At 53.0% G+C, this 52,609-nt stretch carries 36 protein-coding genes, 1 tRNA gene and 2 rRNA genes (1 of these 39 running past the window's edge); 14 read left to right on the top strand and 25 right to left on the bottom strand.

The window, feature by feature from the left end:
• On the top strand, positions 1-2,013 hold the 3' portion of the coding sequence (locus DC28_RS04230) for a [protein-PII] uridylyltransferase family protein (protein WP_052078442.1). 1,866 nt of this gene lie to the left of the window's left edge; only the last 2,013 of its 3,879 coding nucleotides appear in the window; its start codon lies beyond the left edge, outside the window; it ends in the stop codon at positions 2,011-2,013.
• 30 nt (positions 2,014-2,043) lie between these two features.
• Here the strand turns inward: DC28_RS04230 and eda are convergent, their stop codons facing one another.
• Positions 2,044-2,685 carry a bifunctional 4-hydroxy-2-oxoglutarate aldolase/2-dehydro-3-deoxy-phosphogluconate aldolase gene (gene eda / locus DC28_RS04235; protein ID WP_037546268.1) on the bottom strand — a complete coding sequence of 214 codons (642 nt, stop codon included), beginning with the start codon at positions 2,683-2,685 and terminating at the stop codon, positions 2,044-2,046.
• A 389-nt stretch (positions 2,686-3,074) separates the two neighbouring features.
• Between eda and DC28_RS04240 the strand changes: the two genes are divergently transcribed.
• Genes DC28_RS04240 through DC28_RS04250 form a run of 3 tightly spaced genes read left to right on the top strand, consistent with a single transcriptional unit; the run spans position 3,075 to position 6,417 of the window.
• The gene (locus tag DC28_RS04240; protein ID WP_037546269.1) at positions 3,075-3,557 is read left to right on the top strand and encodes an RNA polymerase sigma factor; all 483 of its coding nucleotides are present in this window, start codon (positions 3,075-3,077) and stop codon (positions 3,555-3,557) included.
• 2 nt (positions 3,558-3,559) lie between these two features.
• Positions 3,560-4,360 (top strand): hypothetical protein, encoded by an 801-nt coding sequence (locus DC28_RS15245; protein WP_052078443.1) that lies wholly within the window; start codon positions 3,560-3,562, stop codon positions 4,358-4,360.
• Positions 4,361-4,362: 2 nt separating this feature from the next.
• Positions 4,363-6,417, top strand: a complete 2,055-nt coding sequence (locus tag DC28_RS04250; RefSeq protein ID WP_052078444.1) for a caspase family protein — start codon at positions 4,363-4,365, stop codon at positions 6,415-6,417.
• Between the two features lie 149 nt (positions 6,418-6,566).
• Here the strand turns inward: DC28_RS04250 and DC28_RS04255 are convergent, their stop codons facing one another.
• The 3 genes from DC28_RS04255 to glnA all read right to left on the bottom strand — a co-directional run bounded on the left by DC28_RS04255 (position 6,567) and on the right by glnA (position 10,209).
• Positions 6,567-7,946 (bottom strand): alpha-amylase family glycosyl hydrolase, encoded by a 1,380-nt coding sequence (locus tag DC28_RS04255; protein ID WP_037546271.1) that lies wholly within the window; start codon positions 7,944-7,946, stop codon positions 6,567-6,569.
• A 48-nt stretch (positions 7,947-7,994) separates the two neighbouring features.
• Complete coding sequence (locus DC28_RS15250) at positions 7,995-8,603, bottom strand: TetR/AcrR family transcriptional regulator (RefSeq protein WP_052078445.1); 609 nt, start codon at positions 8,601-8,603, stop codon at positions 7,995-7,997.
• A gap of 202 nt (positions 8,604-8,805) precedes the next feature.
• Positions 8,806-10,209 (bottom strand): type I glutamate--ammonia ligase, encoded by a 1,404-nt coding sequence (gene glnA, locus DC28_RS04270; protein WP_037546274.1) that lies wholly within the window; start codon positions 10,207-10,209, stop codon positions 8,806-8,808.
• 674 nt (positions 10,210-10,883) lie between these two features.
• Here glnA and DC28_RS04275 point away from each other — a divergent pair.
• Positions 10,884-10,957: transfer RNA gene (locus DC28_RS04275), tRNA-Arg, on the top strand.
• A 166-nt stretch (positions 10,958-11,123) separates the two neighbouring features.
• Positions 11,124-11,993 carry a sensor histidine kinase gene (locus tag DC28_RS04280; RefSeq protein ID WP_162180185.1) on the top strand — a complete coding sequence of 290 codons (870 nt, stop codon included), beginning with the start codon at positions 11,124-11,126 and terminating at the stop codon, positions 11,991-11,993.
• Here DC28_RS04280 and DC28_RS04285 read toward each other — a convergent pair.
• From DC28_RS04285 to DC28_RS04350, 15 genes are all read right to left on the bottom strand, one after another.
• A complete protein-coding gene (locus DC28_RS04285) occupies positions 11,953-12,498 on the bottom strand; it encodes a chromate transporter (RefSeq protein WP_037546278.1) in 546 nt (181 codons plus the stop codon). The genes DC28_RS04280 and DC28_RS04285 overlap by 41 nt on opposite strands.
• Positions 12,495-13,154, bottom strand: a complete 660-nt coding sequence (locus tag DC28_RS04290; protein ID WP_052078446.1) for a chromate transporter — start codon at positions 13,152-13,154, stop codon at positions 12,495-12,497. Before DC28_RS04290 ends, DC28_RS04285 begins: the two co-directional genes overlap by 4 nt.
• A 6-nt stretch (positions 13,155-13,160) precedes the next feature.
• Positions 13,161-14,315, bottom strand: coding sequence for a hypothetical protein (locus tag DC28_RS04295; protein WP_037546281.1), 1,155 nt, complete (start codon positions 14,313-14,315; stop codon positions 13,161-13,163).
• A gap of 12 nt (positions 14,316-14,327) precedes the next feature.
• Positions 14,328-16,475, bottom strand: coding sequence for a sensor histidine kinase (locus DC28_RS04300; RefSeq protein WP_037546283.1), 2,148 nt, complete (start codon positions 16,473-16,475; stop codon positions 14,328-14,330).
• On the bottom strand, positions 16,453-18,057 hold the full coding sequence (locus DC28_RS04305; RefSeq protein ID WP_037546284.1) for a bifunctional metallophosphatase/5'-nucleotidase: 1,605 nt from the start codon (positions 18,055-18,057) through the stop codon (positions 16,453-16,455). Before DC28_RS04305 ends, DC28_RS04300 begins: the two co-directional genes overlap by 23 nt.
• Positions 18,058-18,064: 7 nt before the next feature.
• Positions 18,065-20,446, bottom strand: a complete 2,382-nt coding sequence (locus DC28_RS04310) for a glycoside hydrolase family 31 protein (RefSeq protein ID WP_037546286.1) — start codon at positions 20,444-20,446, stop codon at positions 18,065-18,067.
• Between the two features lie 235 nt (positions 20,447-20,681).
• Positions 20,682-21,920 carry a ribosome small subunit-dependent GTPase A gene (gene rsgA, locus DC28_RS04315; RefSeq protein ID WP_052078447.1) on the bottom strand — a complete coding sequence of 413 codons (1,239 nt, stop codon included), beginning with the start codon at positions 21,918-21,920 and terminating at the stop codon, positions 20,682-20,684.
• Positions 21,917-22,315, bottom strand: coding sequence for an RNHCP domain-containing protein (locus DC28_RS16150; RefSeq protein WP_342585329.1), 399 nt, complete (start codon positions 22,313-22,315; stop codon positions 21,917-21,919). The genes rsgA and DC28_RS16150 overlap by 4 nt, the downstream gene beginning before the upstream one ends.
• A gap of 488 nt (positions 22,316-22,803) precedes the next feature.
• Positions 22,804-23,613, bottom strand: a complete 810-nt coding sequence (locus tag DC28_RS04320) for a transcriptional regulator (protein WP_037546287.1) — start codon at positions 23,611-23,613, stop codon at positions 22,804-22,806.
• Positions 23,614-23,624: 11 nt separating this feature from the next.
• Positions 23,625-24,323, bottom strand: coding sequence for a potassium channel family protein (locus DC28_RS04325; protein WP_037546289.1), 699 nt, complete (start codon positions 24,321-24,323; stop codon positions 23,625-23,627).
• A 6-nt stretch (positions 24,324-24,329) separates the two neighbouring features.
• On the bottom strand, positions 24,330-26,114 hold the full coding sequence (locus DC28_RS04330) for a TrkH family potassium uptake protein (RefSeq protein WP_052078448.1): 1,785 nt from the start codon (positions 26,112-26,114) through the stop codon (positions 24,330-24,332).
• A 66-nt stretch (positions 26,115-26,180) separates the two neighbouring features.
• A complete protein-coding gene (locus tag DC28_RS04335) occupies positions 26,181-28,094 on the bottom strand; it encodes a glycoside hydrolase family 13 protein (protein WP_052078449.1) in 1,914 nt (637 codons plus the stop codon).
• A gap of 57 nt (positions 28,095-28,151) precedes the next feature.
• A complete protein-coding gene (locus tag DC28_RS04340; protein WP_052078450.1) occupies positions 28,152-28,949 on the bottom strand; it encodes a sugar ABC transporter permease in 798 nt (265 codons plus the stop codon).
• Positions 28,950-29,071: 122 nt separating this feature from the next.
• Positions 29,072-29,980 (bottom strand): carbohydrate ABC transporter permease, encoded by a 909-nt coding sequence (locus tag DC28_RS04345; protein ID WP_202962953.1) that lies wholly within the window; start codon positions 29,978-29,980, stop codon positions 29,072-29,074.
• A gap of 241 nt (positions 29,981-30,221) precedes the next feature.
• Positions 30,222-31,433, bottom strand: coding sequence for an extracellular solute-binding protein (locus DC28_RS04350; protein ID WP_162180186.1), 1,212 nt, complete (start codon positions 31,431-31,433; stop codon positions 30,222-30,224).
• 521 nt (positions 31,434-31,954) lie between these two features.
• Here DC28_RS04350 and DC28_RS04355 point away from each other — a divergent pair.
• The 4 genes from DC28_RS04355 to DC28_RS04370 all read left to right on the top strand — a co-directional run bounded on the left by DC28_RS04355 (position 31,955) and on the right by DC28_RS04370 (position 35,549).
• Positions 31,955-32,980 carry a LacI family DNA-binding transcriptional regulator gene (locus DC28_RS04355; protein WP_037546295.1) on the top strand — a complete coding sequence of 342 codons (1,026 nt, stop codon included), beginning with the start codon at positions 31,955-31,957 and terminating at the stop codon, positions 32,978-32,980.
• A 310-nt stretch (positions 32,981-33,290) separates the two neighbouring features.
• On the top strand, positions 33,291-33,482 hold the full coding sequence (locus tag DC28_RS04360; protein WP_037546297.1) for a hypothetical protein: 192 nt from the start codon (positions 33,291-33,293) through the stop codon (positions 33,480-33,482).
• 9 nt (positions 33,483-33,491) lie between these two features.
• A complete protein-coding gene (locus tag DC28_RS04365; protein ID WP_037546299.1) occupies positions 33,492-34,109 on the top strand; it encodes a hypothetical protein in 618 nt (205 codons plus the stop codon).
• 255 nt (positions 34,110-34,364) lie between these two features.
• Positions 34,365-35,549 carry an ABC transporter substrate-binding protein gene (locus tag DC28_RS04370; RefSeq protein WP_162180187.1) on the top strand — a complete coding sequence of 395 codons (1,185 nt, stop codon included), beginning with the start codon at positions 34,365-34,367 and terminating at the stop codon, positions 35,547-35,549.
• A 246-nt stretch (positions 35,550-35,795) separates the two neighbouring features.
• On the opposite strand, the gene DC28_RS15255 is transcribed toward DC28_RS04370, so the two are convergent.
• Positions 35,796-39,500 carry a DEAD/DEAH box helicase gene (locus tag DC28_RS15255; RefSeq protein WP_052078451.1) on the bottom strand — a complete coding sequence of 1,235 codons (3,705 nt, stop codon included), beginning with the start codon at positions 39,498-39,500 and terminating at the stop codon, positions 35,796-35,798.
• Complete coding sequence (locus DC28_RS04380; protein ID WP_037546302.1) at positions 39,494-40,546, bottom strand: RluA family pseudouridine synthase; 1,053 nt, start codon at positions 40,544-40,546, stop codon at positions 39,494-39,496. The genes DC28_RS15255 and DC28_RS04380 overlap by 7 nt, the downstream gene beginning before the upstream one ends.
• Before the next feature lie 301 nt (positions 40,547-40,847).
• Here DC28_RS04380 and DC28_RS04385 point away from each other — a divergent pair, with 301 nt between their 5' ends.
• The 4 genes from DC28_RS04385 (at position 40,848) to lnt (ending at position 47,566) form a co-directional block, all read left to right on the top strand.
• The gene (locus tag DC28_RS04385; protein WP_037546303.1) at positions 40,848-41,207 is read left to right on the top strand and encodes a response regulator; all 360 of its coding nucleotides are present in this window, start codon (positions 40,848-40,850) and stop codon (positions 41,205-41,207) included.
• Entirely contained in the window at positions 41,200-41,646 is a 447-nt protein-coding gene (locus DC28_RS04390) for a chemotaxis protein CheX (protein WP_037546305.1), read from the top strand. Before DC28_RS04385 ends, DC28_RS04390 begins: the two co-directional genes overlap by 8 nt.
• 3 nt (positions 41,647-41,649) lie before the next feature.
• Positions 41,650-44,457: an ammonium transporter gene (gene amt, locus DC28_RS04395; protein ID WP_037546307.1), complete on the top strand. Its 2,808-nt coding sequence runs from the start codon at positions 41,650-41,652 to the stop codon at positions 44,455-44,457.
• A 205-nt stretch (positions 44,458-44,662) separates the two neighbouring features.
• Complete coding sequence (lnt, locus tag DC28_RS04400; RefSeq protein ID WP_037546309.1) at positions 44,663-47,566, top strand: apolipoprotein N-acyltransferase; 2,904 nt, start codon at positions 44,663-44,665, stop codon at positions 47,564-47,566.
• Between the two features lie 25 nt (positions 47,567-47,591).
• On the opposite strand, the gene DC28_RS04405 is transcribed toward lnt, so the two are convergent.
• The 4 genes from DC28_RS04405 to DC28_RS04420 form a co-directional block, all read right to left on the bottom strand.
• Entirely contained in the window at positions 47,592-48,422 is an 831-nt protein-coding gene (locus DC28_RS04405) for a sugar ABC transporter permease (RefSeq protein ID WP_052078452.1), read from the bottom strand.
• Entirely contained in the window at positions 48,419-49,351 is a 933-nt protein-coding gene (locus DC28_RS04410) for a carbohydrate ABC transporter permease (protein ID WP_238565762.1), read from the bottom strand. The genes DC28_RS04405 and DC28_RS04410 overlap by 4 nt, the downstream gene beginning before the upstream one ends.
• A gap of 217 nt (positions 49,352-49,568) precedes the next feature.
• Positions 49,569-49,684 (bottom strand): 5S ribosomal RNA (gene rrf, locus DC28_RS04415).
• A gap of 174 nt (positions 49,685-49,858) precedes the next feature.
• A 23S ribosomal RNA gene (locus DC28_RS04420) occupies positions 49,859-52,609 on the bottom strand; the annotation flags it as partial.

Below are 52,609 nucleotides of genomic sequence, written 5' to 3' on the forward strand. Positions count from 1 at the left end.
CAGGAAGATTCCATTGATATTGCAGAGCTTCGGTCCCTGCGTAAACGTCAGATCAGGACCAAGGATGTCGCCGACCAAATCAATACAAAATTCTCACCCGGGACCCTGGTGGATCTGGAATACAATGTGCAGATTCTCCAGGTCATCCACGGAAGGCAACACGAGGGGCTCCGGGTTCCCGGTATCCATGAAGCCCTGCGACAGCTCTCCCAGCTGGGAACCATCGAACCTGAGGAAGCCCAGGCCATGACCCTTGCCTATCAATTCTTCCGCAAATTGATTAACGGGCTACGGATGCTCCGGGGTAATGCACGGGATCTGTTCTTGCCGGAAGAGAACAACATGGAATACCGCTATCTTGCCAGACGGATAGGCTACCAGCGCAAGGAGGAGCAGACCGAATCGGAACAGCTGCGCATCGACTTCGAAACCCACTCAGCCCGGGTGCGAAGTTTTGTGGAACGTCATCTAGGACGGGAGGCGATCCCCGGGGAAACCTCCGGCTCAGTGGTGGATCTGGTACTATCCGATAGCCTTTCCGAGGATTTGATTGCCCGGGTTTTACAGGAGGGTGGAATTCAGAACATCCAACGCGGTCTTGTAAACCTGCAAAGCCTGGCCGGATCCGGATCCCAGCGGGATACCTTTGCCCAGGTGATTGTCCTGGCATGGGACCAGATTAAAACCTCCACCGATCCCGACATGGCCCTGAACAACTGGGAGCAGTTTGTCCGGCGGCTTGAACACCCCGAGGTTCACTACAACCAGCTTCTCAGCCAGCCAAAACGCCTTGAACTGCTCATGCGGCTCTTCGCTTCCAGCCAGTTTCTCTCGGATACACTCATCCAAAACCCGGGATTTTTCCGGTGGATTACCGATCCTAGGGTGGTTGTGAAAGCCCGGGATCAAATCCGCATGGAAGAAGACCTGCGCATGGAGGCCGCAGAGGCGGAGAACCGAACTGACTGGCTGAACCGCCTGCGCCGGTTCCGGAAACGGGAAATCTTGCGCATCGGACTTCGTGACATCGGCCTGGGGGTAAAAATCGAGGAAATTATGGGAGAAATCAGCTTCCTGGCCCGGGCCTGCTGCGAAGTCAGCCTGGAGCAGGTATGGAAACGCCTGTCCCTGCCACAGGGGCCTGAGCCCTCCCGCTTCGTTGTCTGTGCCTACGGAAAACTCGGGGGCTGGGAGTTGAACTACAGCTCCGATATCGATTTAGTGGGAATCTACGAGCCCCAGGCGGACCGGAGGACCGAGGAAGAGGAGCAAGGCTACACCAAGGTATTCAGGACCCTCGTCCAAGACCTGACTGATTTTACCCAGGAAGGCCAGGCATACCGGGTTGATCTCCGTCTGCGGCCCCATGGAGCCAGTGGACCTATCGTTTCCACCCTGCCCAGTTTCATTGACTACTACCGCCATCAGGGTGACCTCTGGGAGCACCAAGCCCTGATAAAAATGAAACCCATCGCCGGCAATCTGAGCATCGGCGAAATCGCCCTGGACAAGATCCGCCCCGACTATATGAGCCGCTGGTCGGTTCAGGAAATCAAAGCCTCCATTGCCACCATGCGAGAAAAGGGTGTGACCGAGCATACCAAACACCGGCCCGGTCAAATTGATATTAAAAACGGCATTGGTGGTATCCGGGATATCGAATTCTTGGTCCAGGGAATGCAGCTTACCTCCTGCCACCGGGTTCCCGAAATCCTCACGGGGAATACCCTGAAGGGTCTGATCCTGCTTTTGCAGGCGGGGTTTCTTTCCCAGGGGGATTTTAATGCCCTGCGCCAGGAGTACACCCTCTTCCGAAGGATTGAACACTACCTGCAGGTTGCAGAGGACCGTCAGCGCCATAGCCTCCCGGAAAGCAGTTTCGAACGAATCAAGCTTGCCCGGTGTATCGCCCCCCAGGTCGACTCCCAGGAGTTCTACAAATCCTTAGAACACACCATGCAGGGGGTCCGCCAACGCTATGCAGCCTTTCTTTCCAAGGATAGCTCAGGCTAACCTGAAGCATCCCCGGGCCGCAACGCATCCCTATCGGACCAGCAGGATTGCCTCTCTTAAATGACGAGAAATACCGTCCCAATCCTGTGATGCCACCAGGGATTTCGGCACCATCCAAGAACCGGCGCATGCCAGAACATTGGGGAGGGACAGATACTCCAGGAGATTACCCGGTCCAATTCCACCGGTGGGCACAAAGCGTACGCCGGGATAGGGGCCGGAAAGGGCCTGGAGCATGGAGGGACCGCCAAGTACTCCAGCAGGGAACAGCTTCAACCGGGTTAACCCCATACGGATACCGTACTCCACCTCGGTGGGCGTCGCCACCCCAGGCAGCACAGCGGCTCCCTGATCCAGACAAAACCGCACAAGGTCAGCATTGAAACCCGGACTCACTACCAGCTCTGCACCTGCATCCAGGGCAGCCCGGGCATCCTCGATATGCAATACCGTTCCTGCACATATCAGGAGCTCGGGATGGACTTCCTTGACAGCCCGTATAACCTCGGCTGCACCGGCGACCCGGAAGGTGAATTCCAGAACCTTGAATCCAGCACTCCTGGCGCGGTCTGCGAGGGTTATGGCCATCAGGCTGTTCTCAATACTCGCTAAGGGAATGAGCCGTTCGAGGGAGAGCAGGGTAAATACTTCCTGAGGTGATCGTTTATTCATACCACCTAGTATCGGGAAGTTACATACAATGGGTAAGTACAACTCAAATACGGGAAACCTTGTCCTGGGGAATCTGAAGATGGCATAATAATGTGCTACCTTGGTAGCCTGCTGCTCTTTGGAGATACTTGGTCATGAAGGAGTAAGGATGCCGTCGGCACTGCATGACCGTACCATCGGTAGAGCGGGTAATACGATGCAGACCTCCCCGTGGGCGGCACTCCCCCTACTCTCCCCCTGGGCCTGGTTTCGGGGAACCCCGGTGTATTCGGCGCACGGTTCATGCAAAGCGGCGTTTTGAATGAACCTCAGAGCGTAGTAAAATAAAGAAACAATTGTCAGCCCGTACTTTGTTGTACTGTTATGAAAGACGGGTGAGGAGCGTTCCGGTGCAGATTAATATTGATGACCTTTACCGAACCTACGGAGCCATGGTCTTCCGGCGGTGTCTTTCCATTCTCAAGGATGAGGATGCTGCCCTTGATATCATGCAGGAGGTTTTTGTCGTGCTGTTACGAAAACAAAAGACCTTAGATTCCCGTGGTCCCTCAAGCTTGCTGTACACCATGGCAACCAATTTGAGTATTAACGAATTACACCGCCGCCAAAACCAGCAAAAGCGCATTGAGCAAACCAGAGAAGATTTTGAGATCCAGTCCCAGGATAACGCGGACGAACTGGTGCTGACCCGGCACTTTCTTGACCGTATTTTCACCCGGGAGGATGAGACCACAAAAACCATCGCCTGGTATCACTATGTAGAGGGCTACACCCTGGAAGAAACCGCTCATTTAGTAGGAATGTCCATGTCCGGGATACGCAAGCGCCTGAGAAAACTACGGGAACGGGGCCTGGCCCTGAAGGAGGTGTAAGAATGAGCTCTCGGAAACTTTATTATTCAGATGGAAGCAGAGTCTCGGACCTCACCGTGGAACAGGCGGTCTTGGGCGAGCTGGATCCTGAGAGGCTGGCCGAACTCAGAAAAATTCCGGGGTTTGATCAGGAGGTCCGGCGAAGGCGGGCAGAAGATCAGCAGTTTTTCGAAACCCACCCCCCTAAGACCATGATCGAGCAGATTGAAGCTCGGGCATCTGAATCACCTCGAAAAACCACTATTCTCCCCTTTCCAATCATGGGCGGCGTCGCTGCTGCTGCAGTCCTGGTAGTTCTACTGGCCGCAGGTCCTCTATCTGCACTGTTTACCAACCCGGGCGCACCTACTGACCAGGGGATCCGGTCCAAGGGCCTTGAACCGAGTCTGCACATTTTCCATCCCGACGAAACCACCCCCCAGGGGGTCCGTGAATTAGAGGATCGAAGCCTCGTCTCGGCCTTCGACACCCTGCAGATCAGTTATAATGCCGCAGGAAGGCGGTTCGGGGCGATCATTTCCATCGACGGCCGGCAGGTGGTGACCCTTCACCACCCTGAGCATTACAACGCCACCCCGGAACTGACCCCCAGCGGCGAGGTCCTATTACCCTACGCGTACCAAATCGATGACGCCCCGGACCTGGAGCGGTTTTACCTTATTACTGCAGCCGAAGGCTTTGACCTTGCCGGGCTCTTAGATCGAGTGAAGCGGCAGGCTGCCACCCAGTCCTGGTTGATCACCGGGGAGCTTGAATTGGGGGAAGATTACCAGGTTGAGATGATCACCCTGAGGAAGGAGTAACCATGAAACACGTAAAACCGGGGGTCGTATTCCTCTTTTTGCTTTTTGTTCCTACCCTCTATCTCGGCGGCCAGAGCGATCTTTCACCGGTCCGCCGCTTCGGGATTTTTATCGGCGCCAATGATGGCGGGCCTCAGCGGGAAACCCTGCGATGGGCCGTGTCTGACGCCAAGAGTATGCAATCGGTTCTCTCGGAATACGGGGGTATCCATCCCCGGGATACCCTGCTCCTGGAGGATCCCGGGCTGGCAATGGTTACCCAGCGGTTTCGAGAGTTAAGTTCGCTTTTACAGGAGGCCAAGTCCAGTTCCAGACGGGTGGAGCTCCTGGTGTATTACTCCGGTCACTCGGATGAGCAGGGCTTGATGCTGGGAAGTGAGCACCTGGAGTACCGGCAACTGCGGAATCTCATAGGCCAGGCCCAGGCCGATGTATCCATCGCGATCCTTGATTCCTGCGCCTCCGGAGCCTTTACCCGGACCAAGGGCGGGGTTCGTATTGCGCCGTTTTTGGTGGATGATTCCGCCGATATGTCCGGTCATGCCTATCTCACCAGCGCTTCGGAAACCGAGGCGGCCCAGGAATCCGACCGGATCGGTGCCAGTTTCTTTACCCATTTTATGGTTACCGGGTTGCGCGGAGCGGCTGATCATTCCAATGACGGCCGGGTAACCCTCAACGAGGCATATGAATATGCCTTCTCGGAGACCTTGAACCAGACCCAGAGCACCTATGCCGGGCCCCAGCATCCTAGTTACGATATTCAACTCAACGGCAGCGGCGATCTGGTTTTAAGTGATTTGACTGCAGCTAGTTCCGCCCTGACCCTGCCCCGGGACCTGGAAGGCCGGGTATACATTCGAACAGCCGAACACCGCCTGATCGCCGAGGTGGCGAAGGCTCCGGGCAGACCGGTTACCATCGGACTTGCTCCGGGAATATACACCATTTCCGTTACGAACCCCGATGGACTGTTGAGCACCTCCACCCGGGTTGGGATGTCCGGCCCCACCATGCTGCTCCGGGAGGATTTCCGTACGGGGCCCCTGGAGTACGCCCGGGTGCGCGGAGAGGTTCAACGCTCTCTGGACCCGAGCCTTCCCTCGGTACCGGGTGAACCGGTGTATCTGCCGGTCTACCCCAGCATTTGGCCGGGATTCTCCCTTTTCGGGCTGCATGATCCGGTAGTGACAAGCTTCTCAATCAGCCCGCTCTTGGCTGATGCATCCCAGGTGGCAGGGCTGCAGGTAGGGGGAATCGCCGGCTTCACCGGAACCCTCTACGGTCTCCAGGTGGGAGGCATCTTCGCCCAGGGCAAGACCATCAATGGCCTCCAGATCGGTGGAATATTCGCCACGGCGGACCAGGTGAACGGCAGCCAGATCGGGGGGATTTTTACCCGGGCCGAGGACGTTAAGGGCGTGCAGATTGCGGGTATTACTGCAGTTTCCCGGGGAGATGTACGCGGGGCTCAGATTTCCCCCGTCAATGTCGCCCAAGGCACGGTCTACGGTTCACAGATCGGGGTAGTGAATATTGCCCATGATATGTACGGACTGCCCATTGGACTATTCAGCTGGATAAAGAACGGAATTCATGACATTGCCTTCTGGTTCACCGGCGAGGAGGAGGGATGGGTTGGTTTCTTAAACGGGAGCCGGAACTTTTATACGAGTTTCGCCGCAGGCGTCCAGACCGAACCGGGGATTGCCGAGCTTGAGGGCCTGACGGTGAGTGCTTCGGTAGGATACCGGGCAAGCCTGGGCAGCCTCTTCTTCATCGATGCTGAATTAGGGCTGAAACGCCTCGGTACCGGAGCCACGGCTGGAGAACGCTTGGCAGGCATCTTTACCGGCCCGGGTTCTAATACCTTCCCGAATGCCCGCCTTCGGGCAGGCATCAGCCTGGGGAGTCTCAAGGGGTTTGTAGGCTTGGACGTGGACGGCTACATCCAGGGGTACACCAATCCGGATATTTTCACCAACCGGGATCTATCCCCGGAGGATGAGGAATTCATCCTCTCGCCCCGGGCCTTGATCGGCTTCAGCTTTCTCTAGGGCACCTGCTTGGGGGAACAAGACCTGTACGGTAGCACCTAGTACAGCGACGGGTTGCGCCCCCCTCCCCCAGGGGAGGGCAGTAATGTCCCTGGATAATTCCCCTGGGGCCCGGGGTCGCCCAGAATTATGGGTGCTGCCCCGGGGTCTCAAGCTCCATGAACCCGGATGATGAACCCCCAGTTTGCTGGCAGGGTTATCTCTGGGATTCCCCCATCGACCCGGGTTATGGGTAGATCGGGGTCCAGAAGGGACTCCCAGGCAGATCCGGCTAATTCGGGCATGGAAATCACCCTGTCATGATCCGCAATAGATATTCCCACCAATACCTGGCTATCCTCATACCTGCGCCGGAAGATAAGGTATTCCGAATCCACCTGCACCTGGGTATAGTCACCGTATAGGAGCTCGGGGGTCTGCTTCCGGAGAGCCATCAGCCGCCCCAGGGTTTCAACCAGCTCCGGATGGCCGCCCCGGGTCTTAATCTCCTGGACGCTTAGAGCCGGACGCAGAGGCCAATCATCCGAAGCCTTCACCCCCGGAACTGCGCTCTCACTGCCGTAATAGATGGCCGGAATACCGGGAATGGCTGAGAGAAGCAGGTACAGGGGAAACACCCCGTGGGCCTGGGTAAGTTTACTGGCAATCCGGGGCACATCATGGTTATCCAGGAAATTCACCATGGCCAGATGGGTGTAGAGCCCGGGTTCCTCAAACTGGCGCCGGAGAGCGTAGGCGATCTCGTACATGTTCCTGTCGTTCACGCTGGACCAAAATCCTTTGTAACACTCATAATTCGTAACCCCGTGAAGCCGGTCATCTCCGGCGATGGTGCGGTAGTCTCCGAAAACCTGTTCTCCGAAGAGCCAGAATTCGGGTTTCACCCTACCGGCCACAGCCCGGAGAACGGGCCAGAGTTGGGGGTCAATGACATCCGCCGCGTCCAGGCGAATTCCATCAATATCATACTCGGTGATCCAATGCCGGAGAGAATCGACAATGTAGGCTTGAACCTCGGGGTGTTCCACCCTCAATTTGACCAAACTCCAATGGCCATCCCAGGTATCGTATACAATACCATCACCCATGGGACTAGAGGGGTCGAAGGATAACCCGGAGAACCAGTGCCGATATGGAGACTGCTCCCTATGGTGCTGGACATCCAGGAAGCCGAAGAACCGGCGGCCCACGTGGTTAAATACAGCATCCAGTAGAATTCTAAATCCCGCGGATTTTAGTTGGGATAGGGTCCAGGCAAGATCCTCGTTGGTTCCCAATCGTGGATCCAGGGTTCGTAGGTCGATGGTATCGTACCCATGGCTCTCGGAGTTCCAGATGGGTCCCAGAAGGAGGGTATTGACCCCCAGTTCCTTGAGGTGGGGTATCCATTGTACCAGATCCCGAATCCTCGGCTTCGGTTCCATGGGCCCCGGATTATGATGCTCCGCTCCCAGGGCGCCGAGGGGATAGATGTGATAGATGATGGCCTGGGCTGTCCAGGACGGTGTGTGACGGGTCTTGATTTCCATTAACTCCTCCTGGCTTTTTATATACCGATCGGTATATAACTGTCAAGGTTAGGAGAAGATACCGTATAAAAAATGCTGGGCCATCTGATACACCCAGGAATCCGGCATATCATGTCCGGAGAATAGGTACCCATTCATAATCCCCGGCAGGGCCAGGGCAAGATTAAGTTCCTTGCCCCGGATGTTTCCGTGGAACTCCGAGAGCCGGGTAAAAAAGCTCACCAGCAGGGTTTCATGGCGTTTTCGAAAGGCTTCAATGCTTTGACGCTGCAGGCTTTCCGAGGGGGCCATGATGCTGCCCCAGAACCACCGGTATTCCCGGGGGTGCCCTTGATAGTAGCTGCGGTAAAACCCGATCACTCGTCGAATATCCATAACGACATCACCGGTAGCCCTGGCGACCCCCTCAAGCTCCTGAAGCAGGGGTTCACTGACCAAGGATTGCACGGCCGCTAACAACCCCTCCTTGTTCGTGAAATGGTAGTACAGGGTCGGCTTGGTAATCCCCGAGGCAGTACAGACCTCCTGAATGCCTACCCCGGAGTATCCGCGTTGGGAAAATAGGTCGAAGGCTGTTTCGAGAATGGTCGTTCGTGCGCTTCCCGGTTTTTTAGCGGATTGTTTTTTACCGGGCTCATGGCTGCTTGGTGGATTCATGGGGGTAGTGTACTTTGCCCCGGAACGACCTGCAAGCTCCCGTCTGTGGGATGATCACCAGCAGACAGGGAAGCACCTGGCAAAAGAAAGCCGAACCAGTGCGCTCCTACTGGTTCGGCGGGGGGTGTTACGCCCACCGGTCCGGTGCGATCCAGGGACCGGGGGGCTGTGGTTTGTACCTAGGTACCGCTATTCGGACTGATTAGCAATCGTAATACAGATCATACTCCAAGGGTGTGGGCTGAAGCTTCATGGGCTCAACCTCGCTCTTTAGGCGGAATTCTGCATACGCTTGGATGAACTCTTCATCAAAGACATCGCCTGCGGTAAGCCAATCCTTATCGGCCAACATTTCGCGGATGGCCTCCTCCTGGGTTGCGCAGGTAGAGGGGATGGACTGAGCCTCTTCGGGGGGCAGATCGTAGATGTTTTTATCCAGAGCTGCACCCGGATCGATCTTGTTTTTAATACCGTCAATCATTGCCATGGTCATGGCAGCAAAGTTCAGGTACGGAGACCCTGAGGCATCGCCGCAACGGAATTCAAATCGTCTGGCCTTATCGCTGGTTACATAGGGGATTCGAATGGCCGCGGATCGGTTTGTTGCGCTGTAAGCCAACTTAACCGGTGCCTCATAGCCGGGTACCAACCGCCGGTAGCTGTTGCCCGTGGGATTGGTAAACGCCTGAATTGCCCGGCCGTGCTTCAGCAATCCGCCAATGGCGTAGAGTGCAGTCTGACTTAGGTTGGCGTATCCGTCACCCGCGAAGGTATTCTTTCCGTCCTTCCAGATGGATGCGTGGGCATGCATACCCGAACCATTATCACCGAACATCGGCTTGGGCATAAATGTAGCAGTCTTCCCATGCTTATAGGCGGTATTCTTCACGGCATACTTATACTTATGCACCAAATCGCCAGCGGTTATAATGTTCCCGAACTTAATACCAATCTCTCCCTGGCTGGTGGCAACCTCATGGTGATGGAGATATACGGTCATCCCCATGTTCCGCATATTCGTGACAATCTCACTCCGCAGGTCCATCTGGGTGTCCTGGGGAGTAGCAGGGAAATACCCCATCTTGTGGCGGATTTTATGACCGAGGTTCACCCCGTCCTCCCCGGTGGTCCAGGGTCCTTCCTGGGAATCCACCTCAAAATAGGATCCCCGAGGTTCAATGTAGTATCGAACGCCATCGAAGATGAAGAACTCAGGTTCGGGGCCGAAGAATATCTCGTCCCCAATACCGAGGCTTTTTAGGTATTCCAGGGCTTTGTGGGCAATATTTCTGGGAGCCCGCTCGTAGCGTTCCCCAGTACGCGGCTCATAAATATCTCCGAAGATAACCAAGGTTTTTTGCTCCCGAAAGGGATCCACAAAGGCCGAAGAAAGGTCGGGCTTAAAGATCATGTCTGACTTTTCTATGCTCTTCCATGCCCGAATAGATGAACCGTCAAAGGGGATACCGTTTTCCAGTTGATCCTCGTCCAATTCTGAGGCGACAAAGGTCGTGTGCTGCAACATACCGAACATGTCTCCAAACTGAAGATCCACATATTCGATTCCCTCGTTTTTGATTCTGTCTAATAATGCAGAAGCTGCCATGTTTTACTCCTTTCATGTAGCTTAGGTTCTTTTTTCATACAATCTTGTAGGAAATATAGCGAGGACTTTCATTCATGTAAAGGCTAGGATCGAGAAATTCAGAAAAAAAAGAAAAAAACTTTAGATGTTCATTCAAAATCGAGGTTTGAATAAACCATAGGCCGGATTAACCAATTCGTCCGGAAGCGGTGCCTGGGACGATGCTCCGTACACTGCATAGGGAGAGGTTGTTTCGAGACGAGGCAAACAGTAGATAGTGCGCAAAAGGTTGTAACATTGCATCCCGGCAACACCACCCATGGGTGGACGTACTGATTGCTCCACTATATCTGGTGTCGTTTACAACCTTTTCGCACTACACAAGCAATACTGAGGGAAGGCCGGGGATGAAATCAGACTTACTGAGGAAGTTGTTTGCATTTAGCGGGTGGGCATCCTAAACTAAAGAGGGAGCTCGGCTTAACCTTACCTTCCACCGATGCTCCCTTTCATTCGCCTCCGGTTCGTCCGGAGGCTTTTTTGTACCCTAGATAGTCTAGGTATATCCGTATAATCGGCTCAGGATCTGCAACAGTTAACAGCTTTTTACCGAAAGGAGGCCCACTCTGGACAGGGAGTGCTCCGGGTGCCCCGGATTGCCACAAATCCGCTTTTTATGCATACTGTAGTCCTATGTTCCGGTAGCTCAGCTGGATAGAGCAGCTGCCTCCTAAGCAGCAGGTCAGGCGTTCGAATCGCCTCCGGGACAAAGAACCTGAGACCGGGGCCGATTGCAAATGAATTCTGCAATCGGCTCCGGTCTTTTTTTTCTATCCCGGATGACGGCGAAGGGAGGAAGCACGCTGCTCCCACGCCGGGGACCATCCGGAAAATACCGGGTAGATTTCCGGCCCCGAAGGGTTATACTGGGGAGTATGGACCATAGAAAACAGAGCATCCGTTCAGCAATCCGGGTAGTAGGCATCTATGCGGCCCTTGGTTCCCTTTGGATTCTCTTCTCTGATCGCATTACCCAAGTGTTATTTCAAGATCCCGAACTGTTTCTTCAGGCCCAGACCATCAAGGGCTGGCTGTATGTTCTTACCACGGCAGGGTTGTTGTATGTTCTGATACATAACGAACTTGGAATTCAACGCCGACACAACGAAGAAACGAAGGCTCTCAGCAGGGAGCTGCACCACCGCGTGAAAAACAATCTACAGCTCATGTTGAGCCTGATTAATCTGCAACAGGATCAGTACCGGGAGTCACCGGAAACCTCTAAGGCCTTGGGAGAAATGTACCTCCGAATGGAGTCGATTTCCCTTATACATGAACAGATGTACCAGGTTCGTTCTCTCGCCTCGGTCAAGCTCAAACCGTATTTAGAGGAGTTGAGCGCTTCAATCGCTTCCCACTATGCCCTGGGAAATACCCTGGGATCTCCGGTGGAACTGGCTATTGATGATTATGAGCCCCACATCACCGAGGCCCTGCCTATCGGCTTGATGGTAAATGAGTTTATTGCCAGCGCGGTTCGTAGACATATTAGCAACCCGGGTGACATTCGAATCACCATAGAAAACCAGGAACAGGCCGGGTACATTTGGATAGCAGTATTCTTACAGACCCAAGAGGAAGAGCTGTTCTCCAACCATCCGGAAAACCGTCTCAGCGAGACCCTGATTCAGAGTCTGGCATCCCAGCTCGGCGGCACGTGGACCAAAAACCAGGGCGACAGTGCCCTGGTGTACGAATTGAGATTTAAAAGACAAACAGACCAATTACCCCGGCAGCGAGCATAACGATAAGGGGATGCAGCTTCTTGACGCTGAGCAAAAGGGTTAAGGATACAACGAAGATAACCAGAACCGGCAGGCTGACGACGGCTGAACGGCCGAAGCTCCAGGTTGCATGAATCAGAAGAGCAAGGATGCCAGGACGCAGGGACTGCATGAATCGGGGAAGCAGCCAGCTACGTTTCGGAGTTGCGGGCATCCGCCGTTTGAGGATATTCCGCAGCAGCACAAGCAGAGTCAACAGCAGTACCGAAGGCAGAACGACCGACAGGGTCGTTAAAAAGGCCCCAGGGATTCCGAACCCGGAGAAGCCGGTATAGGTTGCCGTATTAATGGCTATCGGCCCCGGGGTGAGCTGGCTCAGGGTTATGGCGTTGGTCATCTCCTGGGCGGTGAGCCAAGCGTGGTTCTCAACGATCTCATGAAATATAAGACCGACGATAACCATTCCCCCGCCGTAGGAACCGATTCCAATGAGAAAGAACGAGGTCAGGAGTTCCCAGAGACTCATCCGGCCCTCCCTGAGCGATACCTGCCGTCGCCACGGTGCGGCAGAATAAATCGAAGGACCAGGGCAATGAGAACGATGAGAAGGGGATGAAGGCTGGTTACCAAAACAAGAGCAAAACAAAGGACCGCCACCGCCATGGAAATGACGTCGCGCCAAACAGATTTTCCAAAAAGCAGGGTCGAGTAGGCGATTTGAGCTGCCACTGCCCCAGACGCTCCGGTGAAAAAACGAGTTATCCAGGGATTCTCCAGTTGTCCACCCAGGACCAGGAGGATAAACAGTATAATCAACACCGAGGGAAGAACGACCCCAAGAACCGATAGCACCACCCCCAGCACGCCGGCGAATCGAAGGCCCAGCATATATCCCATATTAACGGCGATTGCCCCCGGCACCGAGGTGGAGAGGCTCACATAGTCGGTAAACTCCTCATCGGAGAGTATGCCTCGGGAAACCACCAGTTCATGATGCATGACCCCCAACATGGCGACCCCGCCTCCAAAGGTCAGGGCCCCAATCTTAAAAAAAAGACCGAAAAGCTGGAGGGGAGGAATGGGACGATCACTATGGTCCTGGGATTCCAGGGGTGAGGATGGTTGGTTCGGGGGATCTTCGGAGCCTCCGGGCTTATGTTGCTGTTCCGACGATTCAGCCATGGGTGATTATTCCTTTCCAGGCGGCACAAGAGATAACCGTCCGAGCAACCCTAAGAAATCCCCGTCATGGCTGGTTAAAAACCCGTCGCCGTACTGCTCCGAGAGGTCCGGTGGGGTTTGGGCTGCATCAGAGCCCAGGAGTTCAGCGCCTCGGCTATCCTCACCGTCCTCCTCAAGAGGCTGGGATTCAAGAAGCTGCCGGGCAAGGCGGGTTACCCCCGCCCACAGGGCAAGCTCCTGAGCAATGGGTTCGGGTGTCCTGTCTATGGCCACCTCAGCCAGGAGTGCTTCACTCTTGATAACGGATTCTATGGTATTGCCGGATCCGAGCAGGTTCACCCGCAGCGACAACAGAGCATCTTGAAAAAAGGCTGTAGTAGCCTCAGGTGATAGTGACGGTCTAGGGCTTGTTTCCTCGGTTTCTGGTTTCTGGGGTTCAGGTTGAGGGTTCTCCACCATCGGGGCGGTACCTGCTTCTGCGGATTGATCCTGGGCGCGCAGCCAATCTGACAAATCCACAAGACCGCCTTGGGGTGTGATAACCAGTCTCTGAAAATACTGTGCGTCCCCGGAGATCACAGACCTACCGCGGTTTATTCCCCCGGAACTCACCCCCGCATTACTTACCAGGTATACTACCCGACGCACAATTCCCCGGTAATCCATGGAGTAGACCTGATTCTGAAAAATCAGCGGTTCACCGGACTGAAAAAAATCCGGAAACTCCAGAATCTGGTACAACCCCTCCTGTTGTGCCATGGCGGGTACAAACTCAAATAAGCTGCGGGAAAGCTCCACCTGCTCTTCTTCCGCTAAGGCCGAGGTAAGCCCGAAGTCAAGGAGTATTCGTGAAGTCCAGTAGGATCGAGCAAGGGTATGGGGCGCCACACCGTTCTCTTCAGGCCCGGATGAGAACCTGCTGATGCGCCGTACAACAAATCCCTGGAGATCCTCTGGGGTTTCTGGAGATTCCAGGGGTTTAATAGCGACCCCATAATCTGCACTAACACAACCCGAAAGAAAGAATACAGCTAAACTAATCCACAATGGCCCCAAGCCATACAAACCCCGTGGTGAGGATTTCTCCCTAGGGTGATTATTCTTGGTTGTTTCAGCAAACAGGCTATCCCGTGCGCCGCTGAGGAAGTGACGATTACCCATGCCGGTATGGTATCATGGACCAAGACTCCGAGCCAATGCAGCTTCTAACTCATCCTCCATGTATTCCCGTGAGATTACTGTGATCTTCGGATCGTCTTCTGTCCGAAGACTGTTTTCTTCATCGGGCACGAGGATAATTGGTATATCTAAACCAAACCGTTTTCGTATTGCAAATAGGAGCTGTTGGTGAGATACCTTCCTGCACTGTCCGATGACTACAACAATACTCGGGTCAAGCTCGTAGTTAAACTTCAGATTGGCAAGAAAATCAGTCCCGTCGACAAAATTCTCTACAGCTAGGTGGAATGTATCAAGGCAGCGGGTAACCACATCAAAATCCTGGGGAGCAGGGCAAAGCACAAGGCAATTCCGAAGGGTTTCTGGTTCTACTCCCCTGCCGGGATCCTCCTCCACCAAGAGGGGAACAGCACAGGTAATGCATACACCGTTCTGGGAAGTATCCACCCGTAAGCGACCGCCCTTTATCTCCACCAGCCGCCGGGCGAGGGCAAGGCGAATTGGCTCCCCCCAGGATTTATCGCCAGGGGAAGACATACCCTGGGCCTTACGAATATGCTCCGGTGGTTCATGATCGCCGCCTCCCGGCACGGAGGCCTTGCCTGCGGCCTCAAATACCAATACACGGAACTGTCCAAGATCTTCGGCACAATATACCGTAAGGCTCATCCGGTGGAGCCGAAAACTGTCTCTGAGAGCTAGTAAGATATTCATGAGCAAGAAGGTTAAGCGGACCTCATCGCCACCCACCTGCTCAGGCACCTCAGAAGTAAGTTCCAGTTCAAGCGCGCAATCCTGAAGGGCCATCGTCGTTGTCCACTCCAGAGAAACCTGATGTAACACCTCCCGGATGTTAAACCACCCATGACGAATCCTATCCACCCCAGATTCAAGCCGAGCAACGTCCATTATTTGTTCAAGCAGAGCCTCGAGTTGGCGGGACTGCTCATGAATAATCCGAACATATTCCTGTTGCATCCCCCGGGAATCCTCCTGAAGCAGATCCGAGAACCCAATTATAGTATGTAGGGGATTCCGCAGTTCATGGCTCATACTTGCAAAAAAGATCCGCTGAGCCTGCTGAGCTTGTTCAAGCTCCAAGGTTCGCTCGGCAACCACCTCCTGCAAATTCTTGGTATACCCGCTTAGGGAAAGGGCCATGGTATTGAAGACCGTTACCAACCGCCCTACCTCATCATGTATCCCCGGCTCCAGGGGACTGTAGGACCCTGTTTCCAAGACTGTATTGAATCCCTGGGCGGCGGAACTCAGAGCAGTGATCCGACCTATCAATCTGCTCTGCAGCATCCAGTACACAATCCCGAGCATTACCAGGTAAAAAAGGAAAAAGAGAACGGCGACAACCTCAATTTGCCGATTTGCCCATGGCGTCCCTTCCGCCGCAAGGCTAGTTTTTACCAAAAGGGCCGGACCCCCGAAGGCTTCCAGCGAAAATACCTCTTGGGTGGAGGTTGCCGGGCTGCCGACTTGCGCCAACTCTTCTCGACGTACATACACCTCTGGGAGATTCGACAGAACAACCCGACCCTTTTCCCGGTTGAATACCACATAGTTAATGGAAAATGCATCCTGGATGAACCGCCAATGTTCCAAGGGAACACGTTTTACCAGTACAAGTGAAAGCTCCCCGCTAATCTCCGGAAGCAACCGGAGCATCCAAAGGTTTTGGCCATCCTCAAGGAGCACGTCACGCGGCCGGCTTCCCGTGGCGGCCATCTCTATGGTAAGCGTTTCAGTATGAATCACCGGTTCTTTTGCAGCCGGCACTGTAAAGAGTACGAGCCCATTTGAATTCAAGCCAAATATTTGATCTACGCTCAAAAAATTTTGTTGATCTATCCACGAGGAAACGTGTACATACGCAGACTGTTTCGGCAGACCGCGTTCAATGATTCGATGGGCAACCATCAGGGAGAGTTGGGTATCTTCTAAATACCCAATAAAAACCTGGGCACCGTACCGCTTCTGGGAATCAAGGGTCCGCTGGATTTCTCTGGTGTAGAATCCGGTGTAGACAATAAAAAACAGAATCAGGGGGATCAATAACAGGCCGCTAAATAATCCAAGCAGCCACAATCCGAGGCTCCGCTTTCTCAGATTATTGACGGTGGATTCTCCCATCAGTAACTCCCTCGACTTCCCCCTGCGTGCTTAGGGCATCACTGAGAATCGAAACCGTGGTTCGGGGTTCAATCCGCGAAGGCTTTATTTCCCAATCCTGGAAAAACGTGTATCCATCACCGCCATCAAAAATATATTTCTCCACGGCTAGGGAATACACACCATCTAACCTCAATGGACTCCCCGCAATCGTTACAGCCTCCGGGGAAAGAACGTACCCCTGATCATCCACCGTGTATGCAAAACGAATTCCGGAGACCATCAGGAACCCCCTCCCCATTTCAGGATGCCCGATAAACTCCAAACTATAATTCAAGAGAGACAAGATCTGCTCACCCGTCAATTCCATAAAAACGAGATTTCCACCGAAGGGATAGGCTCTGTACACATCCGCCATGGTGATTTCCCCTTCCGGTAGCCCATGACGCATTCCACCTGCGTTTATGAGCACTGCATCAAGCTCGAACTCCTGCCGAAGGAGATCGGTAAATAGATTCCCCAAGGCGCTCTCTTCCTCAAATGAATGGTCTATGGGCTGATCTGCCCTGGTGAGGGGCGTATCAAGAATACCCTGAGTCAGAGCCTTTACCTGGGATAAAATAGGTTCCAGGCGCTTCGAGGGCTGAACGGTACTCTCTAAAACGGGGATTTCCCAATACTGGGAACTAGAGGGATCAAATACCGTCACTAGCTGTCCGCCGATGATATCCTCATTATGTACACCGAGGATCTCGGTTTCTGCCAGAGCAACGCTATCCGCTAGGGATACCGCTCCATCCCCGGATGAGTCACCGGGATTGGAGTCTGGATCGTCAAAATCCCATTCGGTGATTCGATACAATCCAGATATGGTTTCACCATCGACGCCGGTCTCTATAATATCCACATCCGGCAGAGCGGCTATTTCTAACAGGATCCCAGGCAGAGTTTCGCCATCGAACACCCCAAATCCCCCGGCGATAACCATCACCTTCTCAACGCCCCCAAGTCGCAGGACCTCCATCTCCTCCAAGACTGCCTCAAGGGGATCAATGAGACGTATCCCTTGGATGTGTTCTGGAAAATTCTGCGTTGTTACCTGGGGGGGAGAAAGGCCGATAATACCGAATCGCCCATCTTCACTTACAATAGATCCTTTGATAAATGGAATCCGCGCCCCGAAGGTATCCCGAATATTCGCACCCAGGAAGGGGAAGCTAGCCCGTCTAGCCTGTTTTTCAAGGATTTCCATACCGAAATAGAATTCCCTGACCCCGACGATCAGGGCATCAAACCCCATAAGGTTCATAATATCAACGAGTGGAAGTCCATCGGTTACATATGATTCGGGAGTACCGTAGAGCATATTGTAGGTACCCAAAAGCATGAGCTCCCGGCGGGGATTTTCTGCAGCGACTGTGTCGACCGCTCCGGCGATGAGTCCCAATCCACCCCGGTAATCATCCTCCTCTGCCTGGGGAAATACCCCACCCCGGAGGCTATAGACCTGCACCACTAGGGGTTCCGGACCCGAATCACTGCAACCCGAAACGGTAAGCAGGGCTAATAGAGGAATAACACTGAGAGCAATCCGTATTTTCACCCAAGTACTATACCACAACTGGATCGTTCCCGATATGGCTAACTGCTACCTCCACCCCAGCCAAGGATACCACACCCCTTGTTAGCGAGTAGGAATGGGAGATGCCATCAACCACAACCTCCAGGACAGACCAGTGCCCCACAAGCTTCGGAAACACCCGGACAGGGCCGAAACCTGAAGAAATCCGGGAGATCCGAAGAGCAGGAACCCCGTCAGGCCGAATGTATCCTCCTACTTGAAATTCCGAATGATCCCCCTGCAGATAGTCCTGGCTCTCACCGTCATCGGCATGGTACACAAGGCTCTCCCCCGGCCTATCCGAGGGAGGATCCCCCTCCCTACCGGCCCGGGGTACAAATAGCAGGGTGATAGAAGTGAGATCAATCCGGGGACTTCTGTCATCTTCCTCCGGGGACCGGAGGGGAATAACTGCATTTTCCCGAAAAAACAGGGGGGTTGTATGAACAGTCGTCTTAACGGATACCTGCCGGGGCCCTGAGATCCATGATCCCGAGAGGATTGAGTACCAGGCTCCAGTCGGGATACGCACCGAGCGTTCAGTATCCCGGGATGTCAGGATCGGTGCATGGAATATCCAAAACCCCAGATAATATTGATTATCCAGGGTAGTCAGATCAAACTCTGCTGAATCTCCAGGGGTTTCGTGATAAACCATGGGTCTCATGATGGGCTCGCCTGTTTTCTCATGATGAACAAAAAGGCTGTAGATATAGGGGAGAAGTCGGTACCGACTCTTTATATATTCCCCCACCACTTCAAGGGTCAGAGAATCTCTGGTCCACGGCTCCTGATCCGCCGAAGACAGGACGTTATGATTTCTGAAGAAGGGGAATAAAAACCCGGCCTTATACCACGCCCTCATAAGTTCCGCTGAAGCATCCCCAGCAAATCCCGGCACATCGGGTCCGTTGAAGGGGATGCCGGATACACTCAGGCTAAGACTAATAGCTATGGTCCCAGCTAGATGATGATCGTTGGAAACATTATCCCCCGTCCAAACAGCAGAATACCTGCTTGAGGATAAAAATGCACTCCTACTCAAGACAAAGGGCCTCATACCGGGATGAGCCAGTTCAAGCCCGGCCCGGGTTGCCTGGGCCATGCCTAGGGCATACTGATTATGGTAGGTCATATGATTATCGGCCCCATGGTTAAACCGCATATCCTCCAAGGGACTTGAGCCTGTGGAAGGATCATTCATGTCGATCCAGTACCCGCTGAAGCCCAGGCCGGTAAATTTCTTCACCTGGTCTGCCCACCATTGCCTGACCTCAGGAAGGGAAAAATCCGGAAAAACCGTGATCCCCGGCCAAACAAATCCGACATAATCAAGATCCTCCTGGGTTTTACAAAATATATTCCGGGAAACCCCATCCCGATAGACGTCCCATGTCTCATCGCGTTTTATTCCGGGATCTAAAATGGGTATGATGCGATTCCCCTGGTTGGACAGCCCTTGGATGGCATCGGAACCACCCGGGAATCCCTGCTCCTCCAGGGTAAAGACCCGGTAACCCCGCATGTATTCAATATCCAACCACAGCCCGTCGTTCGGTATGCCATGACGGATGTAGCCCTGGGCTACCTGCTCCAGTTGCTCCTGGGACTTATAACCCCATCGGCATTGATGATGCCCCAGAGCCCAGAGGGGAGGCAGGGGAGTACATCCTTGAAGCCGCTGAATCTTAGAAACTACCCCGGCCATGGTTTCATCCACGATTACATAGATCTCAGGCTCTCCGTCCTGGGCTCCTACGTACCAAAGGGGATCAGGCTGGATATTTTGAAACGCGAAGATTCCCTCCTCAGCCCCGGTATTCATAAACGGCGCACATGGATTATTCACCACCAAACCCGTATACCGAATACACCCATCCACTATCTTCCTCCGGATGAGTACCGGCAGAGAAACGTACATGGGATCCGTCTGGCCGCTCTCAACCTCCTTCATGGAGAAGTCGCCAAAAACATCGGTATTCCAGAATTGGGTTCGTACCCCGGAACGTTCAAATCCCTGCTTCTCACCCATTCCGAAAAACCCCTCATCACCATCGAGGGGAAAACAAACCATCCACTGAGATCCGTTCACCCCGAAGGCCTGGTCCGCCAATCCCTCCAACACCACCTCTCCCTGGAGGGTTAACCGGACCTGCCCGTCAGCCGTAACGGTTCCTTTAACCCTGGAGTCTTCCCGGGAGAACGCCTGATCTTCTAATACCGCCTGGCTGTAACTCCCCTTCGGCCATCGTTGTAGATTGGTGACCGACAGACGGAATACATCCCCTCCCAACTTCTCTAATATGAAAGTTGATTCATCGTTTTTACTGAAAGAAAAGTTATAGGGCGTAGGAATCTTATGAAAATACACAATGAGCCTCCGGAAGTCTTGAGATAAATGGGAAAATGTGTGATACAATGCAGGAACGAGTAATTTTTACTTGTATGGCAGACCATCCTTCCACGAACCCCCATGTACCCCCGTACTGAAGTGGAAGGATGGGACTGCCTTTTTTTATGGTATCATGTTTTCAGATTTTGTAAACCGGTTTTTTAAACCGATTTAGTAATTTCCTTGCGGTCTTTTTCAAGGGCCTGGCCATGGTCTAGGTACGGTCGGATTTGCGAAATCCCCGCATCTCCTTGGAAATCTGTTTCCAAAACCGTTTATTGGCGGATAAAGCCTTCGGATCTACCTGTCGCTCAATATAGGCAACCTCGCGTTTCATATCCAGATACCGCTGAAAGCGCTGATATTCCAGCTCACCCGAGGCCAGGGCCCCTTGAACTGCACAGCCGGGCTCACCCTGATGACGACAATCAGAAAACCGGCAATACTCCGATAGTGCTTCAATCTCTGGAAACCCTCCATCCACCGTATCCGAACCACCCCAAATCTGAAGTTCCCGCAGTCCCGGGACATCCAAGAGTAGATTTCGCCCTACACGGTACATCAGTTTGCCCGTGGTAGTATGGCGGCCTTGAAAATCCGCCCTCAGGCCACCCTCCTTGGCCGGAAACAACCTGTCCCGCCCGGATGCCCCCTCGGCTGCCCTTAATGTATTTATTAGGGCGGACTTCCCCACCCCGCTTTTACCGAGCATGGATACGGTGGATACACCCCGGGCCGAATCAAGCTCCTCCCGTAAGGTGTCCATGCCCAAACCGGTTTTTGCAGAGGTAAGGATGACCGGGACTCCCGGCGCAGCGGACTCGGCCTCTAGAATGCATCGCTGTGCATATTCAGTATCCGCGCAGTCGGCCTTATTGAGCACAATGACCGGTTTTGCCCCGGATTCCCAGGCGGTAGCCACTGCACGTTCAACAAATCCGGGAACAAAGTTCCTACCGCCGTCCAGGGAGAATACCAGAATAAGGCTCTGCAGGTTTGCACAGATCACCTGCTGCTGAATGACTTCCCCCGCTACCTTGCGGCTTACCTCCCCCTGCCTTGGCAGAATGTACTGAATTACCAGCCTCGGTTCCTCTCCCGCCTCGGCATCCGCTGGAATCCCCGCCTCGGGAATCTCAACTCCCACCCAGTCACCGGGAACAGGAAAATCTGCCGGACCTGCTGCCCGGTACGCAAAGGCGCCGCTGACCCTCCCATAGGCCTCCCAAGATGGATGGAAGCCCTCGGATCCGTCTTTCTGATCACCGGCAGTTGCGGCGCCGGCTAGGCGGTAGCGGTGGCGGTCTTGGCCAATAACCCGGCACGGAACCAGGCCCAAGCCGGGACCCGGTCCCTGCCTCCAAGCAGCCGCCCAAGACTCGTTCCATCCCCATTGGGATAGACCTGAATTAGCCGAAAACTGATCTGTCTGGTTTTCTGTATTCTCTTTCATACCGTACTCTCCTGACCGAGCCGCATAGGAAACGGCAGGGCCGATAGGGGATGTGCCGCTAGACGCAGTAACGTATTTTCATCATCGTCCCCTGCGATTCTATTGGTTCTAATGAATCCACAGGCAGTACAACGATGGATAATGCTCCATTCTTTGTTTCGCTGGACCCAAATACCGATCGGTTCCATCAAACCCCTACAACCGGACCGCCTGTCCCCCGGGCGAATGTCCATATGCCGGCTGTATAGGCAATACGGGCAGTGATTTCGATTGCTCGTTCCATTGGCTGTGGGTGTTACAGCTCTTCCACAGTGACTGCAGATGAAACTCTCATGAGTTGTGTGAATATATTGTTGTTGTTGTCGTGACATAACCATCGCCTCGCGTTTTCTCATAGCCCAAAAGAGAACTCAGAAGCCCGGACTTTGGATGAAAACCTTAGAATCCGGACAGTCCGACGAAGGTGATGAAGGATATTAGGACAATTCTTGCCCCAGAAACCTATAGATACACCGTTCTCCTGGCTGCGTAAAGTGTGATTCCCGCGCTGGATAATGTGATGTCCTGTTTTGTGAGCGGATTAATATGCGAGAGAGCTCGAAGGGAAGGAAAACCCGGAATACCGGGAAGGAAGGAAGGGTACTGACAAGGTTTTAATCAATCAGTACTACGAAATACTTACCAGATTCCGTCCCTAAAACAGGCCCACTTTTTCTACCAAGGCTGTCATTAACTACCTCCGTTACATAATGATACCGGAATAATACACCGGTCTTGAGGAGTATGGCAAGTATTTTCAGGGTAGGGATTACTAAAAACAGAGTTTAAAAAACCATGTGAGGATCCCGTGGACGAGGCAGCCGTCGGGTCACAAGGCAGGTTACTACTGCCCTTTCTTATTGGTCCTTCCGCCCAGTAAGCGGGAAGCCAAACTCCAGAATCGGTTCGGCTGCTGTCCAGCCGCAGCCTTATCCCCGGGGTCCTGAGTAGCGGCGGGACGCTCCAAGGGCCTTATCTCAAGAGCCTTGGTTCCCAGGGTACAGATGACATAGGCGATTTCACCCCGCTTATCCAGTACCGGGGTGAATTGCATGGTTTTACCACCCCCGGTACCGCTTACAGGAATATGGCTGCGATCCAACTCCGACAGTATATGGGGGATTTTTATGCCCGGAAGGAGTGTGGTTAGGCTCTCATTCAGCAGCTTCCCCGGATTACTTTCGAGTTTTTTCGCAAAATTTGCCGAAACGTATCGGATTACTCCCTTCACATCCAGGATCACTATAGGCTCTTCTGAATGGCTGGTTAGAATTCGGACCAGGCTGGATAAGCCGTGGATCTTTAGGGCTCGCCGGGTATTGAGACCGATTATTTGCTTGTTATAGGTTAAAAACAGCTCTCCCAAGGGTCCAAGTCTGCGTTTCCAGAGGTCCGAATCAGCAGCATACACCGAGCGCTGGGAGAACAGGGCCTCCGCCCGGTACAGATTTCTCTTGGCTGCCACCACCACTGAAACCACAACGATCAAGAGCAGAGCAGCGATCAAAAAACAGGCAAATAGTAAGGCTTCCGCCTGAGTTTTTAAACCCGCCTCCTGGTAAACCAGCCGATATCCTGCGACACCGAGCCCAAGGACCCCCCCTAGGCCGATCAGGGATACCAGCCAGAACCCAATCTTCCGAAGTAACATCATCCTGGGCCTTCCTAGACGTGTTTGAGTTGTTCGATATCGCCGTTGTACCCCACTACAATAAGGATGTCATCCTCTATCAACGGCTCATTTCCCTGGGGAAACACAAGATTCTCTGTGCGGATACTATTCCCTTCCTCATCCACATCCAGGGCATTTCGCTTGATCGCTACCACGGTTAGTCCTAATTTCTGCCGGAGAGAGAGGCCGGCCAGGGTCTTCCCGTAAAACTCCTCAGGGCAGTATACCTCAGCGATGCTTATATCCTTTGAGAGGGGGGTGCGGTCCAACACCTGGGGGGCGATAAGCCGTACTGCCAGCCGTTCACCCTCATCCTCTTCAAGGTTGATGATGTCGTCTGCGCCGACCTGAATAAGGACTTGTCGATGGATGTTGGTCAGGGCTCGGGAAATTATATATTGCACGCCATTGCGTTTAAGCAATGCCGTTGCGAGGATGCTTCCTTCGATATTATCCCCTATGGCAACCACTGCTACATTTACATCCTCCAGAGCGATCTGGGCATACCCCCCCTCATCGGTAGCATCCATCACCACGGCCTGGGTGACCATATCCTTAACACCCTCAATGCGACCTGGATCGCTATCAACCGCAATGACAGAAGCACCCCGGGATGACAGCACCTCACAAACCCTCCGTCCAAAGGTACCAAGTCCGATTACTGCAAACACGTGTTCCTGTTTTTTTGCCATATCTACCTATCCTATCATGAGTTCTTTTTCTGGATATATAATCCTGGATGGATTCACCCGGGTGCCCAGGGCGGTAAGCAGGGTTAGAGGCCCTAACCGTCCCATGAACATAAGCAGACTTACCACAACTCGTCCAGGATCTGTAAGATCACCGGTAATTCCCCGGGATAACCCTACGGTTCCAAAGGCTGAAACCGTTTCAAAGAGGAGGTCTAAAAAGGGACCGCTCTCAGTAATCAGTAACACTAACAGTCCCCCCAGCACTGCAACGATACCAAAGACAAATAACAGCAAGGCGTTGGTACCTGTCCGGGAATCAATAGCAGCCCCGCCAATGAGCACCTGCTCTTCTCCCCGGAACCGACTTCGAATATACGCAAGGATAACCGCTGCTGTATTCACTTTAATACCACCGGCCGTACTTCCTGATGCTCCGCCGATAAACATCCAGATTATCATGATAAGGGTTACACTCGGACCGAGGGGTGCCATGGGAACGGTGTTAAACCCTGCCGTCCGGAGAGTCACTGATTGAAAAAAGGCCGCAAGGTACTGTTCGCCTAGATTGTACTCAGCCATCACAGAGCCGTGTTCTAGGGCATAAAACACCACCATCCCCAGGAGGATAAGCACCCCAGTCATTACTAATACAACGCGACTATTTAGGGTCAACCGTTCCCGGATTTTTGATAGCCCGGACCATCGGATGAGATTGGTCATGACCGCAAAACTCAAGCCACCGAGAATAATAAGCAGCGCAATCCCTCCGCTAATGAGCAGGGAGTGTCGAAATCCCTCAAGACTGTCGGTAAAGAGGGCAAATCCGGCATTACAAAATGCGCTGATAGCATGAAAAACCCCAAACCAAATGCTCTGCCCGGTTGGTAACCCATGAATGATAAACCCCAAAAATAGAATTAGAGCACCGACCAACTCAATGCCAAAGGTCAGAAGGATTATTTTCCGCAGACCGCCGGCAATCTGGCGCATATCATCTTCGTTGATCATATATGCCAGCAAGACCTTATCATGGATCCCGATAGACCGTCGTAGGGTAACGATGGCAAAATAAGAGAGAATCATGATTCCAAGACCACCGATCTGGATGAGAACTAATATGCCCACTTGCCCCAAGACGGTGAAATGGGATGCGGTATCCACGACTATGAGGCCGGTAACACAGACCGCAGAGGTGGTGGTAAAAAGGGCATCAATGAAGTTGAGACCCAAGCCGTCCCGGGTGGTAAAGGGAAGCATGAGGTAAAATGTGCCCGTCAGAATCACCATAATAAAACTCAAAACCAGGGTTTGGGCTGGATGAACGGTGAGGTTATTGAGGAAGGTGCTGATACGGCGAATGCGGCCGAAGACCTTAAATACAAGGAAAAAGTTTCTGACTACAATGATGACAGCCGCATTGAAACCCTGATTGTCCTGAATCCCTGCAAAGTAGAGGTATTTATTGTAGATAAACAGGACAATGTACAACCCCAGAAATCCGATAGAAAACAGGTTCCTCCGGATGTAACCGCTCATGTACGGGGCTGAGGAAATATCCACCACCAGTTCGGTGATGATTAGGGCTGTCAACAGAAAGTCTATAACCTGAATAAGGATGAGGATCGCCGGCTGAGTAAGTTCGGCCTGCTCGAGAAACAGAGAGACGATGCTTAAAACCAAGGTGATAATCACCAGGGTATTCAAGAAACCCTGGACGGCCAACCGGCTGGTTTCCCGCCGGCTGGCTGCCTGCTGTTCTGTTGATATTCTGGGTTTTGGGGACCTACTCACGGATCAGAGTATAGTAAATTCACTTCAGGTCTTCTATAGCATGCCAGGGAAATGTCCGGCGAGGCCTTATGCTCCATCGGAGGGTCTGAGTATAACCCCCCTTCCCGGGGCAATGGTTATTTCATCTCCCTCGGAGATTCGTTGATTTGAGACCAGGTCCACCACGGAGCTTCCCTGGAATTCCGGCGGAACACTCAACCGGTAGGGACGATGGCCGGCATTGATCACCACCAACCGGGAGTTGGAGCTGCCCTGGCACGGGTTGATCCCCCGGGGGTGAGCGGTGAACCCCCGGGTTGGTTCTTGATTCTTGGGATGCTTTGGGTTCTCCCCGGGAGGGATAATCCTCCAGAAGCCGATAACCCTGTGGGGATGATCTCCTGCCCAGGGACGGTAGCTTCCATACTGAAGGACGGGGTCTTCCCGCCGTATTGTTATGAGTCTCCGATAGAGTTCTGCAAATTCAGGAACCGGCGCCGGTTTATCCCATTCGATGGGTTTGCGGTACTCCGCCTCTTCCAAACCGGTGTATCCCAGTTCGTCCCCCATATACACGCTGGGAACCCCCGGAAAGGTGAACTGAAAGAATACTGCCCCAGCCATTCGTTCAGGCAACCCGTTGCACCATACCATGAAGCGGGGCACATCGTGACTATCCAGCAGATTCATCTGTGCACCACTGACTTGCTCGGGATACCGCATCAGCAGACCCTGGGCTTTTTCCATGAATGTCTGGGGGGAGATTTGTTCTTCAGCAAAAAACTCACGGCAGACCCGGGAGAATTCGTAGTTCATGGTGGAGTGATACTGGGTCCCGTCCAGCCAGGCGTTGGAATCCTCCCAGATCTCCCCCACTAATACTGCGTGAGGATTGACCTCGGATACTGCCTGCCGAAAGGCCCGCCAGAATCCATGGTCTACCTCGTTGGCAACATCCAGGCGCCAACCGTCCAGGTTAAATTTCTGTATCCAGTATTGCCCTACCCGACAGAAGTAGTCCCGGACCTCAGGATTCCCGGTGTTTAGCTTGGGCATATGGGGTTCGTACCCAAAGGCGGCGTAGTTAGGGGGATAGACGGCTAGAGCGGGCAGGTCAGCCTGGTAAAACCAGTCACGGTAGGGGCTTTCCTCTCCCCGTTCCATAAGATCCCGAAAGGCGAAAAAATACTCCCCGGCGTGGTTGAACACCCCGTCTAACAGCACCCGAATCCCCCGGTCGTGGCAGGCCTCAACCAGCTGGGAGAGATCTTTCTCGGTTCCAAATACCGGATCGATGGTAAAATAATCAATAATATCATATTTATGCCAATGGTGAGCGGGCATAATGGGGTTCAGATAGAGGCAAGACACCCCCAGATCGGCGAGGTAATCCAGGTTCTCCCGGATCCCCTGAATAGTGCCGCCATGCCGGCTTCCACAGACTACCTCTTCGGGCTTGACCTCGGGAAGGGCTGGGGTTCCGGGGGCCTTCCCCCAATCACCATGGTCGGTAGTTTTGGAGAGAAACACACCCGGCCTTCCTCCGGCGGGGCTCAGGCGTCTCCCTTTGGCGAAACTATCCGGGAAGATCTGATACATCACGGATTCCTGATACCATTGCGGCACCGTGAAAAGGTCGTCCCTGTTTAGGTATGGGAATTGGTAGTACTCACTCCGGTGAACCAAGGGGGATTCACGGATCTCGTTTCCAAAATAATAGGCAGATTCGCTGCCGCTTTGAATCCAAAAATAGTAGCATATACGGGGCAGACTCTCCTGAAGCCGAACCTCCCACCAGTCATGGTAGAGGGTGGACCCGGCTGCTTCCATTTCAACGGGATCAAGACGGATAGGGTTGTCCGGGAAGGCTCGATCGCCGTAGAACACGACGACTCGCTGTACATCACCCTTGGCGGTTCGTAGTCGGATAACGAGTTCGTCTTCGCTTAGTGCAAAGGCATATTCACTTTTCATTCTATGACAGATACCTGCTGTATTCATGGGTTGCATCTCCTTAGGTTTGCGGTCGGTATGTAAAAACAGGGTTGATCGGTGGCCTTAGTATTTTGAGCCCCCAGCGGTGAGCCCTCCCACCATAAAGCGCTGGATCAGAAAGAACACTATCAGCACCGGTATGGTGACAATGACAGCGCCTGCGGTAAAAACCGGCCAATTGGTGGTGTACTGAGTTCCCTGGAGGGAATACAATCCTGCAGCAAGAGTGAACTTATCTTGGCTGGTCAAGAAGCTGACGGCGTAAATATATTCATTCCAGGTAGTTATAAAGATGAGTACGGATGTTACAATCACTGCCGGAAGAGCGAGGGGAAGACTCACTGTTGCCAGAATGCGTAGGGTGCCTGCGCCTTCAATCCGCGCCGCTTCTTCCAGGGAAATTGAAATTGTGTCGAAGTACCCCTTCATGTTCCAAATTGCGAAGATAATCATCATTCCCGTATACACCATCATGAGTCCCAGATAGCTGTTCATTAAACCAAAGGTTCGAAAGAGCCGGTAGATAGCCACCATGCTCAAGATTGAGGGAAAGGCATTCAGCAGCAGGAAAAGGTACAACAATCCCCGGCGCCCGGGAAACCGGAATCGGGAGAAGGCCCAGGCAGAGGGCACGGCCACCACCAGGGCAAAAAACACCGTGCCCAGGGCTAACAGGGCGGAGTTGCCAAACCACTGAAAAAAAGGCTTGTCCATAAGGATAATTCGATAGTTTTCCAGGGTAAGCTTCTCAGGAATTAATCCCAGAGAGCTGGAGACCAACCCTCCCTGACCGCTGAAGGATAGACTCAGGGTATAGATAATCGGCAGCAAGAACCCGGCGCTGAGTACGATGAGTGCCATATGAATCCAAATATGACTCCGGGGGCGCCGAGGGGATGCTTGCGAGATGGTGCCCAAGGATGGTGTACGGGATTTCCCCGGATTCTGTCTCACCTTGGCTTGGGATACTTGAGATGGCTGACTCATACTTCCCCCCCGGTCTTAAATCGGCGCTGGACTACTTCACTGCCCACAGTCATTAGAATGATCATGACGAAGATGATGACCGACAGTGCTGAGCTGAATCCGTAATTGTTGGTTACGAAGGCATTTTCAAATGCATAGGTAATGACCATATGGATATCCGCTCCGGTTTTACTACCCATCTGCTGGGTCATTAGATAAACTATGTCAAATTGTTTGAAGGTAACAAAGGCGGTGATGGTCATCGCCGGCACGAGAACCGGCCGAAGCAACGGTACCGTGATATGCTGGATTTGGGTTAGAAGATTGGCACCGTCGATTTGGGCAGATTCATAGTACTCCTTGTCGATACTCTGTAGCCCGCCTAACACAACCAGGATCATAAAGGGGAGAGCCAGCCATAGATTCACAATGAGGACAGCAATGAAGGCATTGAAATCTTGACTCAGCCACTGAATGGGCTCAAGCCCAAGACGAACAAGTATTTTATTCAGCAATCCGTAGCGGAAATTAAACAACCCATTCCGCCAAATGAGGGCGGAGATATACCCTGGGACCGCCCAGGGTATCATGAAAATGGTACGGTATAAGCCCTGGAACCGTAATCGTGGGGTATTCAACATAAGACCGACCCCAAGGGCAATGAAGTACTGAAGTATGAGGTTGATAAGGGTCCACAATACCGTACGAAGGAAGGCCTCAATAAAACCGCCGTCCAAGGTCGAGAATGCCCTGATATAATTCTGAAACCCCTGGAGCTCAAAATTATTCCAGTGATAAATGTTCATGTTGGTCAAACTGATATAGACGGTGAAGGCAATGGGAAACACCACAATCAATCCTACCAGTATGAGAGACGGGGTAACCAACATCGTAGGAACCCGCCAATCTTTTGTATAATGTGCCAAGGTACGACTCCTTTTGGAGTGTGCAAAAGGTTGTAAACTACGCCAGATATAGCGGCATAGTCCGGGAACCAACCCAGGGGTGGTGTCACTGGGGTGAAAAGTTACAACCTTTTGCGCACTACAGACTCCGTTTTAAAAATCAGCCCCGGGGGATCCATGCAATGGGGAGGTGGGGGTATCCCCCGGAACTGAAGGTAATACTGCGGGAAAAATACCCGGTATAGCTATCTTCCCTAGGGTTCTACTGCATATCCCGGATTTTCTGTTCGGAATCAGCCTGAGCCTTGTCCAACTCAGCCTGGGGATCCCTTCCTTGTTTGTTAACATTTACCAAGGCGGTCTCGGTGGTTACCCACATCACATCCATTTCTGGGACATTAGGCATGGGGGTAGCAGCTTCACCCGCACCACGAATGGCCATAATCAATTCATTTCCACGAATCTCGGGATTATTATAGGCTTCTAAATGAGCCGGTGCTGCCCCGGTGGCCAGGGCGAGCCGCTCTCCTAAGCCCTTTGATGTAACAAATTCAGCAACGCGCAACGCGGCTTCCTTGTTTGGACTGGAACTGACCACCATAAGTCCTTGTACCCCGGTGAAGGGTTTCAGGGGTTCGCCGACCTCGTCGATTACAGGCATGGGGGCAAACCCGAGGTTGATACCCTTTTCCCGTACTGCAGGGATGAGCCAGGGACCGTTGAGGGTGCTTGCTGCCTTGCCCTCGGTGAACAAGGTGGTAACCGTGTTCCACTCCCCATCAATAGGCATGTAGTCTACAAACCTACTATGATAATCTACAGCCTGTACGGTTTCATCCAGATTTAATCCGGGTTCAGCCTGGCCGTTGATGATGTACCCGCCGAAACCGTTGATCCAGGCCGCAGCATAATACGCTGTAGAATGCTGCTCTACATAAACATACTGGTCTTCAGTGGTTTGTGATTCCATGAGCGAAAGCAGCTCGTCAGTGGTTCTGGGCGGTGTAGTCATCAAGTCCTTGTTGTACATAAACAGCAGGGTTTCAAAGGTAGCCGGGACCATGTACGGCCGGCCGTTGAATGATACTGCTTCATTTGCCATGGGGACGAACCCTGCCCGGGCATCCTCCGTCATTACCGTGTCTAGGGGTTCCAGGGCACCGATTGTAGCAAATAACCCGATCTTATCATGGGCGAACCAAAATAGGTCAGGGCTTGCCGATGGATCGCCAGCAGCAAGCTTTAAGGCCTCGGTCACCTTCTCTTTGCGTACCACGTTAACCACTATCTCGGGCTCGAGAGCTTTAAGCTCCTGCTTCAAGGCATCTGCTATGGCGGGCTCTGTTTCATGCCACAGGGTCAGTTCGATCGGACCCTGGGAAGCTTCGCCACCCTGTTGTTCACCCTGTCCTCCGGCGTATACTAATCCCACGAGACTAAACACCAAGATACTGAGTAAGACTCTTGATTTCATAACAACCTCCTTCAAGTCATATGGAAAACGTTTTCCATGTAAATCGAGAATAACCCCGAAAAAAGCGGCTGTCAAGATGCTCTTTACAGTTTTTATTTCCCTCAGGGATCTTCCGGAATATCTCAGACATTCTAACCCGGGAACCATCGATGTCCGGCTTTGCCATAACCAGCGTTATAAAATCCCCAGGAAGATCCGGGATGTTATAATATATCCTCGCTCCCGTCCAGAAACATCCCTCGCGACGCCCCAAGCAGAGACATTTAACTCATTTTATTTAAAACTTTTATGAGCTACGCTACTGTGCCTCTCAAACAAAATGAATGCTGCGTATACAAGACTCATCTAATATAACCATGGATAGCCTCGTCCCCCATACTTCTACTTACCGATCATTGAGCCGAACCAGCCGGCCTCCGAAGCAGAGAGGAACCCCAGCGTTTCCATTGCAAGAATCATTCTCGCTATGGTATACTGTACAGGATATTTGGAAAACATTTTCTTAGAAGGATAATTTTTTAATGGCAGCAACGATAAAGGATGTCGCCCAGAGAGCGGGGGTCGCCATATCAACCGTAAGCAAGGTCATGAATTCAAGCTCCAAAATTGCCCTATCGACCCGTAAACGGGTAGAGGCTGCCATGGAGGAATTGAATTATATTCCCAACAGACTAGCCCGCAGCTTCGTCCAACAGAGCGCACAAGCCATCGGAGTTCTCATGGAGCTCGGCCGATCCTATGCATTTTCCAACCCGTACAACTATGAAATCCTCGGTGGTATCGAACAAACCTCCCATGAGCGGGGTTTCATCCTGACGGTATCGAATATTGATGTTTTAAAATCAAACAAAAAAGCCTTAGACCAATTGGTACAGGAAAAGCGGATTGATGGAATCATCGTCCATGCTTCGGCAGCAACCCAGGATATCCTCCACTACCTTGATAGGGAGCAATTCCCCTATGTTACCATTGGGGCACCGGATTTTCCCTGCCAGGGAAGCGCGGTAGACATTGACAATATCCAGGCTGGAATCATGGCTACCGACCACATACTAAACCAGGGTTATCAGCGGCCGGCTTTTATCGGCGGTCCCCCAAGGGACAACATCACCAATCGCCGTTTCGAAGGCTTCAAACTCAGCCTGGAACGCCATGGGATTCCCATCCATGATCCGTGGGTGTATCGCAGTACGGTGGATACGGACCAGGGTAAAGCAGGACTCCATACGGTTTGGTCCGCCTTTGAAGACCAGAAACCTGACAGCCTCATTTGTGTTTCAAACTTCTTAGCCATGGGAGCCCTCCAACAGGCTCAGGCTGAGGGATTGGCCGTTCCCCAGGACCTTGGGATTATCTGTTTTGATACCTATCCCTTCGCTCCCTACTCCAATCCGCCCCTAACAGCGGTGGATATTGACCTTTATGAGCTGGGAAGACATGCGGCAGATGCACTGTTCTATGCCATCGAACACCCCGGCACCTCGGTAACCTACAAAATGATCCAACCCCAGGTTGTGCCCCGCAGGTCTACGGAAAAATCCGGATAGTCCACGGGTCGATGTACAAGGGACACGACTATCCCTTACCCCGAAACGATGTACCGGAAGCCCAACCCCAAATATAGTGCGCAAAAGGTTGTAACATTACCCCCCGGCGACACCACCCAAGGGTGGACTTATAGGTTGCCCCGCTATATCTGATGTCGTTTACAATCTTTTGCGCACTACAAACCCCATAATCCACCTACTCATCACCGTCCAACCAGATTAATGAGGATTAGGTTAGGGATTGATTAATCCCTAAGGCTCCGGTAGTATGGCCCTAGTTTCGAAAGCACCCTAACCCAGGAGCCTGTAGATGAAAAACACCGGTTCGTTTTCCGATCGAATTGGATCCCCCTCGACCACAAAAACAACGGTTCGCCCCCCCTCCCAGGAAAATCATCTTACATCAAAAACACTGAAGCCCCGGCATCAACAAAAACCCCAGGAACTCCCCGAACCGGCTGAACAGGAAGAGCGTGTTCGGGTTTATCGATTTGGCTACTAAGTTACTCTGATGATTCAGGCCCTGCAGGCCCTCTTTAAGGGATTTACAACATCCAGACAACCGAATCTCGATCCTAAAAAAATCTATCGCTTCGACAAGAGCCGCAAGGCGTTTCATATAGATGTGCGGATCGGGGTGTACCGGGATATCTACAATGATTTTGATTTCTCACCCTTACAGAACCGGGATCTGGATAAGGATCTTATTGAGTACCTTGCTGAGTGCTCCTATGAAATCCCCCTTAAAAACCAAGTAATTGTAAATTTTTACATGCCCCAAGGTATCCGGGACCGATCCCGGGAGCAAAACAGTGTTAAAGGATTTCACCACTATTTTTTGTACACCCAAAGAAAACTGCATACAGAACGCCGTGAGCTCCTGAGAAACCTGACCCTTTACGGTTTCAGCGGGTTCCTTTTTCTGGTTTTCGCCTACCTAACGCAAGAACATCTTTCCACCTCGGGACTGCTAAGCATCCTTCCTGAGGGACTCTATATCGGGGGCTGGGTGCTCCTGTGGGAGATCTTCGAGGTTATTTTCTTTACCCTTCGGCAGATCAATAGAAAAATCCGGATCTACAAACGCCTTAGCGAATCGGAAATACTCTACCATTACACTGCAGAATAATGATGCTATACTACTTGTATGGGCAGATGAATCGGGGTAGCACACCCTCGTAACCATGCCCAATGCGGAAGGGGGCTGCCAATGAGAAATCCCGGTCCATGGACAACTCCAGTCAGGGTAACCCCAGCCAGATCCAGTAAAATCCCCCACTTGTACCCTGGATTGAATTCCGGCTACCCGTTTATACATGAAGATAACGCCCCCGGGATTATCGCAAACCACCGAGACAGAGGGTTTACGGAACCTGGCGCCCCCTTGAAACATGGTAGCCGTAAAACCGCAGCGCCCGGGGTTCTACTGCTTTTCGCAATTATCCTGCTAACAGGATGTGCATCAAAACCCATCCGCCTCGGGTTCATCGGCAGCCTCACCGGACCGATCAGTACTCATGGCATTGTAAGTCGCGAAGCCGTGGTCCTGGCAGTGGAGGAGCAAAACCTCGCCGGGGGCATAAACGGCAGGCAGATTGAGCTAATAATCAGGGATGATAAAAACGATCCGGACACCGCCAAAGCAGCATTACACGACCTGGTAGACCAGGGCGTAGTCGCAGTAATCGGTCCCCAGACCTCAGCCATGAGCGCAGCCCTCCTGCCCCTTTTGGATGAAATTTCCATCCCCGTGATCAGCCCCTCAACATCCTCGGACTACTTCGCCGGCCAGGACGATTATTTTTATACCCTGGTCAGCAGGGTATCCTTTGAAACCCGGCATTTGGCTTGGCACCTTTCACTAACAAATCCAACCCCTATCCGTGCGTCACTGATCCTGGATCGGTCCAACAATACCTACACTGAAAACTGGGCCAGGACCCTGGGACAGAATATCCGGGACTTCGGAGGTACGATACTCACCGAGATGAGTTTTCACGCAGAGCAGGACCCCGCCTTCGGCCGACTAGCCGAGGAACTCCTAAGGCAAAACCCGGACACCGTCGCCATCGCAGCCGGAGCATTACAAGCGGCCCTCATTGCCCAGCAGCTACGGTTGTCAGGGTTCACCGGCAGACTGGTAATTAACGGCTGGGCAAAAACCCCGGACTTCATCAACTTCGGCGGCGATGCCGTTCAGGGAGCTCTCTTTTCAGAGCGATTTAACTCCTCCGACTCGTCTCCGGCGTACCTAGACTTCCGTTCGGCTTTCATCCACCGCTTCGATCATGCCCCGGATTTCCAGAGCGTTCACAGCTATGAGGCAACTCAGTTGCTCTTTTTTGCCCTTTCTCAATTGCCCCAGGGAAACGAGTCGGGATCCGACCCGGAGGCTCTTAAAGCTGCTCTGGACGCGGTTCCGGAATTCCAGGGTTTGCAGGGACCCATCCGATTTCAAACCGGCGACGCCATGCGTTCCCTGTATCTTCAGGAGGTGCGGGGTCAACGGTATGTGCCCCTCGGTGAATCCTGGAATCCCCCGGACGTCATTACAACCCCAGCCCCCTAACTAACGTCCTGTCTCTTTCTCGGGTCCTGTCTCTATCTCCGGTCCTGCCTCTATCTCCGGTCCTGCCTCTTTCTCGGGTCCTGTCGCCAACCTTGATCAGAGCACTCCATGACCATACAGCCCGATTGCTCACTACAGCCCGACCGCTCCATGGCCGGACTTCCCAACTGCCAGGCCAGCCCGGCCGCTTACTTTGGCCCCACATCCCGACTGTCTTACGGCCCATCGCCCCACCGTCCAATATCGTTATTCACTGAAGAGGTGTACAACCTCATCCTGATCCAACATGGACAAAAACCCCCCGCCGTCAGCCACAATCTCATCAGCCAGGGCAGATTTTCGCTCCTGGAGCTGCAAAATTTTCTCCTCAATGGTTCCCCGGACGATCATCTTGTAGGCGATAACCTTACGCTGCTGACCCATCCGGTGAGCCCTGTCGATGGCCTGGTTTTCTGCCGCGGGATTCCACCACGGATCAAAAAGGATAACGTAATCAGCTGCTGTGAGGTTGATCCCAACGCCCCCGGCCTTCAGACTGAGCAGGAACACCCGGATATTGGGCTGTTCCTGAAACCGCTGGATCTCCCCTTCCCGGTCCTGGGTGCTGCCCGTCAGAAGAGAATACCCCCACTTCCGCTCCCGGCAATGGTCTGCAATGGCCTCCAAACTTCCGATAAATTGGCTAAAGATGAGCACCTTGTGGTTCTCCGTTAAAATCTCTTCCAGGAGCATCAGAAGCCCCTCCATTTTCGCACTCGAAAGATCTGCCAGCTGTTCGGACATCATGGGGGGGTGGATTGCCAATTGACGAAGTTTCAAAAGGAACTGGAAAATCTCGATGGATGAATGGTTCCCCTGGACAGGTTTTTCGGGCTTGGCAGACGAGCTCAGGTTTTCTGAATGAACCTTCTCGCCCCCCTGAGCCTCGTCGTTCACCTGAGTCTCGTCGCCCCCCTGAGATCCCCCGCCCTCAGGGAGATCAGCCGACTGGCCGTCAAATATCCCGAGAATCCGGTCCCGGAAGGTATTCCTATACTCCCGGTACACAGCAGCCTGGGCCTCATCCATCTCGCAGTACTGGACAATTACCTCTTTAGCCGGCAGATCATCTAAAACCTGGGTTTTGGTACGCCGAAGAATGAAGGGTTGAACCAACTCCTTAAGCTCCTCCAGAACCTCAGCATTACCATGCTTTTCAATTGGTACGAAATACCGCTCGTAAAAATGCTTGGCGGTACCGAGAAGCCCCGGATTTAAGAAATTCATCTGACTCCAGAGCTCCATGAGGGTGTTTTCAATAGGTGTACCGGTCAAACTCAGACGATGGCGGCTTTTTAGACTGCGAACCGCCTTAAAAACCTGGCTGTAATGGTTCTTAATATAATGAGCCTCATCCAGAATCACGTAGTCAAAATCGAAATCTAAAAAAAGTTCGATATCAATGCGGAGGGTATGGTAACTAACCAGGATGATATCAGCCTGGGCCATCTCGTCTACCGAATTTGCCCGCCCCATCCCGGAGTGACGGTAAACCCCGAGCCCCGGGGCGAACCGGTGAGCTTCCTGCTCCCAATTCGCCAGGGTTACAACGGGGGTAATGAGCAGAACCGCCCCTAAATCCCCGGATTCCCGAAGATACTGCAAGAGTGCCAGGGTCTGTAAGGTTTTACCCAGTCCCATATCATCTGCCAAGCAACCGTTAAGGTTGTTGCGGTGTAAATAGACCAGCCAGGAAAGGCCGGTCCTCTGGTAATAGCGCAGCTCAGCCTGAAGACGAAGGGGATGATCCACCTGGGGGATGGTATCAGGATCCTGAAGATGACCTAGAACCTCCTGGCGGTCTTCTAGATCCAGCCCCTCCAGGGATTCACCCTCATGAATAATCCGGTCGTAAATGGCGTCAATCAACACAAGGTTCGCAGCGCTTGTTTTTAACAACCCGTCCTCGGTCATACCCTGACGGCGCAGATACTCCAGCTGGCGGACATCCCGCTCCCGGAGAATGACATATTCTCTGCCCCGCCGTGCCAATCCGTACCGAGCAAACCCCTCATCAAGGGCCACGGGAAACCCGCCGGCCGCCTCATCTGATTCGGATAAACCACCAGGGCCATCCCCTTGGATTTCTAGGGCCCCGGACAAATCACTGCTCCCATCGGCAGAATTACTCCGGAAGCCGCCAGCAGAATCGGCATCGAGCCCCGAGGGTTCTACATCGGCCTGAGCCTGAATCCCGAACCAGTCCATCTCGCGCCGGATACTGAACCGGAGATCCCGGCCAAGTTTAACCCTTCGGTTTTCAATCCTTACCTCAACCCCCCGGCCGATCAGATCCCGGGCATAGCCCAGTAAGAAGGCATTAATGGGTGTTTGAATCCGTATATCCGGATCCAGGGTCTTTTTAACCAAGGATGAGTAGAAGCCCCGCTCGTAGACCAGATCGCTGTCAACCCAGGCCACCAGTTGGTGAACCAAGGCGGTCTCTGCCTCAAAGTTGCGCCGCAGAACACAGGGCTGTCCCTGGGAATCACGGGACTCGGCTTCCATGGCCTGATCCTGATACCCAACCTCCCAACCCGGATAGGCAAAGCGGATGAACAACTCGGTTCCTTCCCCGTCGCCCTGAACCAACACCACCAACGCCGGTCTCGGGGAAACTACATCACGATCTTCAGCACTGAACTGAATATCAATCCGCTGGGAGAGCCCCTCAGCCCTGCATCGTGCCACCATTTCTTCAATCATATCCGCAGAGAACCAGGTCTCTTGGGTGAATCTCAGCTCCTGGAGGAGACGGATCTCACGGTACCAGCCGTCGGCAAAACAGAGCCAATTCCGGTCCTGTTGGTACCAATAGATCAATCCCCGGCGGGTCACAAATTCAAGAGCAGCCATTCCGCCCAGTGCCCGGGCCCCCTCATCGAATCTCCAGGTAAACACCGGCCGGTAGGGTGCCTCCCCCTGGGGACTCACCTCTTCCCGCAGAAACCTCACCTGCAGCGCCTGTACATGGACAATCCGCAGGGGAATGTCCTCATCACCAAAATAGATCGGCAGCCGGATCGAGGGATCATCCAGAATCTCGTCCAAGGACTCCAGCACCTCCTCCAGAGGCTGAGCCGAACGGCCGTCCCGGGTGAGGTAGAACAGCAGTTCTTCTTGGGCATCCGGCAGGGCTTCGGCTATCTCCCCCGCAGAGTACGGCTCATACTGCCAAACCCCGCCATGCTGGGACCGGTACACGGCCTCCAACCAATATTCTCCGCGCCGGTGAACCACCCGGAACATGAGCTGTTTTGGCCCGGATCGTTCCGGTGCTTCCCCTGCCCCACCCGGCGACAGCACGGGCTTCTCCCTGCCTCTATCAGCCCCATGCTCCGGCTCACTCTCCTTCTCTGGTGTTTCCGCCGGGGTTTCATCCTCCGTTTTTTTTAGGTCTGGGGTGATTCCAATGTCCCACCCTCCCCGAGCTCCGGGCCTAACCGGTTCTTCTCCGGGCTTCTGTTTGAATCCCCCTGCTCCTGGGCCCCTCCCAGCTCCGGTTCCCGCTGGTGCAGCCTCTCCGAAGAGATCGAACTGCAGTCCCTCAGAACCCCCGGGGTCCGGTATTTCCCCCTGGTCTTCCCTCCTATCCAGGAGATCCTGGAGATGGCTCTCAGACCATGGTACCACTCCTAATTTCTCGTAGAATGCGTATACCATCAATGCCCCGGAATGAACACATGGCTTTGATGCACCACACTCGCAGTCCCAAGAAAACTCCTCCTGCCCGAACCTCAAACACACCCCATAGGGCATAGGATGCGCCGGATCAAAAACCAGGGCAGACACCTCCCTGGCCTGTACAATTACGTTATGGACCCGGCGATCCCGGATAAAGCGGAGAGCCCGGCTCAGACCTCCACGCCGCACAAAATCCGCAGCCTGATGGATTCGATAGGATGTCACCATGATATTCCTTGGTTCCTCATAAGCTCCTGCATATGTTCCGGCACCGGGGCAATAAACTCCCGGGATTGCCCCAGCTGATCCCGGAACCCCATGCGCCAGCTGTGTAATGCCTGGTAGTCCGTCCGCATCTCCTGGATATCCCGGGGAGTCAGGGTTCTCTGGATCCACCGGGTATACCAATGAGGATCCCTGCCGTAGAGCTTATCCCCCACGACAGGCAGTCCCAGGGAAGAAAGGGTGCTGCGGATCTGATGGGTCTTTCCCGTAACGAGCCGAGCCCGCAGAAGGCTGATTTCACGTCCGCATTCTAGGGGTTCAATGAGGGTGCTGCAGGGCTCTCCTTCGGGCGAACCACCGGACTCCGGGATAAAGAGACGCTTTTTAGCGATAGGCGAGGACTCGTCCCGATAGAGCCGCCCGGTACATTCTATAATTCCACGGTGACTCCCCAAGGCCGCCGTGAGCGCTTGGCGCCCCCCCTCAACCAACACCAGATAGTCTTTTTCAAGACCGCCCCCTCTGAACAACCCGTTCCAGAACCGGGTGGCCTCCTGGGTCAAGGAAACAACCATGCATCCCGAGGTTTCCCGGTCCAGTCGGTGCATGAGGGTCAGGGTGGGGTACTGCTTTTTCAGCTGGTACCATAGGGTATTACTGTAAAAACGCCCACCAGGATGTACAGGCCAGGAAGCTGGTTTATTTACCACCAGGTACCCGTCCTCCTGGGATAGAATCCGAATCTGGCCATGGACCTCCGGCTCGGTCTCCCGCCGGACCTCGGTAATAATTACCATACCCGGAAGCACCGGTTCCATAGAAGTGCAGCTGCGGCTCATCTTCAGGGCTTCTGCTTTATCAGCCCGTTTTGCCGTTTCCACATCCCGGGGTTCCATTACCCGTACCCGGCCATCCTCAATCGCCCGGCTCCAATACTCCCGATCCCGGGAGGGAAAACGCTGAACCATCCATTCAAGCAGGGGTATGCCTGCCTGCTGATCGACCCGGATAGAAAGGTATTTTGGCGGCACTGACGGGGAGGTTTTCATGGGGATTCATAATACCGCAAAAGAACCCTTTGTATCCATACAAATCTGCATCCTTATGTGCTACATTTTTGTATCTACTTTCGCCTTTTTATACGTTAACGTAGCAATCGAATCACCCTACCAAAACCATGGACCAATACCGGCTGCCTAAGCCCACCCTTCCGTCCAGCAGCCGCGACCCTAACTCGCTCCAATGCAGAGAGATAGAGATCTGCAACCTACAATGAAAAAAACTTCCCCAGATTTGTATTAAATGTGGTGATCCTGGCACGGCATTTGCTTTTATGTCCCCGGAGGAAATATGGACGTTCTCATTGTTGACGATTCATCAATCATTCGACGCACCATTGAAATGGTAGTCCATAGCCTGGGGATGCGGGTTGTCGGGCAAGCGGGCGACGGACTTACGGCTCTGGCCCTATTGGACAGCTTTCAACCCCAGTTAATCACCCTGGATATCACCATGCCCAGAATGGACGGTCTTGAATGCCTTCGGGAAATCATGGAAGCCAACCCGGCACACCGCGTCCTGGTCATCTCCGCCCTGCGGGATCCCAGCACGGGGTTACAGGCCCTGAAGACCGGAGCAAAGGGGTTTCTTCCAAAACCCTTCACCAAGGAATCTCTGGCCACGGAGCTGAAGAGGATAGCCTATGAATGAACAGGAATTACAAGGGTTTATTTCAGTAATAACCCGGTATTTTGAGCAGACGACCCGCCAGAGTGCGGAGATGCAGGTGCCCTTCGTACTGACCGGCAAGCCTATCATCCTCGATGTAACCGGCGCCATCGGTATCAGCGGCGCCCGCCGTGGGGCCATCTATTTTACCGCCCCGGCGGCTATGATATCCGCCCTATCCCAGCATCTCCTCGGGAGTCCTGTGGAGCTCAGGGACGACCTCATTGATCTGACCGGAGAGATCTGCAACACCATTGCCGGCAATATGCGGGAACAGTTCGGCAGCTCTTTCATGATCTCAGTACCCATCATTATTCATGGATCGGGGGAACAGATCCGTCTGCACCTCCGGGAGCCGGTCTTTATCATCCCCCTGGCGTGGCAGGGTCTTACTGCGTACCTTGCGATTGGATTGGAGTAACGTATGACAGACAACCTGATTGACATCCTTTGGATCATTATTGCTTCGGGACTGGTTTTCATTATGCAAGCCGGTTTCGCCATGGTCGAATCCGGCCTCACCCGGTCGAAGAACTCAATAAACGTGGCCATAAAAAACCTTACCGACCTGGGAGTTTCGGTCATCGCATACTGGCTCTTCGGTTTTGCCTTGATGTTCGGCAGGAGTTTTTCGGGGCTGATAGGCACAGACAACTTCTTTGTTTCCATCGGCTTCGCTGGAGCCGGGGCGTGGACCGCGGTTTTCTTTCTCTTCCAGGCAATGTTCTGCTCCACCGCCGCCACCATTGTATCCGGGGCGGTAGCAGAGCGAATGCGCTACGGCTCCTATATTATTTCCACCATTCTCTTATCGGCGATTATTTACCCTATCTACGGGCACTGGGTCTGGGGAAGCTTTCATAACGGATTACATCCCGGTTGGCTTGAGTCTCTCGGTTTTGTGGATTTTGCAGGTTCTACCGTGGTTCACAGCGTGGGCGGCTGGATAGCCCTGGCGGCCCTGCTCATCCTCGGCCCCAGGACGGGACGGTTTGACGATGAAGGCAAACCCCGGAAAATCCCCGGCAGCAATATTCCCATGGTGGTGTTGGGAGTACTGCTGCTCTGGTTCGGGTGGTTCGGCTTCAACGGGGGAAGTACCCTCGCCTTAAATAGTGATGTAGCTCCTATACTGGTGAATACAACCTTGTCAGCGGCCTCGGGGATGGTGGCCAGCTTGGCAATCGGCTGGCTCGTGTACCGCCGGGCCGAGGTAGGCCTGGTCCTGAACGGCGCTCTGGCCGGTCTGGTAGCCATTACTGCCAACGCTCATGTGGTTACCGGCCTGGATTCCCTGGCAATAGGCGCCGTGGGAGGGCTCGTCATGCTTCTCAGCACCAGAGCCTTAGAATCCCTTAAAATAGACGATGCGGTAGGGGCGATACCCGTGCATCTCGCAGCAGGCATCTGGGGAACCCTCGCCGTGGCGATCTTCGGTGATCCACAACGTATCGGCACCGGGTTACCCATGTTGGAACAACTGGGTGTACAAGGAATCGGCGTTGCCGTAGGTGGTGTTTGGAGCTTCGGTACTGCATACATATTCCTCTGGATTGCCAATCAGCTCAATCCGCTCCGGGTCAAACCCGAAGATGAACACCGCGGACTTAATGTGACTGAGCATGGGGCTTCCACAGAAATATTTGATCTCTTCTCCACCCTGGAGACCCAGGCAGCCAGCGGCGACCTGAGTCTTCGGGCACCGGTCGAGCCCTTTACAGAGGTCGGCCAGATCGCCGGACGCTACAACCAGGTCCTGGACAGGCTTGAGGAATCCACCGTTGCCAAGGATGATTTTTTGCAGATCCTCTCGGGAATGACCGACGGACTGTTTCTCATAGATTCTCGGGGCACTATTTTTCCCTACTACTCACTCACCACAGAGCGTCTCTTTGAAACCACAAACCTTTCTGCACACCGACTTCAGGATCTCTTAAGACCCCTGATTACCCGGGACGTCATGACGCAAATAGAGGATTTTATTGAGCTCTTATTCAATCCGAGCATCCCCATCACCACCCTGGAAACCCTCAATCCCCTAGCCTCAGGTGAACTGTTCTTCGACCGTTCCCAAGGCACCATGGAGTCAAAATTCATGGACTTCCGCTTTATCCGGCTGCCGGATAACCGGGCTATGGTACTGGTTCATGACAAAACCGACGAGGTTGTCCTGGCTAAAAAGGTGGAACAAACAAAAAAACAGACCGAAAGCGAGATGGAACTGTTCTACCGTCTCATTCACCTTGAGCCGGCCATGCTACGCGATTTCATTGACGGAACAAACCAGGATTTAGCAGAAATCAATAGAATTTTCCAGAACTCCGGCCCATTGGAAGAGCGGCTGCAGACCCTATCCCGGCTGGTTCACACCATCAAGGGGGACGCCCAGCTCCTCGGTCTCGAGATAGTCGTACAACAAACCCACGAGTTCGAGGATCGCATTCAGACCCTGAAAGAGCGTATTCCGTTACGGCATGCGGATTTTCTCTCCCTGGCCGTAGGTTTTACAAAACTGCAAACCCTCATCCAGCGGATTCAGAATCTTCTAAGCCGCATCAGCCGGTTCCGTGACTCCTATCAACCCCAAACAACCCCTGCCCGCAATACAAGCCTCGAGGCAGCCCTGCCCCGGTTAACCCAAACCCTGGCTGAACGGTACGGCAAGAAGGTAGCCCTCGATATGACGAACATCTCTGTGGGAGAGATCCCCGAGCATCTACGAAAGACCGTCTCCGATATAATCATTCAGTTATTACGCAACTCTATGGTCCACGGCATCGAATCTCCTGATGATCGTGTACAGCGGGGAAAACCCGCCGCCGCAACCATCTGGATCTCTTCAACCAAGGGCTCCGACGGCGGCATCACCATTCGCCATCGGGATAACGGACAAGGCCTAAGACTTGATGCTATCCGAAGTCAGGTCATCACCCGAGGGATCCTTGACAATCAGCGGGCCCAGAAGCTCACCCTCCAGGAACTCATCCCCTACATCTTCTACCCAGCTGTTTCCACCGCGGAAGCAACAGATACAACCGCAGGCAGAGGCATGGGGATGAACCTCGTCCAGCAGCTCGTAAAGCGACTGGAGGGCAAAATTGAGGTCAAAACAAAATCCGGTGAATACTGTGAGTTCTCCATAACCATTCCGGAGTCAGCCTATCAATTACAGCAAACAACGGACCAGGAATCCGAGACGGCGACCAGCGACCTTGCCGTTTCTCAGGTATAACTGGTTCTTCCTCAGGAGACAGGCCGGTCCAACTCCCCGGACCTGTCTCCTGCTTTTTTTAGAGCCCGCCCCCTACCAGAATGCCCATGGCAGGAACCACTTTCTACATTGGCTGTAACGAGACACCCCGGCCCACCCACCCTCCGTCCCCGGTGCAAGCAACTTCTAGCTTGCCAAGGCTGAATCCCCGCCGTACACTTTCAGGATGAAACGCCTCTACTTCTACGCAGCTGTCACTATTACCCTGGTGGAGCTTTTTTTCTGTTTTTTCGGTCCAATCGCCTTTAACAGTAAACCCGCTATTCTCATTACTCCGGCCAGCAGTCGGAGTACGGCAGCCCTGCCGCTCCAGGAATCGGAGGCGGCCATCCAAGAAGGTCTAGCTGCCAGCGGCTCCTTCCTGATCACAACCCCGCGTATGGCAGCAGAGCAGATCACCATGAAGCAGGATCATACCGATCTTGTTGTTACCCATGGTGATTACCTCGCCCATGCAAAGGACCAGGGCATCGAACGGGTCGTATCCCTTACTCTGGACACCGAGCCGAACACGGAGTACTACCGCGCTACTATAATCCTTTGGAACAGCATATTAGGGGAAGCGGTCAAAACCCTCACCCTTTCTTCCCCTGGCTACTACGATTTACCCAGGCAAATCCGTTCCCAGATGCCCCAGCTCATACAGTCCCCAGGAGGCCTCACCCTATTCGACTGGCTCATCCTTCTCTTTTTCCTCGGCCAAATCTACGCCGCTTGGCGTCTACGGACCAGCCAGTACTTCGATACAAGTCCGGTAGATTTATTACGCAGCAGACTCACCACCCCAACCCTGGGTTGGAGGGCACGCCGGCTTCGCATGGACCCTCCCCCAACCCTGGAAGGACTCGGCTCAGCTGCCTTCTGGCGCGCCGGCTCCCTTAGCACACCGTCCTCGAAACCCTCCGCAACCTCCGTCCCAACCCCAGAACAAGCCATTACCACCGTCCGGCACCGTATCCGTACAAAGATTACGGACAGCGGTGTTTTAGTGGAAGTGCTCCTAGGATTCGGGGGAATTCTTCTGCTCTTTGCCTGGATTTATGCCCTCAACGCCAACATGGATTACGTAAGACGATTTATTACCCTCGAGTCCAGTTTCCGAATCGGTAAGACAGTAACAGAGGCCCAGACCGAAGCCCTCTTACGCTTCGGTCCCCTGCTCCTCCTGAATACCCTCGCCTACTTACTGCCCAGGCTCAGCCCGCGAATCCTGCCCAGGCTATGGTTTTTCCAGAGCCGCAAACAACCCGGGCCCTCCACACCGCGAAGAAAACGGCTCCCCAAATCGAACCTCGGTAACACATTGTTTGGATTTCTCAGCGGCTCCCCATCCGGGTTTTCCCACCTGGATAACTGGTTGGTTCGAATCAACCGTAGCTATACAAGCCAGGTTGCCGGTTTACGACCCCTCTGGATCGCCGTTTCCGGATACCGGCTTCCCCTCACCATCCTTTCCGCCCTACTCTACAGCCTTGCCTTCCCTTCGGAATCCAGCCTCAGCGGCCTTCCGCTCATAGCCTGGATCGCCCTGATCCCACTCTTCTGGGTAATCAAAACCAGCTCCTTCACCCAAACAGTGTTCTACGGAACCCTTTTCGGCGTTATGCAGGGAATTATGATTAATTATTGGCACAGCACCTTCGGTATCATCGCCCTCCCCCTCTCCGCCGTAGCCACAGCCTTCGGCTTCTTCATATATATGGTGATTTTAGGCGGCTTGCGGAACCTGGTGTATTCCCCCAGGGTTCTCGGACGGCATGACTGGATACTGCTTCCCCTCTCCTGGGTTGTATTCGACTACATCAGAAGTCTCGGATTTGCCGGCTACCCCTGGGGTTACATCGGGGTGAGCCAATACCTCTTCCCCCGGATCACCCAACTGGCAGATCTGACGGGGATCTGGGGAATCAGCTTCCTGGTAGTCTTATTCAATGCTGTTATCGCCCATGTACTGTTGCCCTACCCCACGCGGAAAACACCCTGGGCAAACCTCCCCCACATCCCCATCACGGCCCGGCGTCGACTACCCATCCTTACCATAACAGTCCTGCTTGTATGCACCCTCATCTACGGCCAGATACGACTCGCCACCTTTGAACCTCTGGGCGATACCATCCATATCGGGCAGGGGGATTCAACTCTGCAGCCCTCAGAACCTGATTCATCCCTATCGTTATACCTGATACAGCAAAACACAGACCCCAGAAAGCATAGTACCCAACACACCCTTTCAAGATTATCAAACCTCAGCGCAACAGCCCCGGCACATAGCGTCATCGTTTGGCCGGAAGGAGCCATCCCCCCCGGCGTCCCCACCCAATCCGCCCAAACCGGCGGGTCCCCGCCCCCCAGTTACCTGCCTAATCAGTATCTTCTCTCAGGGGCAACAACCACCGGCCCGGAGGCACATAATACAGCCCTGTATCTGAACCCGGAGGGAAAGATCCTTAGCCAATACCATAAAATAAAGCTCGTGCCGATTACAGAGCATATTCCAACAGACAGCATCTGGAGCCTGCTCACCCCCCTTTTCCTCCCCTTTCACCCCCATCATCTAAGCCCCGGAACGGACTACCAGCTGCACAGTATGGATGATTGGTCGGTAGCCACGCCAATCTGTTTTGAAGACACCTTTCCGGATCATATCCGTCAATTTGTCCGAAAAGGCGCGGACCTTATACTTGTATTAAGTAACGACTATTGGAGCCTCACTCCGGTTCAGTCCATGCAACACACCATCCACGCCAGCTTCCGAAGCATCGAAACCCGCACTCCCATGGTCCGGGCCACTACCAGCGGTCTTTCCGGCGTCATCGATTATACCGGTCAGCTACTTGAACCATCCATCGGCTTCTACACCGAAGGAACCCTATCGGTTACCCTGGAGAATCCAACTGTTCCGGAAGCCACCCTTCAGACCCTCTATCTATCCTGGGGTGATTGGCTCCCCATAGCAGCGCTCATTGTATTCTCCGCCATCTGCCTCGTTGTGCTACTTCTCAGGACGAGCGAAGTTCTCCTGGGCATCCGCCGCTACTGGGCAGCAGGAAACCAGAATCTCAGCAGATAGCATGCTGTCCGCTCCAGCTCCACACCTAAGACTTCAATCCCGAAGATAAGCCCCGATGCAATTGTGGCGCGACCCAGAGAAACACCAAGACCGCAGGAATAGAAATTACCACTGAGGATGCAGAATACACCCCCCATAAGGTTTGATACTGGCTTGAGAAACGATTTAATCCCAAGGGCCAGGTATACAAGGTCTGATCAACCAACACCATTCGGGCTAAAATATACTCACTCCACCCCGCCATTACCGATAAAATAAAAACAACCCCAATCACCGGCATGGCTTGAGGCAGCAATATTGAATAAAATATTCGTATCGGCCCTGCACCATCAATCATAGCAGCTTCCTCAGCACTCACATCAATTCCGCTAAAATACCCCCGGAGCAACCAAATACTAAACGGAACAGTCCCTACCGCGTATGAAAGCAGAAGCCCTGCATAGGTATTCACAAGGTTTAGCTTCATTACCATCAGGTAGGTTGGAACCAACATCACCGAACCGGGGATCAGCTGGACAAAAAAAATGCTCAGCAAGATTAACCTTCGCATAGGAAACCGCCATCTTGTCAGAGCATAGGCTGAAATGGCAGCAATAGACACACTCAGGTAAGCCGTCACCCCCGTCACAAGCAGGCTATTAGAAATCCACAAGAGAAATGGTTCGGAAGTAAAAATCCGTTTATAATTATCCAGGGTCGCATCCTGGGGAATCAAACCCAATCCTGTTGTCAAAATCTTATCGAAGGGCCGCACACTCGTGCTCACCACCCGTAGAACCGGATACAAAACAATCCCAGCCGCCCCAATCAAGACACTATAAATCAATACCAGCAATGGCCATGGATAGCGCTTCATGATCGAATATCCCTCAGCACCCCGCTGCGCCGTACCCAGAAAAACACCATTACCATTAAAATCCCGGTGTTTACCAATGCCAAGGCAGAGGAAAAACTGTATCTATTTAAGTATCTCGCCGTTCTAAAAATCGCCAAACTCAGCAGCTGACTGGTTTCTAACTCTTGGGGATTCATAAAATAGGGAACCCCGAAATTATTAAAACTATAGATAGCAGACATGATTACAGCCGGTATCAGGGTCGGTGAAATCAAGGGTATGGTGATTTCAAAGAGCCGACGCACCCTCCCAGCCCCGTCAATTTCAGCAGCTTCTAAACTCTGCCGGTCAACTCCCTGAAGAGCTCCAAGAATCAGTACCATCATAAAAGGCACACCCAACCAGAGATTAACAAGATTCATGGAAACAAAATTCCAAAACCCATTACTCCACCAAGGAGGCCCTGTTCCGGGCCCAAAAATCGTTTCTATCAGACCATTTATAAAACCAAATTGTGGATGAAACTCCATCCGTAGTGTCATCAAACTAATGGTGGAAGGAATTGCCCACGGAAGGATCAGTATGCTCTGAAAGATTCTTTTAAATCGTATAGGCGCATTTAAGCACAAGGCCAAAAGAAACCCGAATACAACCTGAAGCGATGTCTGTACACCAGTCCATAAAAATGTCCTAGCAAGAATTATCCACAATCCCTCAGTACGAATTATCGGACGGGTAAAGACATCTCTTATATTCACAGCGAATTGCTGAAACGAAAAGGTTGGATCCTTAAAATGGAACAAGTCCATATTTCCAAAACTCAGAACCACTGTATAGATAATCGGGAACCCCATAGTCAGACCCAGAGCCAACACTGGCAATGCCACCATCGCCATCATCAACGCATTGCGAACCCTAAAAACCTTCCCAATCCAATACAAGCCTACCATATTTGCCAAAAGAAATACGGTAACCCCCAATGTAGTAATCAGGACTACATATCCATTCCCCCAGATATAACTCGCCCCCTCCAATGTTACCCCCCGATGCTGTGTTGTCTCCCAATTCTACCTCAACACCAAAAATCTGCAACTAAAATAGCATCCAGAACCCCCACATTAGATCTCATCACATGGACACCCAGGTTTTCACCCGGGCATAAAAAAAGCCTGGCGACGACCTACTCTCCCGTACCTTCGCGGTACAGTACCATCGGCGCAGAGGAGCTTAACTTCCGTGTTCGGTATGGGAACGGGTGGAACCTCCTCGCTATTATCACCAGGCAAAATTACTTTGCATTGTTAGAGTTTGAAAGCTAGCATCAGACCCATCCCCGTTTCTTACCGGGTATGGCCTGTTGGTTAAAACAATCCTGCGCATCCGGGCCGTTTGGCCCCTGTGCTGACGATGTGCCATGCCTTCCTCGCGGCTGTCAGAAGCTGACAGCACCGGAAAATATGGTCAAGCCTCACGGGCGATTAGTATTGGTCGGCTGCATACATTCCTGCACTTAGACCTCCAACCTATCAACCTGGTATTCTTCCAGGGCCCTTCAGCCATCTTTTGATGGTGTGATGCCTCATCTTGAGGGGGGCTTCCCACTTAGATGCCTTCAGCGGTTATCCCGTCCGAACGTAGCTACCCAGCACGTACCCTTGGCAGGATAACTGGTACACCAGCGGTTCGTCCACTTCGGTCCTCTCGTACTAAAAGCAGATCCTCTCAAGCATCCCACGCCCGTGGCAGATAGGGACCGAACTGTCTCGCGACGTTCTGAACCCAGCTCACGTACCGCTTTAAATGGCGAACAGCCATACCCTTGGGACCTGCTCCAGCCCCAGGATGCGATGAGCCGACATCGAGGTGCCAAACTTTGCCGTCGATATGAACTCTTGGGCAAAATCAGCCTGTTATCCCCGGAGTACCTTTTGTCCGTTAAGTGACCGCGCTTCCACTCGCCACGGCCAGATCACTAAGACCTACTTTCGTACCTGCTCGACTTGTTTGTCTCGCAGTCAAGCTCCCTTCTGCCTTTACACTTACACGCTGATTTCCAACCAGCGCAAGGGAACCTTCGCGCGCCTCCGTTACTCTTTAGGAGGCGACCGCCCCAGTCAAACTGCCCACCTGACATTGTCCTCTGACCCGCTTCAGGGCCACAGTTAGAAACCTAATCAGACAAGGGTGGTATTTCACCAACAACTCCATCCATACTAGCGTACAGACTTCTCAGTTTCCCACCTATCCTACACATGTCTGACCAAGTCTCAATGCCAAGCTGCAGTAAAGGTTCACGGGGTCTTTCCGTCTAACCACGGGTAAAGGGTATCTTCACCCTTACTCCAATTTCACCGAGTCCCACGTTGAGACAGCGCCCAAGTCGTTACACCATTCGTGCGGGTCGGAACTTACCCGACAAGGAATTTCGCTACCTTAGGACCGTTATAGTTACGGCCGCCGTTTACCGGGGCTTCAATTCACTGCTTCGCTTACGCTAACAGCTCCTCTTAACCTTCCGGCACCGGGCAGGTGTCAGTCCCTATACTTCATTTTACAATTTTGCAGAGACCTGTGTTTTTGGTAAACAGTCGCTTGGGCCGATTCTCTGCGACCTTCTTCAACGTGAACGTTAAAGTGTCGGCCATACTTATCCCGAAGTTACGTATGCAATTTGCCGAGTTCCTTAACGTGGGTTCTCTCGCGCGCCTTAGAATATTCTTCCCGCCCACCTGTGTCGGTTTTCGGTACGGTCTCATATAGCCTAACCTTAGAGATTATTTCTTGGCACCGTGACTTATTCAGCTTCGCTTCGCCGTAGCTCCACTCGTCTTCACACCTTACCTCTTGCGGCGGATTTGCCTACCACAATCACCGGCTCGGATGCTTAAACCGGGGCAACCATTCGCCCGGCCTGAACTCGCCTCATGCGTCATCCCTTCGAAACTATACGAGGTACTGGAATATTAACCAGTTTCCCATCGACTACGCCTTTCGGCCTCGCCTTAGGAGCCGACTAACCCTAAGCAGACGACCTTTACTTAGGAAACCTCGGGCTTTCGGCGGGGAGGAATCTCACCTCCCTTTTCGTTACTCATGCCTGCATTCTCACTTCCCTTGCCTCCAGCTATCCTCTCGGAACACCTTCTTCAGCCTCGGGAACGTTCACCTACCACTGTACTTTCATACAATCCGTAGCTTCGGTACTGTGCTTAGCCCCGTTACATTATCAGCGCATAGCGACTCGACCAGTGAGCTATTACGCACTCTTTAAAGGAGTGGCTGCTTCTAAGCCAACCTCCTGGCTGTCTTCGCCGCTACACTTCCTTTCCCACTGAGCACAGTTTAGGGACCTTAGCTAACGGTCTGGGCTCTTCCCCTCTTGTCCACGAATCTTATCACCCGTAGACTGACTCCTGCAGAGCATATACCGGCATTCAGAGTTTGGTTGGGTTTGGTAGGCTGTGACACCCCCTAGCCCATCCAGTGCTTTACCTCCGGTACACTCCTGCAAGGCTAGCCCTAAAGCTATTTCGGTGAAAACGAGCTATCTCCAAGTTTGTTTAGCCTTTCACTCCGACTCACAGCTCATCCCTGCCTTTTTTAACAGACTAGGGTTCGGTCCTCCACTTGATTTTACTCAAGCTTCAACCTGGCCATAAGTAGATCACTTGGCTTCGCGTCTACGGCAGGAAACTAATTTCGCCCTTTTCAGACTCGGTTTCCCTCCGGCTTCGGTACTTCAATACCTTAACCTCGCTTCCTACCGTAACTCGCAGGCTCATTCTACAAAAGGCACGCCATCACCAGTCCGAAGACCAGCTCTGACCGCTTGTAAGTTTACGGTTTCAGGTTCTCTTTCACTCCCCTCCCGGGGTTCTTTTCACCTTTCCCTCACGGTACTATTCGCTATCGGTGACTATCTCGTATTTAGCCTTGGAGAGTGGTCTCCCCAGATTCAAACAGGGTTTCTCGTGCCCCGTTCTACTCAGGTGCCGTTTCGCCAGGCCAAGTTAGTTTCGCATACGGGACTGTAACCCTCTATGGTGTGCCTTCCCAGACTCTTTTGCTACTAACTCGGTTTCTTACCTGACCAGGATGAGTATGCATCCTACAAACGGTCCTTCAACCCCATACAGGCAACGCCATACCGCTTACACCCCTATGGTTTAGGCTCCGACCAGTTCGCTCGCCGCTACTTTGGCCATCTC

Source organism: Spirochaeta lutea (assembly GCF_000758165.1).
GTDB lineage: Bacteria > Spirochaetota > Spirochaetia > DSM-27196 > Salinispiraceae > Spirochaeta_D > Spirochaeta_D lutea.

Coding starts and splice junctions, on each gene's coding strand:
- eda (WP_037546268.1), bottom strand. CDS start 2,685: ATGAATAAACGATCACCTCAGGAAGTATTTACCCTGCTCTCCCTCGAA.
- DC28_RS15245 (WP_052078443.1), top strand. CDS start 3,560: ATGAGCTCTCGGAAACTTTATTATTCAGATGGAAGCAGAGTCTCGGAC.
- DC28_RS04250 (WP_052078444.1), top strand. CDS start 4,363: ATGAAACACGTAAAACCGGGGGTCGTATTCCTCTTTTTGCTTTTTGTT.
- DC28_RS04255 (WP_037546271.1), bottom strand. CDS start 7,946: ATGGAAATCAAGACCCGTCACACACCGTCCTGGACAGCCCAGGCCATC.
- DC28_RS15250 (WP_052078445.1), bottom strand. CDS start 8,603: ATGAATCCACCAAGCAGCCATGAGCCCGGTAAAAAACAATCCGCTAAA.
- glnA (WP_037546274.1), bottom strand. CDS start 10,209: ATGGCAGCTTCTGCATTATTAGACAGAATCAAAAACGAGGGAATCGAA.
- DC28_RS04280 (WP_162180185.1), top strand. CDS start 11,124: ATGGACCATAGAAAACAGAGCATCCGTTCAGCAATCCGGGTAGTAGGC.
- DC28_RS04285 (WP_037546278.1), bottom strand. CDS start 12,498: ATGAGTCTCTGGGAACTCCTGACCTCGTTCTTTCTCATTGGAATCGGT.
- DC28_RS04290 (WP_052078446.1), bottom strand. CDS start 13,154: ATGGCTGAATCGTCGGAACAGCAACATAAGCCCGGAGGCTCCGAAGAT.
- DC28_RS04295 (WP_037546281.1), bottom strand. CDS start 14,315: ATGGGTAATCGTCACTTCCTCAGCGGCGCACGGGATAGCCTGTTTGCT.
- DC28_RS04300 (WP_037546283.1), bottom strand. CDS start 16,475: ATGGGAGAATCCACCGTCAATAATCTGAGAAAGCGGAGCCTCGGATTG.
- rsgA (WP_052078447.1), bottom strand. CDS start 21,920: ATGAAAGAGAATACAGAAAACCAGACAGATCAGTTTTCGGCTAATTCA.
- DC28_RS16150 (WP_342585329.1), bottom strand. CDS start 22,315: ATGAGAAAACGCGAGGCGATGGTTATGTCACGACAACAACAACAATAT.
- DC28_RS04320 (WP_037546287.1), bottom strand. CDS start 23,613: ATGATGTTACTTCGGAAGATTGGGTTCTGGCTGGTATCCCTGATCGGC.
- DC28_RS04325 (WP_037546289.1), bottom strand. CDS start 24,323: ATGGCAAAAAAACAGGAACACGTGTTTGCAGTAATCGGACTTGGTACC.
- DC28_RS04335 (WP_052078449.1), bottom strand. CDS start 28,094: ATGAATACAGCAGGTATCTGTCATAGAATGAAAAGTGAATATGCCTTT.
- DC28_RS04340 (WP_052078450.1), bottom strand. CDS start 28,949: ATGGCACTCATCGTACTCAGCGCCGGGTTCTTGCTGCCGATTATCTAT.
- DC28_RS04350 (WP_162180186.1), bottom strand. CDS start 31,433: ATGAAATCAAGAGTCTTACTCAGTATCTTGGTGTTTAGTCTCGTGGGA.
- DC28_RS04355 (WP_037546295.1), top strand. CDS start 31,955: ATGGCAGCAACGATAAAGGATGTCGCCCAGAGAGCGGGGGTCGCCATA.
- DC28_RS04360 (WP_037546297.1), top strand. CDS start 33,291: ATGAAAAACACCGGTTCGTTTTCCGATCGAATTGGATCCCCCTCGACC.
- DC28_RS04365 (WP_037546299.1), top strand. CDS start 33,492: ATGATTCAGGCCCTGCAGGCCCTCTTTAAGGGATTTACAACATCCAGA.
- DC28_RS15255 (WP_052078451.1), bottom strand. CDS start 39,500: ATGGTGACATCCTATCGAATCCATCAGGCTGCGGATTTTGTGCGGCGT.
- DC28_RS04380 (WP_037546302.1), bottom strand. CDS start 40,546: ATGAAAACCTCCCCGTCAGTGCCGCCAAAATACCTTTCTATCCGGGTC.
- DC28_RS04385 (WP_037546303.1), top strand. CDS start 40,848: ATGGACGTTCTCATTGTTGACGATTCATCAATCATTCGACGCACCATT.
- DC28_RS04390 (WP_037546305.1), top strand. CDS start 41,200: ATGAATGAACAGGAATTACAAGGGTTTATTTCAGTAATAACCCGGTAT.
- amt (WP_037546307.1), top strand. CDS start 41,650: ATGACAGACAACCTGATTGACATCCTTTGGATCATTATTGCTTCGGGA.
- lnt (WP_037546309.1), top strand. CDS start 44,663: ATGAAACGCCTCTACTTCTACGCAGCTGTCACTATTACCCTGGTGGAG.
- DC28_RS04405 (WP_052078452.1), bottom strand. CDS start 48,422: ATGAAGCGCTATCCATGGCCATTGCTGGTATTGATTTATAGTGTCTTG.
- DC28_RS04410 (WP_238565762.1), bottom strand. CDS start 49,351: ATGGTAGGCTTGTATTGGATTGGGAAGGTTTTTAGGGTTCGCAATGCG.